We start from the raw sequence: 57,671 nt of genomic DNA, 5'->3' as shown, positions 1-57,671 counted from the left end.
ACTAAAGGGAAAGAGCCTGCAATGCATCAATTGACTCTGGCCGAGATCGCCCGCGGACTCGCCGATAAAAAGTTTTCTTCCGAAGAGCTGACCAAAACCCTGCTGGCGCGTATCGCCCAGCTCGATCCTCAGCTCAACAGCTTCATCAGCCTCACCGAAGACCTGGCGCTCCAGCAGGCGAAAGCCGCTGACGCACGCCGGGCCAACGGTGAGAGCGGCGCCCTGCTCGGCGCGCCGATCGCCCATAAAGACCTGTTCTGCACCCAGGGCATCCGCACTAGCTGCGGCTCGAAGATGCTCGACAACTTTAAAGCACCGTACGACGCCACCGTCGTTGCCAAGCTGGCCGCTGCCGGCGCAGTGACCCTGGGCAAGACCAACATGGACGAATTCGCCATGGGTTCGGCCAACGAGTCGAGCTACTACGGCCCGGTGAAAAACCCGTGGAACCTGGAACACGTTCCCGGGGGTTCGTCCGGCGGTTCCGCGGCAGCCGTTGCCGCGCGCCTGCTGCCGGCAGCCACTGGCACCGACACGGGCGGCTCGATCCGCCAGCCAGCCGCACTGACCAACCTTACTGGCCTGAAACCGACGTACGGTCGTGTTTCGCGCTGGGGCATGATCGCTTACGCGTCCAGCCTCGATCAGGGCGGCCCTCTGGCGCGCACGGCCGAAGACTGCGCGATCCTGCTGCAAGGCATGGCCGGTTTCGACCCGCAGGACTCCACCAGCATCGACGAGCCCGTGCCTGATTACAGCGCCAGCCTCAACGGTTCGCTGCAAGGCCTGCGCATCGGCGTGCCGAAGGAATACTTCAGCGCCGGCCTCGACCCGCGCATCGCCGAGCTGATCCACAACAGCGTCAAGGAGCTGGAAAAGCTCGGCGCCGTGATCAAGGAAATCAGCCTGCCGAACATGCAGCACGCGATCCCGGCGTACTACGTGATCGCTCCGGCGGAAGCCTCTTCCAACCTGTCGCGTTTCGACGGCGTGCGTTTCGGCCACCGCTGCGAAAACCCGGTCAACCTGATCGACCTGTACAAGCGTTCCCGTGGCGAAGGTTTCGGCCCGGAAGTGCAGCGCCGGATCATGGTCGGTGCCTACGCGCTGTCGGCCGGTTACTACGACGCCTACTACCTGAAGGCCCAGAAGATCCGTCGCTTGATCAAGAACGACTTCATGGCAGCCTTTAATGAGGTCGACATCATCCTCGGCCCAACCACGCCGAACCCGGCCTGGAAACTCGGCGCCAAGAACAGCGACCCGGTCGCTGCGTACCTGGAAGACGTCTACACCATCACCGCCAACCTCGCGGGCCTGCCGGGCTTGTCCATGCCTGCCGGTTTCGTCGATGGCCTGCCGGTCGGCGTGCAACTGCTCGCCCCGTATTTCCAGGAAGGCCGCTTGCTCAACGTTGCGCACCAGTACCAGTTGAACACTGACTGGCACACCCGCACCCCAACCGGCTTCTGAGGAGAAACACATGCAATGGGAAGTCGTGATCGGGCTGGAGATTCATACCCAGCTCACCACCCGGTCGAAAATCTTTTCCGGTAGCTCCACCACGTTCGGTTCCGAGCCGAACACCCAGGCCAGCCTGATTGACCTCGGCATGCCCGGCGTATTGCCGGTGCTGAACCAGGAAGCGGTGCGCATGGCGGTGATGTTCGGCCTGGCCATCGATGCCGAAATCGGCCAGCACAACGTGTTCGCCCGTAAAAACTATTTCTACCCGGACCTGCCGAAGGGCTACCAGATCAGCCAGATGGAATTGCCGATCGTCGGCAAGGGTCACCTGGACATCGCCATGGAAGACGGCACGATCAAACGTGTCGGCGTCACCCGTGCGCACCTGGAAGAGGACGCCGGTAAAAGCCTGCACGAAGAATTCAACGGTGCCACCGGCATCGACCTGAACCGTGCCGGCACGCCGCTGCTGGAAATCGTCTCCGAGCCGGACATGCGCAGCGCCAAGGAAGCCGTGGCCTACGTCAAGACCATCCACGCACTGGTGCGTTACCTGGGCATCTGCGACGGCAACATGGCCGAAGGCTCGCTGCGTTGCGACTGCAACGTGTCGATCCGTCCGAAAGGCCAGGTCGAATATGGCACCCGCTGCGAGATCAAGAACGTCAACTCGTTCCGCTTCATCGAGAAGGCGATCAACAGCGAAGTGCAGCGCCAGATCGAGCTGATCGAAGACGGCGGCAAAGTGATCCAGCAGACTCGCCTGTACGATCCGAACAAGGACGAAACCCGTCCGATGCGCAGCAAAGAGGAAGCCAACGACTACCGTTACTTCCCCGATCCGGACCTGCTGCCGGTGGTCATCGAGAACTCGTTCCTCGACGAAGTCCGCGCCACCCTGCCGGAATTGCCACCGCAGAAACGCGAGCGCTTCCAGGAGCAATTCGGTTTGTCGGTCTACGACGCCAGCGTCCTGGCCACCAGCCGCGAGCAAGCCGATTACTTCGAGAAAGTCGTGAGCATCAGCGGCGACGCCAAGCTGGCGGCGAACTGGGTGATGGTTGAACTGGGCAGCCTGCTGAACAAGCAAGGCGTAGAAATCGACCAGTCGCCGGTCTCGGCCGAGCAACTGGGCGGCATGCTGCTGCGCATCAAGGACAACACCATCTCCGGCAAAATCGCCAAGGTCGTGTTTGAAGCGATGGCCAATGGCGAAGGCAGTGCGGACGAGATCATCGACAAGCGCGGCCTCAAGCAAGTGACCGACAGCGGCGCCATCTCGGCGGTGCTGGACGAAATGCTCGCGGCCAACGCCGAGCAGGTCGAACAATACCGCGCGGCAGACGAAGCCAAACGCGGCAAGATGTTCGGCTTCTTCGTCGGCCAGGCCATGAAAGCCTCCAAAGGCAAGGCCAACCCGCAACAGGTCAACGAACTGCTGAAAAGCAAGCTCGAAGGCTGATACGAATGGAGCCAGCCTTCAAATCTGGCTCCACTCCTTGTGGGAGCCAGCCTGCTGGCGATAGCGGTCTGACATTCAACATATCCGTGTCTGACACTCCGCAATCGCCAGCAGGCTGGCTCCCACATTTGTTTTCGGGAAACCTTCAATGAAGCGTCTGCTCAGCCTTTGCGCCCTGCTCTCTTTACTGGCCGGTTGCGCCAGCAACGATGTCGTCGATCCACACGGCTACGACAAGACCGGCACGGCTTCGTATTACGGCGCCAAACACCAAGGTAAACGCACCGCCAGTGGCGAGCGTTTCAACAAGAATTCCCTGACCGCCGCCCATCGCCAGCTACCCTTTGGCACACGGGTGAAGGTCACCAATCTGAATAACGACAAGTCCTGCGTGGTCCGTATCAACGACCGCGGGCCGCACACCCGTGGACGCCTGATTGATCTTTCACACGAGGCCGCCGAACAACTGGGTATGCTCCGTAGCGGTACCGCGCGTGTTCGCGTGCAAGCCATCGACGATTAACAGACGGAGCCCCGACCATTTTCGGACTTGCCGATTTACCCCTGATCAGCGTGATTGAGTTGCTCGGCGGCCTGCTGTTGCTGATCGCCGGTGCCGAGCTGATGGTCCGTGGCGCCGTGCGCCTGGCTGCGCGCTTGCAAGTGCGGCCGCTGATCATCGGCCTGACCGTCGTCGCCCTGGGCAGCAGCGCGCCGCAGATGGCGGTCAGCCTGCAAGCCACCCTGGCGCAAAACGCCGACATTGCCGTCGGCAGCGTGATCGGCAGCAGCATCTTCAACATCCTCGTCACCCTCGGGCTTTCGGCGCTGATCATTCCGTTGCGGGTTTCACGCCAACTGGTGCGCCTGGACATTCCGCTGATGATCGGCGCCAGCCTGCTGGTGTTCTTATTGGCGTGGAATGAAGAGCTGAACCGCGTCGACGGCATGATTCTGCTGGCCGCCCTGGCGCTGTATCTGGGCTTGCTGCTACGTCAGTCGCGGCACTCGGCCCGTCCGCCCTCCCATGACGGAACACCCCGGGCACCTTGGTTCAGCAGCGTGCTGATGATCGTCGCTGGACTGGCGATGCTGGTCTACGCCGGCCACTTGTTGCTGGGCGCTGCCGTGGCGGTCGCGACGGATCTGGGGCTGTCGGAGCGGGTCATCGGCCTGACCATCGTCGCCATCAGCACGTCCCTGCCGGAACTGGCCACCTCATTGATCGCCGCACTACGCGGTCAACGGGATATTGCCGTGGGCAACGTGATCGGCAGCAACCTGTTCAACCTTTTGGGCGTGCTTGGCCTGACTGCGCTCGTCGCACCCTCGCCGCTGTCGGTCTCGCCCAACGCACTGGATTTTGACCTGCCGGTGATGCTTGGTGTCGCGGTGCTGTGTCTGCCGCTGTTCTACACCGGCTACCGAGTGACTCGCGCCGAAGGTCTGCTGTTTTTGGGCTTGTATCTCGCTTACGGTCTGCATGTGGTGTCGTTCACCACCGGCATGCCACTGGCCGGCAAGCTTGAACACCTGATGCTGTTTTTCGTCCTGCCGGCGCTGGTGGCCTATTTGCTGTTCACATCACTGCGCGCCTGGCGTCGCCAACACCACAAGAGAGAAATGCCATGACCGACAATCAGAAGCCTGGCGTTGAAGTCCGCCGCCAAGTGATGGGCGATGCGTTCGTCGACCGCGCGCTGGGCAATGCCACCGAGTTCACCCAGCCGCTGCAGGACTTCGTCAATGAACACGCGTGGGGCGGTGTGTGGAATCGCGAAGGTCTGCCGCTGAAAACCCGCAGCCTGATCACCCTCGCCGCGCTGACCGCATTGAAGTGCCCGCAGGAATTGAAAGGCCACGTGCGCGGTGCGCTGAACAACGGCTGCACCGTGGAAGAGATCCGTGAGGCGTTGCTGCATTGCGCGGTGTATGCCGGTGTGCCAGCGGCGATTGATGCGTTTCGGGCGGCGCAGGAAGTGATCGATACCTATCAGAAGCCTGAGTAACAGCCAGAATTTTTTGGTGTTCGATAAATAGCTATCGCGAGCAGGCTCGCTCCCACAGGGGAATGCATTCCAAATGTGGGAGCGAGCCTGCTCGCGATGAGGCCCTGGAGAACACCATAAATCCCGAAGCTAGATCCACCCACCCCACTGCAACAAAAAGATCCCGATGTTGGTGGTAACCGCCGCCATCAACGTGGTGATAACGATGATCGCCGCCGCCAGTTCATGATTGCCATCAGCCTGACGGGCCATGACAAAACTGGCCGCCGCGGTCGGGCTGCCGAAGTACAGAAACAGAATCCCCAACTCCGCCCCGCGAAAACCCCAAAGCCACGCCCCCAGCGTCGCCAGCACCGGCAAACCGATCATCTTCACCAAACTTGAGCTCAGCGCCATCGAACCGCTTTTGCGCATCGCCGCCAGCGACAACGTGCCGCCGATGCAAATCAGCGCCAACGGCAACGTGGTTTGCGCCAGGTACTGACCGGAGGTTTCCAGCCAGCCCGGCAGGCTGATCTTGAAATAGGCAAACGGCGCGGCCGCAAACACGCTGATGATCAGCGGGTTGACCATCACGCTTTTGCAGATGCTCCACGGATCGGATTTGATCACCGGGCTGTACACCGCCAGCACGATGGTCGAGAGCGTGTTGTAAAACAGGATCACCAGCGCCGCGAGAATCGCCCCGAGGGAAATCCCGTAGTCGCCGTACATGCTCGCCGCCAACGCGAGGCCGATGACACCGTTGTTGCCGCGAAAAGCGCCCTGGGTGTAAATCCCCCGGTCTTCCCGCGGGCACTTCCAGATCGCCCAGCCCCAGGCGATGGCGAAACCCACCAGGGTGGCGAGCGAGAAGTAGATCAGCAGCGCCGGTTGCAGCGCGGCGTTCAGGTCGGCATGCAGAATGCCCAGGAACAGCAACGCCGGCATGGTGACGTTGAACACCAGGGCCGACGCGGTGTGGATGAAGTTGTCATTTATCCAGTTGATGCGTTTGAGCACCACCCCCAGAAACAGCATGGCAAACACCGGCGCGGTGATGTTCAGGGTTTCGAGGAAGATAGCCAGCATGCCGGGGGAAACCTTGGGTGAGCGTCGTTAGGGGGCTAATGATAAGCGACAGGGGCGCTTGCGTGTGAGATCGGCTTCGAGGGCAAGGTCACGTCCTGCTCTGATTTACTGTAAAAACACCAGATTCGAACAGGTTATCTTTCTTTGACCGTTCGTCGCCACTGTCAGATCTGACAGTAGCAAACTCTCTTTCGCCAGTACTAAATAACTCCGCAACCTAAAACAATTCATAGGAGTTACAACCATGTCAGTTCTTTCAGACGCATCAAAAGCCGGCACTGTCTTTGTAAATAAAGAAGAGGACTTCGAAGCCGCAAGCCACCAGTTCTTTAAAACAGGTAAAACAGTGCAATTTTTAAGCAATCTAGAAGTTACTATCGAAGCTCAACTGAGCGACAACAGTTCGGGGATAGTTCATCTCGACGAGCCTGGCTTCGGTAGTAAAAGTCTATTTTTGCCAAAGGGCTCCAGATTGAAGCTTTCATTTGGAAGCCCGGTACATAATGTGAAATTCCAGATCAAGACTACTGGCGGCGATGATCTTGGTGTCGCCTATGTTGCTGCAGTAAAGGAAGGAATAGTCGTAGCGGGTAGCCCTATCCACCCCGGAGACACGGAGTTCGTAAGTACTGAGTACTTTGACCATCTACTTATCGGCGGATTCTCTAATAACTCCCCGACCGTTGGTGACGTACATTTTGATAATTTTGAGTGGTCTACACCCAGTGAACCGGCCTGATACATCCGTAAGAAGGCAAAGAAAGCACAGCGTTAAAACTTGATCGACAAGGAATTTGTGGTGTCGATCGTGAGTTTTTACGAAGCCGTCTTCCCTTGCTACAGACAATCAGTAATCGCTGTAGCAATGGAATAAACGGTGTTGTAACGCATCACCTAACGATGAATTCTACTTGGGTGTTCGCATGCCGAGCCGTACCCAGGACAGATCACCCATGCCAATCTCAGGTAATTGGCGCCGGATTAAACAGGGTGATGTCGTTATGCAGCTTATGCTGCTCCGCCCACGTCTGCTTCTTGCCACTGGCCACGTCCAGGTAGTAGTGGAACAACTCCCAGCCAAGGTCTTCAATCGAAGCCCGCCCGGTCGCAATCCGCCCGGCATCGATGTCGATCAAGTCCGGCCAGCGCTGTGCCAGTTCGGTCCGGGTCGACACTTTTACCACCGGCGCCATCGCCAAACCGTAGGGCGTGCCGCGCCCGGTAGTGAACACGTGCAGGTTCATCCCCGCCGCCAACTGTAACGTCCCGCAGACAAAATCACTGGCCGGGGTCGCGCAGAAGATCAGCCCTTTGCGCTTGAACCGCTCGCCAGGGCCAAGCACGCCGTTGATCGCGCTGCTGCCGGATTTGACGATTGAGCCTAGGGACTTCTCGACAATGTTCGACAGCCCGCCCTTCTTGTTGCCAGGCGTAGTGTTGGCGCTGCGATCCGCTTCGCCCTTGGCCAGGTAACGGTCGTACCAGTCCATTTCCCGCACCAGTTCCTGAGCAACTTCCTCAGTCTCCGCACGGGAAGTCAGCAGGTAAATCGCGTCGCGCACCTCGGTGACTTCGGAAAACATCACCGTCGCACCGGCACGCAATAAGAGGTCCGAGGCATAGCCCAGCGCCGGGTTGGCGGTGATGCCGGAAAACGCATCGCTGCCCCCGCATTGCATGCCGAGAATCAGCTCGGACGCCGGCACGGTTTCCCGGCGACGCAGATCGAGCTTCTTCAAACGGGTCTCGGCCAGCGCCATGATCTGCTCGATCATCTCGGTGAAACCGTGACTCGAATCCTGCAAGCGGTACAACCACGGATCGCTCAAATCAACCGAACTGTCGCCCTCGTGCATCACCTGCCCGGCCTGCAATTTCTCGCAGCCCAGGCTGATGACCAAAGCTTCGCCGCCCAGATTCGGGTTGCGCGCCAGGTTGCGTACGGTGCGAATCGGGATGTACGCGTCGGTCGCAGTAATCGCCACGCCACAGCCGTAACTGTGGGTCAGCGCCACCACGTCATCGACGTTCGGATAGCGCGGCAGCAACTCGTCCTTGATGCGCTTGACCGCATGGTCCAGCACACCGGTGACGCATTGAACCGTGGTGGTAATCCCGAGAATGTTGCGCGTGCCGACGGTGCCGTCGGCGTTGCGATAGCCCTCGAACGTATAGCCTTCCAGCGGTGCCTGCGCCGCCGGCACTTCGGTGGACAGCGGCAGGCTGTCCAGCGGTGGCGCGGTGGGCATGCGCAGTTGATCTTCCCTGACCCAGCTGCCGCGCGGAATCGGCTGCAACGCGTAGCCAATGGTCTGGCCGTAACGAATCACCTGGCCGCCCTCGGGAATGTCTTCCAGGGTGACTTTATGGCTCTGCGGCACGAAGTCCACCGTCACCAGGCCATCGGGAAACTCGGTGCCGGCCGGTACGCCTTGGTCATTGACCACGATTACGACGTTGTCCCGCTCGTGCAGGCGGATGTAGCGCGGCGAGTCGGAATGTTCAATCAACTGCATGACGCCGCTCCTCAGGAATGCGCTTGAGACAATTTGTTGTTGGTTTCAGGGCCGCTGACTGGCGGCTCTTTAAGCACCACACGCTTGATCGGACCAACGATCACCAGGTAGCTGAACACTGCGACCAGTGCGTTGCAACCGACAAACACCAGCGCCCATTTGAACGAACCGGTGGAGCTGATGATGTAGCCGATCACGATTGGAGTGGTGATCGACGCGATGTTGCCGAAGGTGTTGAACAAGCCACCGCTGAGACCGGCGATCTGTTTCGGCGAGGTGTCGGACACCACGGCCCAACCCAACGCACCCACGCCTTTGCCGAAGAAGGCCAGGGCCATGAAGCCAACGACCATCCACTCAACATCGACATAGTTGCACGCCACAATGCTGCTGGAGACCAGCAAACCAGCGATGATCGGCGCCTTGCGGGCGAAAGTCAGGGAATGGCCCTTGCGCAGCAGGTAGTCGGAAATCACCCCGCCAAGCACCCCGCCGATGAAGCCGCAGATCGCCGGCAACGAGGCAATGAAACCGGCCTTGAGGATGGTCATGCCGCGTTCTTGCACCAGGTACACCGGGAACCAGGTCAGGAAGAAGTAGGTGATGCCGTTGATGCAGTACTGGCCCAGATACACGCCGAGCATCATGCGGTTGGTCAGCAACTGGCGGATGTAGTCCCACTTCGGACCGTCAGCCTTGGTGCCTTTGCCTTTGTCCTGATCCATGTCGACCATGCCGCCGTTGTCGGCGATGTGCTTGAACTCGGCATCGTTGATCATCGGGTGCTGGCGCGGGCTGTAAATCACTTTCAGCCATATGCCGGAGAAGATGATGCCGATCACGCCCATGACGATGAACACGTGCTGCCAGCCGAAGCTATAAACGATCCAGCCCATCAGCGGTGCAAACAACACGGTGGCGAAGTATTGCGCCGAGTTGAAGATCGCCGAGGCCGTACCGCGTTCAGCCGTCGGGAACCAGGCCGCAACGATGCGCGCGTTACCAGGGAAGGATGGCGCTTCGGCCAGGCCCACCAGGAAGCGCAACATGAACAGCGCAACCACCGCCGTGGACATGCCGAACTCACCGACATAACCCTGCAGCACGGTGAACAGCGACCAGGTGAAGATGCTCAGCGCATAGATTTTTTTCGAACCGAAACGGTCCAGCAGCCAGCCACCGGGAATTTGCCCGGCCACGTAGGCCCAACCGAATGCGGAGAAGATGTAACCGAGGGTGACCGCGTCGATGCCGAGGTCTTTTTGCAGGCTGGAGCCGGCGATTGCGATGGTAGCCCGGTCGGCGTAATTGATCGTGGTCACCAGAAACAGCATGAGCAGGATCAAATAGCGGACGTGAGTCGGCTTCTGGGTCGATTGCATGTAGATGTACTCCCACTGATTATTTTTATGCGGGTAATAACGATGTTGTTTTTGTGGGAGCTGGCCTGCCAGCGATACGGGCACATCGGTATGTCAGTCACACCGCGGTGATGCCATCGCTGGCAGGCCAGCTCTCCCACAGGTATTGCGTGGATCAGGAACCGATGTAGGCAGTTTTTACGACCGTGTAGAACTCTTGCGCATAGCGACCTTGCTCACGTGATCCATAGGATGAACCTTTACGCCCACCGAATGGAACGTGGTAATCCACGCCCGCCGTCGGCAAGTTGACCATCACCATCCCGGCCTGGGAGTGGCGCTTGAAGTGGTTGGCGTACTTCAGCGACGTGGTGGCGATGCCCGCCGACAGACCGAACTCGGTGTCGTTGGCCATGGCCAGCGCGGCGTCGTAATCGGCAACGCGAACGATGTTGGCCACTGGGCCAAAGATCTCCTCACGGCTGATGCGCATCGCGGCTTCGCTGTCGGCAAACAGCGTTGGCGCGAGGTAGTAGCCTTCGGTTTCGCAGGTCACCAGACCGCCACCGCTGACCAGACGAGCACCTTCGGACTGGCCGATGTCGATGTATTTCAAGTCCTGTTCAAGCTGGGCTTGCGAGACGACCGGACCGATGTCGGTGCCGGTTTTCAGCGCGTGACCGACCTTGATCGACTTCATGCGCTCGGCCATGGCTTCGACGAATTTGTCGTGGATGCCGGCGGTGACGATGAAGCGGCTCGACGCCGTGCAACGCTGACCGGTGGAGTAAAACGCGCTCTGCACCGACAGCTCGACCGCTTGTTTCAGGTCGGCGTCGTCGAGAATGATCTGCGGGTTCTTGCCGCCCATTTCCAGCTGAACCTTGGCCTGGCGGGAGACGCAGCTGACTGCGATCTGACGACCGACACCGACGGAACCGGTGAAGCTGATGCCGTCAACCTTAGGGCTCTGCACCAGCGCATCGCCCACCACACGACCGCTGCCCATCACCAGGTTGAACACACCGGCCGGGAAGCCTGCACGGGAGATGATTTCAGCCAGCGCCCAGGCGCAACCCGGCACCAGATCGGCCGGTTTCAGCACGACGCAGTTGCCGTAGGCCAAGGCCGGGGCGATTTTCCACGCAGGGATCGCGATCGGGAAGTTCCACGGCGTGATCAAGCCAACGACGCCCAATGCTTCGCGAGTAACTTCGACGTTCACACCCGGACGTACCGATGGCAAATAGTCGCCGGACAGACGCAGGGTTTCACCGGCGAAGAACTTGAAGATGTTACCGGCGCGGGTCACTTCGCCGATGGCTTCGGGCAGGGTCTTGCCCTCTTCCCGGGCCAGCAAGGTGCCGAGTTCTTCGCGACGGGCGAGGATTTCGGTACCGACTTTATCCAGCGAATCGTGGCGAGCCTGGATGCCCGAAGTGGACCAGACCGGGAACGCGGCGCGGGCGGCGTCGATGGCGGCCTGGACTTGAGCGAGGTCAGCCTTGGCGTAGTCGCCGATGATATCGGTCAGTTCGGACGGGTTGATGTTGGCGCAGTAATCACTGCCCGCGACCCATTCACCGTTGATGTAGTTATCGAAACGCTTTGTATCAGCCACTGGGAAGATCTCCTCACGCAAAAAGCCGCTGATTGCTCAGCGGCCTTGGTTTTGTCGGGTTTTACTGCGCACCTTGCTTGTCGATCAGCGCGGCGAGCATTTCATACTCTTCGCCGGTCAGATCGGTCAGCGGCGCACGCACAGGACCTGCGTCATAGCCGGCAATTCTTGCCCCAGCCTTGACGATGCTCACCGCGTAACCGGCTTTGCGGTTACGGATGTCCAGGTATGGCAGGAAGAAGTCGTCGATGATCTTGCCAACGGTGTCGTGATCTTCGCGGGCAATGGCGTGGTAGAAATCCATCGCGGTTTTCGGGATGAAGTTGAATACCGCCGAGGAGTAAACCGGTACACCCAGGGCCTTGTAGGCAGCAGCGTAGACTTCGGCGGTCGGCAGACCGCCCAGGTAGCTGAAGCGATCACCGAGGCGGCGACGGATCGACACCATCAACTCGATATCACCCAGGCCATCCTTGTAGCCGATCAGGTTCGGGCAGCGCTCAGCCAGGCGTTCCAGCAACGGAGCGGTCAGGCGGCAGACGTTGCGGTTGTAAACCACCACGCCGATTTTCACCGATTTGCACACGGCCTCAACGTGGGCGGCAACGCCGTCCTGGCTGGCTTCGGTCAGGTAGTGCGGCAGCAGCAACAGGCCTTTGGCGCCCAGACGCTCGGCTTCCTGTGCGTATTCGATGGCTTGGCGAGTCGAACCGCCCACGCCAGCCAGGATCGGCACGCTGGTTTCGCAGGTGTCGACGGCAGTCTTGATGATTTCCGAATATTCGCTGGCCGCCAGCGAGAAAAACTCACCGGTGCCGCCCGCGGCGAACAACGCCGTGGCGCCGTATGGGGCCAGCCATTCGAGACGTTTGATGTAGCCAGCGCGATGGAAGTCGCCCTGAGCATTGAAGTCGGTGACCGGGAAAGACAGCAGGCCAGAAGAGAGGATGGACTTCAGTTCTTGTGGATTCATTATTCGAACACCCTGGGTAGCGACGTTTGTGTGAGAAAAGCATTCAGCCTTTGGCCGAGTTGTAGGTCATCGTACAACTTAAATAATAACCGTCAACTGCATTTCATCGGTGTGCCCGGAATTTGTGTCGGAAAGGGATTTTCTTGACGTGGGAAATTTCTCGCCTATGCTCCGAATGACTGTATATACATACAGTTATTTTGAAACGTACCGACGACATATCAAGGAGCTAGAAATGTCAGGTCTACACACTCAATCGCAGGAAAACCCCGAACAGATCATCGCGAATCTGGATGATCTTTTTACCGAAGACGGCATCGCCATTAACGCCGACAGTTCGCTGATGCTGCATCTCAGCGAACATCACGACGCGCCTCAAACAATTAACGCTACGCCTGGCAAAGCCTTGAAAGGCAAGCCGCAGCTGAGGTTCGAGGGCGGCGAGCACACCGCCATCGGTGACAGCACGCTGCTGCGTTTCGTCAAGGACGCCCCCGCCGTCCCGGCCTCGCAGGTGGAGCTGCATCTGCCGAATGGACTGGCGCTGACTTACGGTCAGATCGTCGCGTTGGGTGGCGATTTTTATGGCATTCCCGAACAACCGGTCAGCGAAGGCGCCACCCCTGCCGATCGCATCCAGCGTTTTACCAACGCGTTCAATTCGCTGGCTGTGCTGCCTGCGTCCAATGCCGAAGCCAAGCTGATTCTCGGCGTCATGCAGAAGGAAATCGCCGCCGTTAAACAGGCGATCAAGGACGGCAAACAGCCTCATGAGGCGTATGACGCCCTCGGTGATATGTTGTCCGAAGAGTGGAACAGAATCACTGGCGGCGGCAGTTTCGTCTCGGCGCTGTTTCCATTGGGACGCTATCTGAAACTGGCCGCCAACAATGCCGATCACTTCGCCGAGTGGGCGCTGCTGGCGTACATCGCCGGGCATGCCGCGGCGCTGCAACAAGCGGTAAAGGCTCACAACAGCGGCGATGAAAAGCAGCTGGAACTGGCCTACGCGATTAATGCGTTTGCCGATCATTACCTGACCGACCTGTTTTCCGCCGGCCACTTGCGCGTGCCGCGTAAACAATTGGCAGCGGTGGTGACGCCGAGTGATCTGGGCTCGTTGATCACCCGCTTCATGCACGACGAAGACAGCAAGTTCGGCCTCAATGTGCGCAACGGCAACGGCGATCAATGGCGGGCGTATGGCGACAAACGCTACTTCGACGCCATCGACAGCGCCAATCGCGTGCAGGTGAATCAGGCCGTTCAGGTGTCGGCCGATGAAGTGTTTGCAGCGTATCTCAGCGGCACCGCCCCCGCGCCCGGTAACGTCGGCGCCTTGAAAAAAAACCCGGACCTGCAAGCCGTGCTGAACCTGGCGAACAACTTTTCACCGCTGTTCCGGGTTGAGGGCAGCAAAGTGCTGCGGCGCAAGGACGTCAACAACCTGAACGACACCGCCACCGTCGATGACTGGTGGGGCTGGAGCACGTACTTGCTGCTCAAGGACTACAAACCCACTGGCAACGTGGCCTGATAAGGAGATCGATGATGACTATCAAATTGAAACTGGAACTGGCTTCGGGGCAATCGTTGGAGGGCGCGCCGTTGGAATTGTTGTCCAAGGGTGTGCCGATCGCCCGGGCGTCTGTGGATAAGCATGGAAGTGTGATGTTCGATGTTAAATCTGCGACGTCTGAGTTGGCCGTGCGGGTGGATCGTTCGATTCTGAAGACTGGCTGAAGCTAATGGCCCCATCGCGAGCAGGCTCGCTCCTACAAGGGATCTTCGGTGAACACATTATTTGTGAGCGCCATCGACCCAATGTAGGAGCGAGCCTGCTCGCGATGGCATTTCCCCTGGCGCAGCTGGGTGAACAGATAGCCGCTGACCGTTCGTCGGGACTGTTATTTCTTACAGTTACGGGCGATGCAAAAGGAAGAGTCTAATCCGGGCGTCGACCTCTCTCATTGGCAAACCTCATGAAAACGACACATCGATTTTTCTTCCCGCTCTCTACTAAACAGGCAGTTTTAGAATTGCCGGATTTTGATCGTTACGCCAACAAAGGCGATCAAGTAAGGTTCGAAGCAATTCCCGACAAGTTCTTTGTGATCACGAAAAGGACATTCATAGTGCTGCTTGATAACAGCGTCAAATATATCGACTACGTCGTGAAACAGGGCTAGCGACGTGAACATCAGCGTGCCGTTTTTTATAGAAAAATGTTGGAGAAAGGCAACCACTCGTCGGAACTGTAATTTATGACAGTAGCCGAACAACTGCCGCCAAGGCCTAAATGATTCCGGAGTTAACAAACCGGCTCCGTCAGCGAAGCGTTCCAGTTCGCGCTTTCAAACGGTTTGATTTGCTAAAGGGATTTTGATCATGACTGCAGAAGTGAATTTTTTGGCTGCCCCAAAGCTTAGAGAAGCCATTGACGGCAAACTTTACGTTCATAACCTGATTGACCCGGCGCATGGTGAGATTGAGGCTTATCCAAATGCGGCGAAAGGAGACTTTGTCAAATTAACGGTAGCGACGTCTACCGGTAATACCTGGAGTGAAGAGGTTTTACTGAACTCACTCTCAGCGGGAAAACTCATCGTTTTTAAAATACCGAAGCGCATCTTCGAAGAGAATCTGACGTCAGGTGCCACCGCCGAGTTGCAGTACACAGTAGAACGTCCCAACCAAGTACCTGAGTTCTCCACTAAGCAGGAGGTAAAACTCGAGCTGTAGTTAACGGGCGACGGTCAACACCGAATTCCGTTGACCGTCGACAACAACCAGAACTTCAACGCTGCGCCTCAGCCTCTTCATGAGCATGGCGCAGCCGCTCCCGACTATTCGTCAAATGCAACCGCATCGCAGCCCGCGCCGCATCCGAATCCTGGCGCGCGATCGCGTCGTAAATCTCTTCGTGCTCACGGCTCAGACGACTCATGTAGTGCTGCTGGTCGTCATGGGCCAGGCGCGCGGAGTTGAGGCGGGTACGCGGAATGATGCTGGTGCCCAGGTGGGTCATGATGTCGGTGAAGTAGCGGTTGCCGGTCGCCAGGGCGATTTGCAGGTGGAACTGGAAGTCGGATGCCACGGCATCGCTGGCGTGAGAGACGCTTTCATTTAGCGCGTCCAGCGCCGCTCGCATCAACGCTAACTGCTCCGGACTGCGGCGTTGTGCGGCGAGGCCGGCGGATTCAACTTCGAGGCTGATACGCAGTTCCAGAATCGCCAGCACATCCCGCAGAGTGACTACAGTCGCTGGGTCGATACGGAAACCGCTCGGGCTCGGGGTGTCGAGCACAAAGGTGCCGATGCCGTGGCGGGTTTCGACCTGGCCAGCCGCCTGCAAACGGGAAATCGCTTCACGCACCACGGTGCGGCTGACGCCATGGGCATCCATGATCGCCGACTCGGTGGGCAATTTGTCGCCGCGCTTGAGGTGACCGTCGCGGATCTGCTCGGACAGCACCGTCACCAATTCCTGTGCGAGGCTGCGGCGCTTGCGAGGGAGGCGTGGTGCGTCGATCGGGTTTTCCATGGTGAACGTCTGTCTCGAAAATTGCGGCTGAAACCGCATCATAGCTCAACGCGGTTGTACGATCACCGTCAGCAAACACTATCCCTGTGGGAGCGGGCTTCTGTGGCGAGGGGGCTTGCCCCCGTTGGGTCGCGAAGCGGCCCCAAAATCTCGCACGCTTAGAAAATCTTGCCAGTGCTGCGCACTGGAACGGGGGCAAGCCCCCTCGCCACAAAGGCCATCCAAAAGGAAGGCGGTGGTTTATGCGGTCACGGTTTGATCCACCAGATGGCCATTGTCGATACGAATGTGCCGTGGGTGGAAACGCTTCAGGCTGCTGCGATGCCCGACGCTGACAATGCTCAGCCCCGGAATCTCATCGATCAACGCCTGATACAGCGACGCTTCATCCTCTTCGTCCATCGCCGACGTCGCTTCGTCCATGTACAGCCACTGCGGTGCATAGAGCAGTGCGCGGGCGAAGGCCAGTCGTTGCTGCTCACCCGGCGACAGCATGCGCTGCCAGTGGTTGGCTTCGTCCAGACGCGCAACGAGGTGCGGCAAGCGGCAAGTCTCCAGCACATGCACATAACGCTCGTGCGGATAGGTCTCGCCGGCCTGTGGATAACTCAGCGCCTCGCGCAACGTGCCAATCGGCAGATACGGTTTTTGCGGCAGGAACAGGTAACGCGCCGTCGGCAGACGAATACTGCCGTGACCCGCCGGCCATAGGTGCCCCATCGCCCGCAGCAGGGTCGACTTGCCGCTGCCGGAGCGACCGCTGAGCATGACGCGTTCGCCCTCCTCCACGGTCATGTCGGCGTTGGTCAGCAGGTGACGACCGTCCGCCAGATCGAGGCCGAGGTTGTGCACTTTCAATGCTGTACCCGAAGTCTGCACATCGATGGCCGGTGCGCGCTCTTCGTTGTCGGTCATGGCTTGGCGGAAACTCAGCAGACGATCGCAAGTGGCGCGCCACGACGCGAGGTTCTGGTACGCACTGATAAACCAGCTGAAACTCTCCTGCACATTGCCGAACGCCGAACTGATTTGCATCAGCTCGCCGAGTTCGATCTTGCCGGACAAGTAACGCGGCGAAGCGACGATGAATGGAAAGATGATGGCAGCCTGTTGGTAACCTGCGGTAAAGAACGTCAGACGCTTGGACACCTTCATGATGTCCCAGAAATTGTGCCAGACCATCCCGAAGCGGTTGCTCAAGCGACGGTTTTCATTGGGCTCGCCGTTGTACAGCGCAATGCTCTCGGCATTCTCGCGAATCCGCACCATCGAGAAGCGTAGATCGGCTTCGAAACGTTGTTGCTGGTTGTTCAGGCCGATCAAGCGGCGACCGATCAAATGGGTCAGCCAGCTGCCGATCACGGCATACACCAGCACACACCAGAACATATAGCCGGGAATGGTAAAACCAAAGACTTCGATACTGCCCGACACGCCCCACAGAATGATCGAGAACGACACCAGGCTGACAATATTGCGAAGCAAACCGATGCCCAACTCCAGGGTATTGGAGGTGAAATTGTTGAGGTCTTCGGAAATCCGTTGGTCCGGGTTATCGGTGTAACCGCCCTGCTCCAGCTGGTAGTAATTCTTGTTGCCGAGCCAGCGGGCGAAATGCTTTTCCGTGAGCCAGGCACGCCAGCGAATGGTCAGCATCTGGGTCAGGTAGAGCCGGTACACGGCACCGACAATCGCCACTGCCGCAATCCCGCAGAAATACAGAATCAGCCGCCAGAACGCCGCTTCGTCTTTTTGCTGCAGCGCGTTGTAAAAATCCTTGTACCAGGTGTTGAACCACACCGAGATCCCCACGCTGATCAACGATAACGCAATCACCGCGATCAGCAGCGTCCAGGCCTTGACCTTCTCCTCGCTGCGCCAGTAAGGCGTGATCATCGCCCAGACTTTTCGAAAAAACTGCCCGCGCACAGCATCGTTGACCGCGGAATACTCAGCGTTCTGCTTCATGGATAAGGCTCGATAAAGAAAAGAACACACACGAACCGATCATAGATGATCGGTTCGGGTTATCGCGAGGGCTGGCGATAATCGTTCAGCGTCCGTTCAGCGACGGACCGGGCGCTTCTGCAGTTTGCGTTGCAGCGTGCGGCGGTGCATGCCCAGGGCGCGGGCAGTGGCGGAGATGTTGCCTTCGTGTTCGGTGAGCACGCGCTGGATGTGTTCCCACTGCAGGCGGTCCACCGACATCGGGTTTTCCGGCACCAGAGTGTCGAGGTCAGCGTGTTCGGAGAGCAGCGCGGCCAGCACGTCGTCGGCGTCCGCCGGTTTGCACAGGTAATTGCAGGCGCCGCGCTTGATCGCCTCGACGGCGGTGGCAATGCTCGAATAACCGGTGAGGATCACCACGCGCATTTCCGGGTCGAGTTCGAGCAGTTTAGGCAGCAACACCAGGCCTGAGTCGCCGTCCATTTTCAGGTCCAGGGCGGCGTAATCCGGGATGTCGGCCTGGGCGATGACCAGCCCTTCTTCGGCAGAACCGGCGGTGCTGACGCGAAAACCACGGCGTGCCATGGCGCGGGCCATCACGCGGGTAAAGGTTGCATCGTCGTCTACCAGCAGCAAATGCGGCAGTTCTTCGCCTTCAACTTGGATCTCGTCACTCATGTTCGTCTCCTCGGGCGACACGGGGCAGGCGCAGCTCGGTGAGCGTGCCGCCTTCCTCATGACTGTAGAGTTTCACTGAGCCGCCGGCGCGTGTCACGCTGGCCTTGCTCAAAAACAGGCCCAGGCCGAAACCTTTGCCCTTGGTGGTAAAAAACGGTTTGCCGATCTGTTCGGCAATGGCCAGCGGCACACCGGCGCCGTGGTCGCGAATGCTGATGGTCAGGTCCTCGGCATTCCAGTCCAGCGTCACCTGCAACCCTTCGGGGCAGGCATCGGCGGCGTTGTTCAGCAAATTCAGCAGCGCTTGCGTCAGGTCAGGCGGCGGCGCCATGCGTGGCACGGTGCCTTGGCCCAGGCGCTGGAAGCGGTAACTGGCTTCCGGGCGCATCAGGTGCCAGCGGTTCAGCGCTTCGTCGAGCCAGTCGGTGACGTCCTGCATTTCCACCGCCAAGCGGCGATTGGCTTCAGCGGCGCGCACCAGTTGCTGCAAGGTCTCTTTGCAGAGTTTGACCTGATCCTGCAGCACGCTCAAATCGTCCTGCAACAGCGGGTCGTGATGATCCTGGCGCATTTCCTTGAGCAGCACGCTCATGGTCGCCAACGGTGTGCCCAGCTCATGGGCGGCGCCCGCTGCCTGGGTCGCAACGGCGAGCAATTGCTGGTCGCGCAGGCCTTCTTCACGGCGGATGGCACGCAATTCTTCCTGACGGCGCAACTCTTCGGCCATGCGCGCGGCGAAGAACGTGATGACCGCTGCGGCGAGGGCGAAACTCAGCCACATGCCGTAGATTTGCAGGTTTTCCCGGGCGATGGGAAAGGTTTCCAGCGGATAGAACTGCGCCAGCAACAACGTATAAAGCGCCAGCGCAATACCGGACAGAATCACCGAATAGCGCCACGGCAACGTCACGGCGGCGATGGTCAGCGGCACCAGGTAATACGAGACAAACGGGTTGGTCGAACCGCCGGAGAAATACAGCAAGGCACTGTGGATAAATAGATCGCAGGCCAGTTGCAGGGCATATTCCAGCTCGGTCACCGGCCACGAGGTGCGCAGACGAACCGCGGTGAACGCGCACAGCAGCGTCGAGCAACCCAGGGTCATCGCCAGTTGCACCCACGGCAACGGCAGCAGATCGAACCAGTAGGCAAGCCCCACAGAACCGGCTTGGGCTGCGAGTACTAAAGTGCGGATGAACGTGAGCCGCCAGAGATTCTGGCGAGTGGCGGAAGTGATTTGAACGGGGGCGAGCATGAGCTCTCCTGATGAGCGCTCCAGGCGGATCGCACGGAGTATAACCAAGCACGGGGGCTGACAGGCAAAAGTGCGGCAAACAGCCACATGGCAGGAAGTTCTGCTGCGTCTGTAAGGACGCCTTCGCGGGCAAGCCTCGCTCCTACAGGAATGTGTCGTTCAGAGGATTTGCGTACGACACATCCCTGTAGGAGCGAGGCTTGCCCGCGAATGGCCTCGACGCGGTCTCCTGAACTCCATCTGTATAGAAGTTGTAACTGTGCGAACCGGATCATTAAAGCTAGAGTCTGATGGTTTCACGCAGGCTCGGACCTTAACCCCTGCGCACCGCCCAAGGAGTTTTCATGCACAGTTTCCGCCGCAGCGCCGCCCTTCTTGCCCTTAGCGTTGGCACCGTCGCCAGCCTGCCGGCCCTGGCCGCCGACGAGCTTCATTACAACCAGATCTCCCTGCGTGCCGAAGTCAGCCAGGAAGTAGCTCGCGACCTGATGATCGTGACCCTCTACACCGAAGAACAAAACACCGACCCGGCCAAACTCGCCGCCGACGTCAGCACCACCATGAACAAAGCGCTGGCCCAGGCCAAACAGGTCAAGGAAGTCACCCTGCGCCAGGGCAGCCGCAACAGCTACCCGATCTACGACACCAAGGGCCAGAAAATCACCGGCTGGCGTGAACGCGCCGAACTGCGCCTGGAAAGCTCGGACTTCGCCGCGCTGTCGAAGTTGACCGGCGAACTGCTGACCGACCTGAAAATGGGCGGCATGGACTTCGCCATCGCCACGCCAACACGCAAGGCCAGCGAAGACGCGCTGCTTAAAGAAGCCGTGACCGCCTTCAAGGCCCGCGCCCAACTGGCGACCGACGCACTGGGTGGCAAGGGCTACAAAATAGTTAACCTGAACCTGAACAGCAACGGTTATCCACAACCGTTCATGCGCGGGCCGATGATGATGAAAGCGGCCGGCATGGACGGTGCGCCGGTGACACCGGAAGTTGAGGCGGGCACCAGCCAGGTCAGCATGACGGCAGATGGCGCGATTGAAGTGTTGATGCCTTGATTCGATAACACGTACACAGCAACGGCGGTTACTTAAGTGGTCGCCGTTTTTTATTGCCTGCCAAAAGTCAGGTGAACCCGTCAGTTTTGTGGTGAATGATCTACCGCCATCGCCAGCAGGCTGGCTCCCACAGGGGTCGAGTGTGTAGACGGATTTTGTGTACGACAAAGATCAAATGTGGGAGCGAGCCTGCTCGCGATGAACGATGACTCGGTCTTTGATCAGCCCTGCGGATCGACGTTATCCAACGCCCGATTCACCGCCAGTTCCGCCAGCATGATGATCTGCTGAATCGCCAACACCGTGTGGCGCTGCGGGCCGATCAGGTTCGCGGCGAAATCACTGGTCATGACACTCGCCGATTCTAACGACTCGCAAGCTTGAGCCAGGAGACTTTCGCTATCCATGTCCGGAGCGATCATGAACATGGTGCTGGGGCGACGGGGTTTGGGGGCGTATTGGTCGGGTGGATCGAGGTAGTAATCGAGGGCGCGTTTTATGGCTTCGCGGTCCCGTAGGAGCGCTTCGGCTTCGGTGGATTCGGGATTGGGAGTGGTGGTGTTGACGGGTGGATCGGGGACAATTTTGTTCATTTGATTTCCCTGTTCATTTTGGGAGCCATCACTTTTCGTTTCTCACACGAAAAGTGGTGGCAGCTATGTGCAGGGTGAGAAAACCGGGAACAGAGAACCGGCCGGACCGAAGTCCGCCCGCACACAGCTGCCATAGAGCATTGCAGGCAGCGAATAGCTGGCGGCAATTATGGTGATGCTGGCGCTAGATTCATACATATCTGTTACCGGGTTCTCACACCCGATCGCTGAGTTTTTCAGCGACACCCAGAGGTTAGAGACACTGCTTCCTACCCGGCAACCTGAAAAATGCGTGGGAAAACGCTGTGTTTTTTACACATGGTTCAACACAAAAATGGAACGCAGAGCGTCCCGGGCGGCATTCCCACGGAGAGCGTAGGGAACGATCAATCGGGGGAAGGAGAAAGAGATTGGTCGGCTGTCAGGAAGCCATCGCAGGCAAGCCAGCTCCCACAGGGTTCGGTGTACACCTGCAAGAAATTGGTCGGCTGTCAGGCCGCCATCGCTGGCAGGCCAGCTCCCACAATGGATCGGCGTACACGCTTCGCTTCTCACCACTCATTAGGCCGAGCGTTAGCTCGCCTGCAGCTCTTGATCTTGATCCACCCGCCCCGTCGGGAGGCTGAGTGGAGGTGTTCATCCGGGGAGTGGCGCGCAGCGCCGTTCGACGCAGTCGAACACGCTGCATGTAGGTGCAGCGAAGCCAACCGGAGGGCAGTGTCCCCGGATGGATACCGGAGCGAAGGAACGCCGAGCCTTAGCGAGGGGCCGGACGTTGGGGCGAAGACCTTTGCTTCCTTTGGGGCGTTTGCCAAAGGGAGTCGCCGTAAGGGCGAAACCGCCAGCAGCCGTTATCGCAGGAATGGATATGTACACCTGGAAGAGGCTGGTCGGCTATCAGGCCGCCATCGCGAGCAGGCTCACTCCCACAGGGGAATGATGTACATCTGCATGATTATTGGTGGCTATCAGGCTAGCTCCCAGCATTTGACCACTGCGCATCCGTCAGAAAATGCTCATTTATCAGGTGCTCAACATTTGAAAAAAGCGAAAAGCGCTACCGCAAGCAACAACGGGTTGCACCCCAGGTACTACCAACACGCCCACGCAGCCGCCACCAAATATCAAATCCAAAGACCACCCACAGATGTCCACTGACAAACAGTAACGAAACAATCTGCCCCCACAGACACAACAACCCTTTAAACAACAAACACCTACCCACCGAACCGGAACTCAATCTCATTCACGCCCGCCAGCCCCTCAATGATGGGTATAAATAAGTAACACCGCGCTCCAACCGGGTGCGAAAGCCCAGCCGATTGCCCCGCCACGGTGCGTCGATTGCACCGAAAAAAACCTGCGCAAACGGTCAAATGCGCGTGAATTTATACATATGCGACATTAAGGTACGTTCGTGCCACTGTTTAAGGCCTGTAGCGACTCAGGATCTTGCAATGGGTATGGCCCCTGCATAAGTATCCGCAGGCACGACTCACGAGGTCGTCCTCTAATTCCAAAAATGACAACAAATCATGAGGCCAACATGCTTAAACACGCGGTCATTCCGTTTTTAGTCGGCGCAGGCTTGTTAGCCTCCGCACCTTTCGCCCAAGCGGCGACTAACCTGGTGTTTTGCTCCGAAGGGAGCCCGGCCGGTTTTGATCCTGGTCAGTACACCACCGGAACCGACTTCGACGCCTCTGCAGAAACCATGTTCAACCGCCTGACCCAGTTCGAGCGCGGCGGCACCGCTGTGATTCCTGGTCTGGCGACCAAGTGGGACATCTCCGACGATGGCCTGACTTACACCTTTCACCTGCGTGAAGGCGTGAAGTTCCACACCACCCCGTACTTCAAGCCGACTCGTGAGTTCAACGCCGACGACGTGCTGTTCACCTTTAATCGCATGATTAACAAGGATGATCCGTTCCGTAAGGCGTACCCAACCGAATTCCCGTACTTCACCGACATGGCGATGGACACCAACATCACCAAGATCGATAAAGTCGACGACCACACCGTCAAGTTCACCCTCAAAGAAGTTGATGCCGCGTTCATCCAGAACATGGCCATGAGCTTCGCGTCGGTGCAGTCCGCCGAGTACGCTGCCCAGCTGCTCAAGGAAGGCAAAGCCGCCGACATCAACCAGAAGCCGGTCGGCACTGGCCCGTTCGTGTTCAAGAGCTACCAGAAAGACTCCAACATCCGCTACACCGGGAACAAGGACTACTGGAAGCCTGAAGACGTCAAGATCGATAACCTGATCTTCGCTATCACCACCGACCCGTCCGTGCGTATCCAGAAGCTGAAGAAGAACGAGTGCCAAGTCACTCTGTTCCCGCGCCCGGCCGACCTGGCAGCGCTCAAGGCCGACAAAACCCTGAAGATGCCTGATCAGGCCGGTTTCAACCTGGGCTACATCGCTTATAACGTGATGGACAAGGTCAAGGGCAGCAACGAGCCGAACCCGCTGGCTAATCTTAAAGTCCGTCAAGCAATGGACATGGCTGTCAACAAGCCAGAGATCATCAAATCGGTGTATCAGGGCGCTGGCCAACTGGCCGTCAACGCCATGCCGCCAACCCAGTGGTCTTACGACACCACGATCAAGGATGCGCCGTACAACCCTGAGAAAGCCAAGGAGCTGCTCAAGGAAGCTGGCGTCAAGGAAGGTACCGAGATCGTCCTGTGGGCAATGCCGGTACAACGTCCGTACAACCCGAACGCCAAACTGATGGCTGAGATGCTGCAGTCCGACTGGAAGAAGATCGGCCTGAACGTCAAGATCACCAGCTACGAATGGGGCGAGTACATCAAGCGCTCCAAGGGCGGTGAGAACCAGGCCATGATCATTGGCTGGAGCGGTGACAATGGTGATCCGGACAACTGGCTCAACGTACTGTTCGGCTGCGACTCGCTGAGCGGCAACAACTTCTCCAAGTGGTGCGACAAGAAGTTCGACGGCCTCGTCAAAGAAGCCAAACGCACAACCGACCAGGGCAAGCGCACCGAACTGTACCAACAGGCGCAACACGTCCTCAAAGACGCAGTTCCAATGACACCTATCGCTCACTCGACGGTGTTCCAACCCATGCGCAACAACGTTGAAGACTTCAAGATCAGCCCGTTTGGCTTGAACTCCTTCTACGGCGTCAGCGTCAGCAAATAAGGTTTTGCAACGGCGACGTTTTTAACGTCGCCGTTGCTTTATCTGCCGAGAAAGTAGGAAACCGCCTACATCCAATTCCGTCGCGGATGACCGCCGTGGTGTCGGATGCGTTGCCTTTTCCCACAAGTCTTTCGGACTCTACGCATTTACTGCCAGACCCACGGCTCATACCGTCGGGTATCTGACCAGTGCATGCGTGGGTTCTCGGTTTTGCTGCACGTCATGGTTTGAACTCAGTGATGCCTCCACGTCCCCGGACGGGACGGCGGCTCATTGAAAACACTTAGCGAACGAGAAAAGGGAGCGTCATGCGCCATACCTTGGTTTTATCCGCATTGCTGGGCACCGGCCTGCTGGCCGCCACTTCCATCAGCCAGGCCGCCAATAACAGCCTGGTGTTCTGCTCCGAAGGCAGCCCCGCTGGCTTCGACACTGCGCAGTACACGACATCGACCGACAACGATGCCGCCGAGCCGTTGTACAACCGATTGGCAGAGTTTGAAAAAGGCGCCACCAACGTCGTACCGGGCCTGGCAACGAGCTGGGATATTTCCGAGGACGGTCTCAAGTACACCTTTCACCTGCGCGAAGGGGTGAAGTTTCACACGACCAAGTACTTCACACCGACCCGCGATTTCAACGCCGATGACGTGCTGTTCACGTTCAATCGCATGCTCGATCCGCAGCAACCTTTCCGTAAGGCTTATCCGACCGAGTTCCCGTATTTCAACGGGATGAGCCTGAACAAGAACATCGCCAAGGTCGAAAAGACCGGGCCGCTGACCGTGGTCATGACGCTCAACAGCGTCGACGCCGCGTTCATCCAGAACATCGCCATGAGCTTCGCCGCCATTCTGTCCGCCGAATACGCCGACAAACTGCTGGCCGAGGGCAAGCCGAGCGACATCAACCAGAAGCCGATCGGAACTGGCCCGTTCGCGTTCAAGAGCTACCAGAAAGATTCCAACATCCGCTACACCGGCAACAAGCAGTACTGGGACCCGAGCCGGGTCAAGCTCGACAACCTGATCTTCTCGATCAACACCGACGCTTCGGTGCGTGTACAGAAGCTCAAGGCCAATGAGTGCCAGATCACCCTGAGCCCGCGCCCCGCCGACGTACCAGCGCTGAAGAACGACCCGGCACTCAAGCTCATCGAGAAGCCTGGTTTCAACCTTGGCTACATCGCCTACAACGTCCGCCATAAACCGTTCGACCAGCTTGAAGTGCGTCAGGCGCTGGACATGGCGGTGAACAAGCAAGGCATTCTCAACGCCGTCTACCAAGGCGCGGGGCAACTGGCCGTCAACGCCATGCCGCCGACCCAGTGGTCCTACGACGACACCATCAAGGACACGGTCTACAACCCGGAAAAAGCCAAGGAATTGCTCAAGGCTGCCGGCGTGAAAGAAGGCACCGAAATCACCTTGTGGGCGATGCCCGTTCAGCGCCCTTACAACCCGAACGCCAAGTTGATGGCCGAGATGCTCCAGGCTGACTGGGCAAAAATCGGTCTCAAAGTGAAGATCGTCAGCTACGAATGGGGCGAGTACATCAAGCGCACCAAGAATGGCGAGCACGACGTCAGCCTGATCGGCTGGACCGGTGACAATGGGGACCCGGACAACTGGCTCGGCACGCTTTACAGCTGCGACGCCATTGGTGGAAACAACTATTCCATGTGGTGCGACCCGGCTTACGACAAGTTCATCAAGCAGGCCAAGGTCGTCACCGACCGTGACCAGCGCACCGTGCTCTACAAACAGGCGCAGCACTACCTCAAGCAACAAGTGCCGATCACGCCTATTGCCCATTCGACGGTTAACCAGCCGTTGAGCGCCAAAATCGAAGGATTCAAGGTGAGTCCATTCGGTCGTAACGTGTTCTCGGGCGTCAGTATCGACCAATAACCGATTAGCCAGAAACGCTGGGGGCGCTTGCGCCCTCACGCAAGCGTATTGCCGTAATTCGCCCATTCGGCCTCCAGCAAACGTTTGCGAAGCCTTGTACGAGTTCTAAACCAATAGCCGGATCACCAAAAAAGACTGGCATTAAAAAAAAGAAAGTAAGGAGCTTCACCCATGAAACTGAGCAGCACCGCGTTATTGGCCCTGGCCATCAGCAGCGTAACCGCCACGGCTTACGCAGAAACCCAAAGCCAGGACTTCGTTCCGACCCAACTGGCAAGCACCAATTCCCAGTCGGAAGCCAAAGGCTTCATCGATGGTCAGAGCCTGTCGGGTAGTACCCGTAACTGGTATGCCAACGAAGACAAACAACGTGGCGGTACTTTCAAGTACGAACGCCATGGTGAAACACTGACCGGCTCGCGTCGCATCAACTGGGTTCAGGGCACGATCCTGAACTACACCTCGGGCTTCACCCAAGGCACCGTGGGTTTCAGCACCGAAGTCGCTGCCTATAACGCCATTGCGCTGGATCGCAGCCGCGAAGATATCAAGGGTGGTTCCAACCGTACCCTGGCTCACTCCAACGGCGACGCCGTGGATCAGTGGAGCAAACTGGGCCTGGCCAACGTCAAGGCGCGTATCTCCAACACCACCCTGACCGCCGGACGCATGAACTTCAGCAGCCCGATCGTCGATGTCATCGGCAACCGTCCGTTGCCTTCGAGCTTTGAAGGTGTGGCCATTCACAGCGAAGAGTTCGACAACCTGTCGTTCGACCTCGGTACCTTCGACCGCGTGTCGCCACGTACCGAGCAGAGCCTGTCGAAATTCCGCTCTGAATACACCAACAACGGCGCTGAAACCGACCACGTGAACACTGCAGGCCTGAACTATCAGCCGCTGAAAAGCCTGAAGACCAGCCTGTACGCGACCAACGTCGAAGACTTCTGGAACCAGTACTACTTCGGCGCTACTCACGAACTGGGCGACAGCTCGGTACTGAGCCTGACCACTGGCCTGAACTATTACAAAACCGTCGACGAAGGCAAAAAGTTGATGGGTGAGATCGACAACGACACCTACTCGCTGTCGTTCGGTTTGACTCACCAGGCCCACAGCCTGACGTTCTCGTACCAGGAAGTGAACGGTAACGAGTACTTCGACTACCTGCACGAAACCAACGGCATCTACCTGGCCAACTCCTTGCTGTCGGACTTCAACGGCCCGAACGAGAAGTCCTTCCAGATCGCCTATGGTTTGAACATGGCCGAATACGGCGTGCCAGGTTTGAAGTTCAACATCTACCAGGCACGCGGCTGGGGTATCGACGGTACTCACTACACCGGTACCGCCTACGACGTTCGCAACATGGACGGCGAGAACCATTATGAATACGGCATCGGTACTTCGTACGCCGTGCAGAGCGGTCCGCTCAAGGCCACCACTGTTCGTGCGACCTACACCACTCACCGCGCCAGCGATAACCAGGCTGACGGCAGCATCAACGAGTTCCGTCTCGTGACCACCATCCCGTTCAAGATTTTGTAAAAACACTGCCGACGGCTGACTCATGACGAGTCGGCCGTTTGGTTTTTTCCTGTTCCACCGATTGCAGAGGGTTCTTGATGAAAATGCTTCCCCTACGTGCGGCCATTGCAGCCGCGTTGCTGAGTGTCGCTGTTGGCGTCTCGGCCAAACCCCTGGTGGTCTGCACCGAAGCCAGTCCGGAAGGCTTCGACATGGTCCAGTACACGACTGCAGTCACAGCCGATGCGGTGGCCGAAACCATCTTCAATCGTCTGGCGGACTTCAAGCCCGGCACCACTGAGGTGATTCCGGCATTGGCCGACTCCTGGGACATCAGCGAGGACGGTCTGACTTACACGTTCCACCTGCGTAAAGGCGTCAAGTTTCACACCACCGAATACTTCAAGCCGACACGCGACATGAACGCCGACGACGTGGTCTGGAGCTTCCAGCGTCAGCTGGACCCGAACCACCCATGGCACAAACTGTCGAGCGTGGGCTTCCCGTACTTTGAAAGCATGGGCTTCAAAGAACTGCTGAAAAGCGTCGAGAAAGTTGACGACAACACCGTCAAATTCACCCTGACCCGTCGCGAAGCGCCATTCCTGGCTGACATCGCCATGGCTTTCTCCTCGATCTATTCCGCCGAGTACGCTGATCAGTTGCTCAAGGCCAACAAGACGGGCGACCTGAACAACAAACCGGTCGGTACCGGCCCGTTCATCTTCCAGCGTTACGCCAAGGACGCTCAGGTTCGTTTCAAGGCCAACCCGGAGTACTTCCGTGGCAAGCCGCCGGCTGATGCACTGATCCTGGCCATCGCCACCGACAACAACGTGCGCCTGCAAAAGCTCAAGGCCAACGAGTGCCAGATCGCGCTGTATCCGAAACCGGACGACATCCCGAGCATCAAGAAAGACACCAACCTGAGCGTCGACGAGCTGAACGCGATGACCGTTTCGTACATCGCCATGAACACCACGCACAAGTACATGAGTGACGTGCGGGTGCGCAAAGCCATCGACATCGCCTTCGATAAAGAGGCTTATGTCAACGCGCTGTTTGGTAAAGGCAATGCGACGGTGGCGGTCAACCCGTTCCCGGACACGCTGCTGGGTTACAACCACAGCCTGAAAAACCCGGCCCGTGATCTGGACAAGGCCCGCGCCCTACTCAAGGAAGCCGGCGTACCGGAAGGCACCATCTTCACCCTGTTCACCCGCAACGGTGGTGGCCCGACCAACCCGAACCCGATGCTCGGCGCACAGATGATGCAGGCGGATCTGGCCAAGGTCGGGATCAAGATCGACATCCGCGTAATGGAATGGGGCGAAATGCTCAAACGCGCGAAAAACGGCGAGCACGATATGGTTTCCGCCGGATGGGCGGGCGATAACGGCGACCCGGATAACTTCCTGACGCCTATGCTCAGTTGCGAAGCCGCGAAGAACGGCGAAAACTACGCACGCTGGTGCAACAACAAGTTCCAGACGCTGATCGACCAGGCCCGTGAAAAAACCGACCCGGCCGAGCGGGCAGCGCTGTACGAACAGGCCCAGGTTATTTTTAACCAGGACCAGCCATGGATCAGCATGGCGCACACTAGAATGTTCACCGCAATGCGCAACAACGTAGAGGGTTATCACATTAGCCCTCTCACCACTAATAACTTCGCCACCACCCAGGTGAAGTAGATAAGAAAACTCCCGGTGTCCCTGACTCCAGGGACACCAGGCACGCCTAACCGGCTGATGAGGTACACCACAAGATGTTTAGTTTTATTGCCCGCCGATTGGGGTTATTGATCCCCACGTTCTTCGGCATCACCTTGCTGACTTTCGCGTTGATTCGCATGATTCCTGGCGACCCCGTGGAAGTGATGATGGGCGAACGTCGGGTCGACCCCGAAATGCACGCTCAGGCAATGGAACGCCTTGGCCTGAACAAACCGCTGTATGCCCAGTACCTGGACTACATCGGCAAGTTGGCCCACGGCGACCTTGGCGAATCCCTGCGTACCCGTGAAAGCGTCTGGAGCGAATTCAGCTCTCTATTCCCCGCGACCCTGGAACTGTCCATGGCCGCGCTGTTGTTCGCCGGCATCCTGGGCCTTCTGGCCGGGGTGATTGCGGCACTCAAGCGAGGATCCCTGTTCGACCATGGGGTGATGGGCATCTCCCTGGCGGGATACTCGATGCCGATCTTCTGGTGGGGCCTGATTCTGATCATGTTCTTCTCGGTGTCCCTGGGCTGGACCCCGGTGTCCGGGCGGATCGACCTGCTCTACGACATCGAGCCGCGGACCGGCTTCATGCTGATCGACACGCTGCTGGCCGATGACGTCGGTGCATTCTTCGATGCCCTGCACCACCTGATCCTACCGGCCATCGTGCTCGGCACCATCCCGCTGGCCGTGATTGCGCGGATGACCCGCTCCTCGATGCTCGAAGTGCTGCGTGAAGACTACATCCGTACCGCCCGCGCCAAAGGCCTGTCGCCGTCGCGCGTGGTGTTCGTGCACGGCCTGCGCAACGCGCTGATCCCGGTACTGACCGTGGTCGGCCTGCAAGTCGGCACATTGCTGGCGGGTGCGGTTCTGACCGAAACCATCTTCTCGTGGCCCGGCATCGGCAAATGGCTGATCGAAGCCATTGGCGCACGGGACTATCCCGTGGTGCAGAACGGCATCCTGTTAATCGCCTGCCTGGTGATTCTGGTGAACTTCGTGGTGGACATCCTCTACGGCTTCGCCAACCCACGCATCCGTCACCAGCGCTGAGATCATGACCATGACCACTCCAGCTTCAACTCCAAATCAAGCGGTAACAGTCGATCAAAGCCTGCTGTACCCGTCTCCGTACAAAGAATTCTGGCAAGCATTTTCCAAGAACAAAGGCGCCGTTGCCGGCCTGATGTTCATGCTGCTGGTGATTTTCTGCGCAATCTTCGCCCCGTGGGTCGCGCCGCATGACCCGAGCGAGCAATACCGTGACTTCCTGCTGACCCCGCCATCCTGGCTGGAAGGCGGGCAGATCCAGTTCCTGCTCGGCACCGACGAACTGGGTCGCGACCTGCTGTCGCGGCTGATCAACGGTTCGCGCCTGTCCCTGCTGATCGGCTTGTCGTCGGTGGTGATGTCGCTGATTCCGGGGATCCTTCTGGGTCTGTTCGCCGGGTTCTTCCCGAAACTGCTCGGCCCTACCATCATGCGTCTGATGGACATCATGCTGGCCCTGCCGTCCCTGCTGCTGGCTGTGGCGATTGTCGCCATCCTCGGCCCTGGCCTGATCAACACCATTATTGCCATCGCCGTGGTTTCGTTGCCGTCCTATGTTCGTCTGACCCGCGCTGCGGTGATGGGCGAATTGAACCGCGACTATGTGACCGCCGCGCGTCTGGCCGGTGCCGGTCTGCCCCGCCTGATGTTCGTCACCGTGCTGCCCAACTGCATGGCGCCGCTGATCGTTCAGGCTACCTTGAGCTTCTCCTCGGCGATTCTCGATGCCGCAGCACTGGGCTTCCTCGGCCTTGGCGTACAACCGCCAACCCCTGAATGGGGCACCATGCTGGCTTCGGCTCGCGACTACATCGAACGCGCCTGGTGGGTCGTCAGTCTGCCTGGTTTGACCATTTTGCTCAGCGTGCTGGCAATCAACTTGATGGGCGACGGTCTGCGCGATGCGCTGGACCCGAAACTCAAGAACGCCGCCTGAGGAGATTCAAATGTCACTGCTAGAAATCAAGAATCTCAACGTTCGCTTCGGCGACAAAAACGCCGTTCCGGTGGTCGACGGTCTGGATATTTCCGTGGACAAGGGCGAAGTCCTGGCCATCGTTGGCGAGTCGGGTTCCGGCAAGTCCGTGACCATGATGGCGCTGATGGGCCTGATCGAGCATCCGGGGATCGTCACTGCCGACGCCCTGAATTTCGATGGCAAGAACATGCTCAAGCTCAGCAACCGTCAGCGTCGGCAAATTGTCGGCAAAGACCTGGCCATGGTCTTCCAGGACCCGATGACCGCGCTGAACCCGAGCTACACCGTCGGTTTCCAGATCGAAGAAGTGCTGCGCCTGCACCTGAAAATGTCCGGCAAGCAAGCCCGCAAGCGCGCCATCGAACTGCTGGAAAAAGTTGAAATCCCGGGCGCCGCCAGCCGTATGGAGGCTTACCCGCATCAACTGTCCGGCGGTATGAGCCAGCGTGTTGCGATCGCCATGGCCATTGCCGGCGAGCCGAAACTGCTGATCGCCGATGAACCGACCACCGCACTGGACGTAACGATTCAGGCGCAGATCATGGACCTGCTGCTGGCGTTGCAAAAAGAGCAGAACATGGGCCTGGTGCTGATCACTCACGACCTCGCGGTCGTGGCCGAAACTGCCCAGCGCGTGTGCGTGATGTACGCAGGTCAAGCGGTGGAAGTCGGTCAGGTGCCACAACTGTTCGACATCCCGGCGCACCCGTATAGCGAAGCACTGCTCAAGGCGATTCCGGAACACAGCCTGGGCGCCACGCGCCTGGCCACGCTGCCGGGCATCGTTCCCGGCCGTTATGACCGTCCGCAGGGTTGCCTGCTGTCGCCACGCTGCCCGTATGTGCAAGACAGCTGCCGCGCGCAGCGTCCGGCCCTCGACCCGAAAAGCAACAGCCTCGCCCGCTGCTTCTACCCGCTGAATCAGGAGGTGGCGTAATGGCCGTCGTACTTACCGCCCGCGACCTGACCCGCCACTACGAAGTGTCCCGTGGCCTGTTCAAGGGCCATGCGACCGTGCGCGCCCTGAACGGTGTGTCGTTCGAACTGCAAGCCGGCAAGACCCTCGCCGTTGTAGGCGAATCGGGCTGCGGCAAATCCACCCTGGCCCGCGCCCTGACGCTGATCGAAGAGCCGTCCTCCGGCTCCTTGAAAATCGCCGGGCAGGAAGTCACCGGTGCAGACAAGGCCCAACGCAAGCAGCTGCGCAAAGACGTGCAGATGGTGTTCCAGAGCCCGTACGCGTCGTTGAACCCACGGCAGAAAGTCGGTGATCAGCTTGCAGAGCCTTTATTGATCAACACCAACCTGAGCGCCTCGGAACGTCGCGAGAAAGTCCAGGCGATGATGAAGCAGGTGGGTTTGCGTCCCGAGCACTACCAGCGTTATCCGCACATGTTCTCCGGCGGTCAGCGCCAGCGGATCGCCCTCGCTCGCGCAATGATGCTGCAACCGAAAGTGCTGGTGGCGGACGAACCGACCTCGGCGCTGGACGTGTCGATTCAGGCGCAGGTGCTGAACCTGTTCATGGACCTGCAGCAAGAGTTCAACACCGCCTACGTGTTCATCTCCCACAACCTGGCGGTGGTGCAACACGTTGCCGATGACGTGATGGTGATGTACCTCGGCCGCCCGGTGGAAATGGGCCCGAAGAACGACATCTACGAGCGTCCTCTGCACCCGTACACCCAGGCGTTGCTGTCGGCGACCCCGACCATTCACCCGGACCCGAACAAGCCGAAAATCAAGATCGTCGGCGAGTTGCCAAACCCGTTGAACCCGCCGTCGGGCTGCGCTTTCCACAAGCGCTGCCCGTACGCGACCGAGCGTTGCAGCACTGAAGAGCCGGCCCTGCGCCTGCTCGACAGCCGCCAGGTGGCTTGCCACTACGCCGAGCAATTCCTCGACGGCGCTGCGTAACAAACTGTGGGAGCGAGCTTGCTCGCGATAGCGGTCTCTCAGTCGACATAGATGTTGACTGAAATATCGCCTTCGCGAGCAGGCTCGCTCCTACAGGGGTGCGTGATCTGTTCAATAACCTCTTCTGCCCCGGCTGCGTATCAGTCGGGGGATAAGGGGTTTTCTTTTGCCTGCTACCTAAGCCCCTTCATTTTCATCGGTATCGGCATCGGGATCGTCAGTGGTCGAGTCGTCATCATTTGCACTGCCACCCTGCCCCTGATCACCCGGCTCTGATTCGGACTTGGCAAGCATCAAATCACCCTGCGCCACCGCTCCGCTCGACGCCTGAGTATCGTGATCCTCACATTCGGCCCACACCGCCGAACTGCCGAGGGACAACATCACCACCACCTTCAACAGCAATAAAACCCGTAGAAATCTGTTCATGGTCGATTCCATCCTTTCGCAGGTGAAACACAAGTGCCTGACTGGCGCAGTGTGAAATTTAGTAGTGCTCAGCCGGGTTCTCCAGATAGGACGCTAACGGATGGGCAGAAATGCCGTCGGCAGCCAGATTGGTTTCGAATAAACCCCATAATCGAATCAGCTAAGCGAGGTGACGCGTGGCGTTTGTGGTTCCAGCTTGTTCGAGGCACCCAGGCGTGTGGCCTGATAAATCAGCGGGGTGGACAGCAAGGCAAGCGCTGCGCTGACGAACCAGACAATGTGCCCGCCGAAATGGCCGTAGAGCTGACCGCCAAGTACCGGTGAAAACAGTGCGCTCGCACTCCAGCACATGAAGAACAGGCCGAAGTACTGGCCGCTTTTTCCGGCTTGCGCGTGCTGCATGACGAGTACATTCAGCGGCGGCATGAACAGCGCTTCCCCCAGCGTCCAGACCACCGTCGACAGGCAGGCGTAAAACAACCCGGAACCGAGCGGCAACATGCCGAGTCCGACCGCCAGCAACACACATCCCGCCACCAGTTGCCGGCGCGCGCCCCAGCGTTCGCCCCAATGCGACAGCGGTATTTGTAACAACACGATCAGCATCGCATTAAGGCCGAACTGCCAGCCGATGGCTTCAGTGCTCAACCGGTAGTAATCGCGCAGGTAATTGCCGAGCATGCTGTAAATCGAATCAAACGCCATGCCGAGCAGGATCACCGCTGCCAGCAACCAGAGGAACGGTCGATCTCGATAAGGGACGCCTGTGCCTGCGCCGGCATCGGGCGTTTCGTCAGGCATCAGCACCGGTCGGTGCCATGTCGTGCGGACAAACCAGAGCAATGCCAGCAGCGTCATGGCCGCGCTGACAAAGAATACCCAGCGAAAATCGGTCTGCGCCAGCACCCCGCCCGCCAAGCCGGCGGCAGCCATCCCGAGGTTTCTGGCGACACGGCTCAAGGCCTGCGCACGAGGGCGCTGCGCCACCTCGCAGTACTCCATGATCAGTCGCTGATGCAGCGTACGAATCGCTCCGTCGAGTGTCCCGCTGAGCAAAAGCAAACCCGCCAGCAGCGGCACCTGTGTGGTCAGCCCGAGCAAGACCAGCGTCCACACCGAGGCAAAAAACAACGCTGCGGTCAGCCGCGCCGTGGGCACACGATCGCTCAGCCATCCGCCCAGCATCGAGCCTATCAGCAGCCCGGCGCCATAAGCGGACAGTAGCCAGCCGACGGTTTCAATGGCCAGCCCCAGTTCCTGACGCAGGTACAGCGCCATGAACAGCTTGACCATGCTGCTCAAGCGATTGATGAAAAGCAGCGCCGCCAGCACCCAGGCCATGGTGCAGAAATAGCCGTCCAGCCGCAGCAGGTGAGTCAGCCGACTCGTCATTCCATTGATCCTTGAAAAGGCAGCTATTTGTCGATTGCCTTTCGAACAGTAGACGGCTACGACTGAGTTGTCGCGAGTGGAAACGCCAACAATGCAAAACCAGAGTCAAGCTACGCGGCCAAGGGAAAAGACCTACGGAAAAACCGTCGCGCAACAACCCATTCTTATAGGTCGGCGTCATCATCGTCAGTGTCTGGCTCTGCAGACTTGTTTCTAATAACCCCCATAATCGAATCAGCTAAGCGAAGTAACGCGCGACGTTTGTGAACCCAGCCCTTTCGAGGCGCCCAAACGTGTGGCCTGATAAATCAGCGGCGTGGACAACAAGGCCAGCGCGGCGCTGACTAACCAGACAATGTGCCCGCCGAAATGGCCGTAGAGCTGACCGCCAAGTACCGGTGAAAGCAGCACACTCGCGCTCCAGCACATGGAAAAAAGTCCGAAGTAATGCCCACTCCTTCCTATCTGCGCACGCTGCATAACCAATACGTTCAGAGTGGGCATGAAAAGAATTTCGCCAAGTGTCCAAACAACGGTCGACAGGCAGATATAAAACACCCCAGAACCCAAGGGCAACATCCCAAGCCCACAGGCCAACAGCAGGCTGCCTGCCAGTAGTTGCCGACGCGCCCCCCATCGCTCACTCCAATGAGATAACGGAATCTGTAGCACCACCACCAGTACTGCATTGAGTGCAAATTGCCCTCCGATGACTTCAGCACCCAACCGATAGTAATCGAGCAGATAGTTGCCCAGCATGCTGTAGACCGGCTCGAAGGCAAGGCCGAGCAAGACAGAAGCCGCCAACAACCAGAGGAATGGTTTATCTCGATAAGGTACGCATGCACCCGAAACCGAATCAGGGGCCGGATCCGACATCAGAACTTCTCGATGCAATGTCGCCCGAACAAACCAGATCAAAGCCAACAGCGTCATGGCCGCACTGACAAAAAACACACAGCGAAAATCAGTCTGCGCCAGGATGCCACCCACAACCCCGGCTACAGCCATGCCCAGGTTACTGGTGACACGGCTCAATGACTGCGCGCGAGGCCGCTGCGCAACCAGGCAATACTCCATAATCAAGCGTTGATGAAGAGTACGAATCGCACCATCGAGTACTCCGCTGAAAAGCAACAACCCAGCCAGCAATGGCACCTCAACGACCAGCCCCAACAAGACCAATATCCATGCCGAGACAAAAAACAACGCGGCGGTGAGGCGCGCCGTGGAGAAATACTCACTGAGCAGACCGCCCCCAATTGACCCTATCAGCAAGCCAACCCCGTATCCGGATAACAACCAGCCTACGGTTTCAATCGGCAGTCCCAGTTCCTGACGCAGGTATAACGCCATGAACAGCTTGACCATGGCGCTTAACCGATTGATGAAGATCAACGCAGCAAGCACCCAAGCCATAGGACAGAAATATCCATCAAGCCGAGTCAGGTGGAAGAACTGACTAGCCATGCCATTGGTCCAGGTTACGGTTCACTTGGCTGGAAATGCCTTTTGAAGCGAAGGGAATGTCCGAGCGGATCTCGTGGTCTGCATCGAAGAAGTACTGCGCTTGCAGCTGGCCCTCGGCATCAAGGCCAACAAGAGGGTTATTGATCAGGAATTGCCTGGCTGAAGCACAGAGCTTGTGCGCTCGAATCAGCAACCGCCATTGACTGAATGCGTTGTCAGGAATAACGGCCTTAGCCCCAAAGCGTTTCTTGTACTGGAACGTTCCTTTGCTCAAAAATGGCTCGCAGCCCTGAAAATCAACGAAATCGATGTTCGACTGATGGGATGCCCACTCCAGGATCGCGTGGTAGACATAATTCTGCGCTCCATTAACCCGGTAAATGGCTGCGCCATCCTTCACTCCGATCAACCGTGCGTTCAAGGTGCGTGTCGACTCATCCAGTTGAGAAACACTTCCCGCCACCCAGTCATCCTTTAAATAAACCCGAAACAACACTCCCTTCTTGAACAATTCCAGATACGCCGATTGCTCGGGCACGCTACGGGCAAAGCGCCCGTAACGGGTGCTCATGGTCGGGACATACATGGAACGATAAAAGGCAAAGAAGTCTTCATCCTTAAGCGACACATCAAAACCAAACCCTTGCCCGACCGATTGAACACGGCGCTTGTTTTCCCGTTGGGACAGCTCACTCTGCACATGTTCCCAACCACAGGACACATCGACTTTCTGGTGAAGCCTGCTGAGTCCGACAAAATCGCCGGGGCGCTGGCATTGTTGGACGACCTCCAGTGGCGCCATCAACAGGCTCGTGTCGGGTTGATTCTGGTTTAGAAAACCCTCAAGTTGTTTCCATTCCAGAGTGCCTTCTTGCTCTACAGTCGAATGTTCGAAAAAACAGTGATCCACAAAAGGGGCGATGTAGATCAGGCCTTCACTTACTCCCACATAAACAAGACGCGCCATTTCTCCAGCCTTGGAGTAGCCCCTGTAAACGCGGAAATGGCAGGGTGTTTTCTGAGTGTTGGAAAGTTCAACGCTCATTAGTTACAACGACCACGCAGGATCACCATCATCTCTTCAGCACTGTCAATGAATGACAGTCCTTCGATGGGCATGGCTTCATAATCACTCTGACAATAGGAGCCGGACGCATGAATGGTGCAGCCGTCCATGCCCACCAGCAACTGTCGGTCAATTGCATTCAGACAACCGGTGACGGCCATCACCAATGACCACTCCTTCAGATCCCGAGGATCCGCGGGCAATCTCACGGGTGTATTCGCTAGCAACTGGACACATTCGCTGTAACGTTGCATGCACTCATAAAGCGATACGACTATTCCCGAGCCACCATTGGCCCTGACCAACCCGGTCATTTCCACAGCGGTAGGCGGACGGTGCGTGTAAAAAGTGGGCTCAAGGATCTCATCAGGGCTCCAGGTCGCGGAAGGAAAATGCGCAGACTCCGACTGAACCCACAAGCCGTTGGATTCCTGTGTATAGCCGGGCGTTGAAGCACCCTCGAAGTTTCCGTCGAGTAAATGCAACACCATGTCACTGGTAGCCAGGTGCTGAACCAATAGAAATGAAGGGGTGGAAACGTGTTGGTGGTGGCGTTTCAATACCTCTACACCCGAGCTGTATCCCAGAAGGCCATAGGCACTAGACACCGCATGCACATGGACGGTTTTTCGATCAGTGTCCCAGGCATCACCCTGTTCGAAGTCAAAAAACGCTCGGGCCTGGTCAGAAAACCGGTAATTCTCTAGCCGAAGGGAATGCCATAACTTCAACTCACCCAATGGACTGCGATTGAAAGCGCCTTGAAGTGCTGCCCGACAACCTTCACTGCTTCCGGCGACTCGGCATCAAGGACGAATAAAGGGTTCAGGGCACGCAGCCGAGGGTCATCGTAAAGTTCGGTTCTACGCAATTTCCCGATCGTCTGCGCAGGCGTCAATGTGACAATGCGTAATTGTTCTGGATGAACCAGTTTGGCTTTCAATGCACGCAAAACTGCGTCACGTAAGGCAATGGCTTTGTTGCCAGAAGAAGGGGAAAACAACAGGATGCTGTCGCCGGTGTCCTGAATATGGCGAATGGCACGAGCGACGATCAGCGTCGAAGCAAATGTCTTTGTCGTTTGAGTATTTGCGTTTTGCCTCAAATCGAACAACCGCAGTGGCATCCCACAGTAACGGCCTAATTCAAAAAACTGCGCAGTTGCGACGGAAAGAAAGGCCTGCATTCGAGTATCCAGTGCAGGCAATTTCATGGATGGCTCAAATGTGTCACCACAGCTACTGACCTCAAAATCAGCTGCACTGCTGACGATCAGGTCGTAGTACCGCTCGATAACAGAAACGGGAACTTGAGCTTCTTGTGTTGCCTGTACTGCGGTGTCGGTTTTCATCACATCCATTTGTCTCGCGCTCCTGCTCGTGGAAAGTCGCTGCTTGCGAAATATCCTCTGAACGCTAGACGTCAACGATTGCGTTGTCGCGGGAAACAGTCCCGGTAATGAAAAAGCAGAGTCAAGCTACGAAATCAGGAAAAAAGACCTACAGAAAAGTCTTACCCGGACGTCGATTCGAACCCGTTTACTGGTCAAAAAAAAGCCCACTGTGTTCACAGTGGGCTTTGGGGTGTTATCGCTCAGCGCTTAGTGATGCTCACGCGTCGCACGGAATTTCACGTCCGGCCAGCGCTCTTCCATCAACGCCAGGTTAACTCGCGTCGGGGCCAGGTAGGTCAGGTGACCACCGCCGTCGACTGCAAGGTTTTCCACAGCCTTGTTGGAGAATTCCTCAAGCTTCTTCTTGTCCTCGCAATCGATCCAGCGCGCGGAATAGACGGTGATCGGCTCGTAAGAGCACTCGACCTTGTATTCCTCTTTCAAGCGGCTCGCGACCACATCGAACTGCAACACACCAACGGCGCCGAGGATGATGTCGTTGCTGCGCTCGGGGAAGAACACCTGGGTGGCGCCCTCTTCCGCCAATTGCTGCAAGCCTTGACGCAGTTGCTTGGATTTCAGCGGGTCACGCAGACGCACGCGGCGGAACAGTTCCGGGGCGAAGTGCGGGATACCGGTGAAGCCCAGGACTTCGCCTTCGGTGAAGGTGTCGCCGATCTGGATGGTGCCGTGGTTGTGCAAGCCGATGATGTCGCCGGCAAACGCTTCTTCCAGTTGCTCACGCTCGGAGGAGAAGAAGGTCAGCGCATCGCCGATCCGCACATCTTTGCCCGTGCGCACGTGGCGCATCTTCATGCCTTTTTCGTACTTGCCGGAGCAGATACGCATGAAAGCGATACGGTCGCGGTGTTTCGGGTCCATGTTCGCCTGGATCTTGAACACGAAGCCGGCGAATTTCTCTTCGACCGGTTCCACGGTGCGCTCGTTGGCGACACGGGCCAACGGTTTCGGCGCCCAGTTGACCACGGCGTCGAGCACGTGATCGACACCGAAGTTGCCCAGTGCAGTACCGAAGAACACCGGGGTCAGTTGGCCGTCGAGGAATTCCTGTTGATTGAATTCGTGACAGGCGCCCTGCACCAGTTCCAGCTGATCGACGAAGCGATCGTACTCGTCACCCAAGTGTGCGCGAGCTTCATCGGAATCGAGCTTCTCGATGATTTTGATATCGGTACGCTCGTGGCCGTGGCCCGCGGTGTACACGATGATGTAGTCGTCGGCGAGGTGATAAACGCCTTTGAAATCGCGGTAGCAGCCGATCGGCCAGGTGATTGGCGCCGCCTTGATCTTCAGGACCGCTTCGATTTCGTCGAGCAGTTCGATCGGGTCGCGGATGTCACGGTCGAGTTTGTTGATGAAGCTGACGATCGGCGTGTCACGCAGACGGCAGACGTCCATCAGCGCGATGGTCCGTGGCTCTACACCCTTACCGCCGTCGAGGACCATCAATGCCGAGTCCACCGCCGTCAGGGTGCGGTAGGTATCTTCGGAGAAGTCTTCGTGGCCCGGGGTGTCGAGCAGGTTGATCATGTGATCGCGATACGGGAACTGCATGACCGACGTGGTAATGGAAATACCCCGTTGTTTTTCCATTTCCATCCAGTCGGACGTGGCATGGCGGTCGGATTTACGGGATTTCACCGTGCCAGCAATCGCAATCGCCTTGCCCATCAGCAAGAGCTTCTCGGTGATGGTGGTTTTACCGGCATCGGGGTGGGAAATAATGGCGAAAGTGCGGCGTTTCGCGACTTCGGCGGCCTGTTTGGTCATGGGAAATCGCCTGGCAGGTGATTCAAAAAAGGGCGGCGAGTATAGCTTAAAACGTGTCCTCCAGACCACCGTTCGCCCGTGTAGCAGCTGTCGAGCTTGCGAGGCTGCGTTCGAGGGCGAAGCCGTCGTAAAACCAGCCGATACGGTGTATCAGACCGACCGCGAGTGTCGACTCTGCGACGGCTTCGCCGCCGAACGCAGCCTCGCGCTGCTACACGGGCAAACGAGATGCGTGGTAGCTAAATGCTGCTAAATATGGAACCTTTTAAAAGGTGGAGGCGTCCACTCCCCTGTTACAGCTCTCGTAGCAGGGTTTGAAAAACCTGCAAGTTAGCCTGACGAGGCTGCGCTTATGGCTCGATCTCATGCGGTTGCATCAGCATGAAGAGCTGCTTCTCGCGAACGTTGATTTCCCGGCAGCCAGGAATGGCATGCCACACGGGACTGCGTTCGCCGACAAAGAAAAAAGGAGTCCGCCTGTGGCTATTCGCTATGGCAAGGGGCTGATAGGAGGTGCGGTTGTCGTCGCTCTCCTGGCCCTGCTGGTCCACTGGATTGGCATCAACACGATCGAACATTACCGCGACGATTTGTTGTTTTACCTGCAAGCTCACCTGATTCTCGTCCTTGTCTCCATGCTGGCCGCCCTCGTTGTGGGCATCCCCGCCGGCATCTTCCTCAGCCGCCCGACCATGGTTGGCCGCGCTGAACGCTTCATGCAGATCTTCAACATCGGCAACACCGTGCCGCCTCTTGCCGTACTGGCCATCGCCCTGGGAATCCTCGGCATCGGCAGCGGCCCCGCGATTTTCGCTCTGTTCCTCGCCTCGCTGTTGCCGATTGTGCGCAACACCTATGAAGGCCTGAAAAACGTCCAGGGCTCGCTCAAGGAAGCCGCCGTCGGCATCGGCATGACGCCGACTCAAGCGCTGTGGAGGGTCGAATTGCCGAACGCTGTGCCGATCATCATCGGTGGCGTGCGCGTGGCCCTGGCGATCAATGTCGGGACCGCACCGTTGGCGTTCCTGATTGGCGCGAACAGTCTCGGCAGCCTGATTTTCCCGGGCATCGCCCTGAACAATCAGCCGCAACTGCTGCTTGGCGCGGCCTGCACCGCCCTGCTGGCCTTGCTGCTCGACGGTCTGGTGACACTCGCCAGCCGCCTCTGGCTCGAACGCGGCTTGCGCCCGTCTTAAGCCTCGGCAAAGGAATAATCATGAAAAACTTAAGCTTTTTACTGGGCTGCGCCCTGCTGTTCGCAGGATTTGCCCAAGCCGCTGAAAAACCAGTGATCCGCATCGGCGCTCGGGTGTTCACCGAACAGACCCTGCTGGCTGAAATCACCTCCCAATACCTGCGCACCAAGGGTTACGACACTCAGGTGACCGGAGGTCTGGGCAGCAACCTCGCCCGTAGCGCCCACGAAAGTGGCCAACTGGACCTGATGTGGGAATACACCGGCGTGTCGCTGGTGGCTTACAACCACGTCACCGAAAAACTCGACAGCGCGCAGTCCTACGCCAAGGTGAAAGAACTCGACGCGAAAAAAGGCCTGATCTGGCTCACCCCGTCGAAGTTCAGCAACACCTACGCCCTGGCCTTGCCGGAAAAAACGGCGAAGGCCTACCCGCAGATCAACACCATCAGCGAGCTGAACACGGTGATGCAGGCTGAGGCGAAGACCCATCATCTTGTCGCGCTGGACACCGAGTTCGCCAACCGTTCCGACGGTCTGGACGGCATGGTCGACCTCTACAGCATGAACCTTACCCGCAAAAACATCCGGCAGATGGACGCAGGGCTGGTCTACACCGCCCTGCGTAATGGCCAGGTGTTTGCCGGCCTGGTCTACACCACCGACGGTCGACTGAACGCCTTCAAGCTCAAACTGCTCGAAGACGACAAGCACTACTTCCCGGACTACACCGCCGCCCCGGTGGTGCGTCAGGACTACCTCGACGCCCATCCAAAACTGGCGGATGAAATAAAGCCGCTGGCTGAACTGTTCGACGACGCCACCATGCGCCAGCTCAACGCGCGGGTCGATGTCGACCACGAAAGCCCTTCATCCGTTGCCGCCGATTTCCTGCGCCAGCACCCCATCAAATAAGGAGGAAAAGACATGGAATTTCTGAACGCCTTTTCCCATCTCGACTGGCCGTTGGTCCTGCAACTGACCGGGCAGCACATCACCCTGGTCGGCATTGCCGTGACCCTGGCGATTCTGGTCGGCGTGCCGCTGGGCATCCTGATGACACGCTTCCCGACCCTCGCCGGCCCCTTGCAGGCCAGCGCCACCGTGCTGCTGACCGTGCCGTCGATTGCGCTGTTCGGCCTGCTGCTGCCGTTCTACTCCAAGTTCGGCCAGGGCCTGGGGCCGATGCCGGCGATCACGGCGGTATTTCTGTACTCACTCCTGCCGATCATGCGTAACACCTACCTCGCCCTGACCGGCGTCGAACCCGGCATTCGCGAAGCCGCCCGAGGCATCGGCATGACGTTCGGCCAGCGCCTGCGCATGGTTGAACTGCCAATCGCCGTACCGGTAATCCTCGCCGGCGTGCGCACCGCCGTGGTCATGAACATCGGTGTCATGACCATCGCCGCGACCATCGGCGCCGGTGGCCTCGGTGTACTCATTCTCGCTTCCATCAGCCGCAGCGACATGTCGATGCTGATCGTTGGCGCCGTGCTGGTCAGTCTCCTGGCCATCTTCGCCGACCTGCTTCTGCAATGGCTGCAACGCACGCTGACTCCAAAAGGACTCCTGAAATGATCGAACTTCAAAACCTCAGCAAGACCTTCCAAAGCAACGGCAAAGATGTGAAAGCCGTGGATTCGGTAAGCCTGACCGTCAATGAAGGTGAGATCTGTGTGTTCCTCGGGCCATCGGGCTGCGGCAAAAGCACCACGCTGAAGATGATCAACCGCCTGATCAAGCCGACCTCGGGCAAGATCCTGATCAACGGCGAAGACACCACCGACCTCGACGCCGTGACCCTGCGTCGCAACATCGGTTATGTGATCCAGCAGATCGGTCTGTTCCCGAACATGACCATCGAGGAAAACATCACCATCGTTCCGCGCCTGCTGGGCTGGGACAAACAGAAATGCCACGACCGCGCCCGCGAGTTGATGAGCATGATCAAGCTGGAACCCAAGCAGTATCTGAATCGCTACCCGCGTGAACTGTCCGGTGGCCAGCAGCAGCGGATCGGCGTGATTCGCGCATTGGCGGCGGATGCGCCGTTATTGCTGATGGATGAGCCGTTCGGCGCGGTCGACCCGATCAACCGCGAAATGATCCAGAACGAGTTCTTCGAGATGCAGCGGGCTCTGAACAAGACCGTGATCATGGTCAGCCACGACATCGACGAAGCCATCAAGCTGGGCGACAAGATCGCGATCTTCCGCGCCGGCAAGCTGCTGCAGATCGATCACCCGGACACGCTACTGGCGCATCCGGCGGATGACTTTGTCAGCAACTTCGTTGGCCAGGACAGCACGCTCAAGCGTCTGTTGTTGGTGAAAGCCGAAGACGCGGCGGACAACGCGCCGTCAGTGAGCCCGGAAACCCCGGTGGCGGAAGCCCTGGAGTTGATGGACGAGCTTGACCGTCGTTATGTGGTGGTCACTGACGGTGAGAACAAGGCGCTGGGTTATGTACGACGTCGCGACCTGCACCGTCAGACCGGTACGTGCGCGCAGTATTTGCGCGAGTTCAACGCCACGGCGGCGTACGACGAGCATTTGCGCATCCTGTTGTCGCGGATGTACGAGTTCAACCGTTCGTGGTTGCCGGTGATGGATGCCGAGCGGGTGTTCCTTGGAGAGGTGACGCAGGAATCGATTGCCGAGTACCTGAGCTCCGGCAAGTCTCGTGGGGGCAAGACCAGCATTGTTTCGCCTGCCGAGACTGCGTTGGCCTGATCTGACCCTGTGGCGAGGGAGCTTGCTCCCGTTCGGCTGCGAAGCAGTCGTCAATCAGCCGGTGCGGTTTTCTGAAGGACCGCATTGCCTGATTTTGGGGCCGCTTCGCAGCCCAGCGGGAGCAAGCTCCCTCGCCACAGAGGCTATACAAACCCTTCCAGAATTCCTCATCCGGGGAACATCACACTGTCATGCAGGTCGGTTACATCAGTAACTGTCCAGGACCGCACGACGGAAGCGTGCAAAAACGCGACATTTTTTGTTGATCTCAAGCCCCTCACGCCCTAAAGTTCGCGCCGAACGTCCATGCTGGAAACGATCCATCCGGCTCAAGTACTGACGACGAGACAGCAAGGCCAAGGGAAGCACCGCCTCCCGTGGCCTTTTTGCTTTCGGCGACATGCCTTGGGAAGTAGGCGAACCAAAGTGGGGATACGGAGGACGTTCATTTGCACCCATTGATTAATCTTGTTTGCCAGTAGGAGTTCCCAGCATGTCGATCAACGTCGAAGACTATTACGCGCGCGAAACCTTTCAGAAATTGAAAGCCTTCGCCGACACGCAAGAAACCCCGTTCGTGGTCATCGACACCGCGATGATCAGCCAGGCCTATGACGACCTGCGCGCCGGTTTCGAATTCGCCAAGGTCTACTACGCGGTCAAGGCCAACCCGGCCGTCGAAATCATCGACCTGCTCAAAGAAAAAGGTTCGAGCTTCGACATCGCTTCGATCTACGAGCTCGACAAAGTGATGGATCGCGGCGTCAGCGCCGACCGTATCAGCTACGGCAACACCATCAAGAAATCCAAGGACATCCGCTACTTCTACGAGAAGGGCGTGCGTCTGTTCTCCACCGACTCCGAAGCCGACCTGCGCAACATCGCCAAGGCTGCACCGGGTTCGAAAGTCTACGTGCGCATCCTCACCGAAGGCTCGACCACCGCTGACTGGCCTTTGTCGCGCAAGTTCGGCTGCCAGACCGACATGGCCATGGACCTGCTGATCCTCGCCCGCGACCTGGGCCTGGTGCCTTACGGCATCTCGTTCCACGTTGGCTCGCAACAGCGTGACATCAGCGTCTGGGACGCGGCGATCGCCAAGGTCAAAGTGATCTTCGAGCGTTTGAAAGAAGAAGACGGCATTCACCTCAAGCTGATCAACATGGGCGGTGGCTTCCCGGCCAACTACATCACCCGCACCAACAGCCTGGAAACCTACGCTGAAGAAATCATCCGTTTCCTCAAGGAAGACTTCGGCGACGAGTTGCCGGAAATCATTCTGGAACCTGGCCGTTCCTTGATCGCCAACGCCGGCATCCTGGTCAGCGAAGTGGTGCTGGTGGCGCGCAAATCCCGCACCGCCGTCGAGCGCTGGGTGTACACGGATGTGGGCAAATTCTCCGGCCTGATCGAAACCATGGACGAAGCCATCAAGTTCCCGATCTGGACCGAGAAGAAAGGCGAAATGGAAGAAGTGGTCATCGCCGGCCCAACCTGCGACAGCGCCGACATCATGTACGAAAACTACAAGTACGGTTTGCCGTTGAACCTGGCCATTGGTGATCGTCTGTACTGGTTGTCGACCGGTGCTTACACCACCAGCTACAGCGCGGTTGAATTCAATGGCTTTCCGCCGCTGAAATCGTTTTACGTTTAAGCGCTACTCGTAGAAATGAAAAAGCCCATGACGTGTCATGGGCTTTTTTGTGTCTTGAATCCGCATAGTCGAAGAAATTGTCTATCGGTCTTCTCGCACATGCCACAGGCGAAGTATGTAGAGGGAGGAGCCTTGAATCTCGTAGCGCATTTCGTAATGACCGACTAGCAACCTCCGCACATCTCGCGGCTCGAACTCTTCGACCCGTTCTCCAATTCTAGGATTACTCAGCAAGGCGGTTGGGGCCTGAGTGAGCGATTGCACAGTGCGCGCTGCTGCCGGTCGATTGACCACTGCAAGAAATTCAAAAAGCCGAGCCAAATCCGATAACGCTTTACTCGTCCACTTCAACTCCATTAACGCGGTACCGGCAACGGGTTTTCAGTACTCAAACTTTCTGCCCATGCCTGGACAGACTGATGATCAATTACCTTTCCGGCGTCAACGTCCGCCATTGCCTCGCGAGTAAGTCGGCTTCGCTCTTCTTCCAGATCTACCCAGTCGGCAAGTGCCTGCTTCACAATCCAGCCGCGTGAACGTTCCATCTTGGCCGCCATTTGATCGACCTTATCAGCAAGGTCCATGGGCACATGTGCAGTCAAAACTTTGGTTGCAGCCACGGTATCTTCTCCACGAAGCAACATGATTAGATGTGATTGACTTCCAATCATAGTGATTTAATCCAATACAACAACCTTCGATTCACTCCGCCGGTCGGTCTTCTGAATCATGTGTTGACGATAGATAGCTGCGAATTCGCGAATTTCTGCATGTGGAGCGCCTAGCAGCGCTTTACTCGCCACCTGCAGAAAATTCAGATTTCCCCCAGCCAGTGCTTTTCGCAACCAAACCAGCGCCGCTTCGACGTTGCCTTCATCCGCCAGTACAGCCGCATAACTGAACTGCCCGCGAAAATCCCCACCGAGCGCCGAGCGTCGATACCAGTCACGCGCAGCGTGCGGATCTGCAGGACACACGCGCCCGTCTTCCAGATAACGCCCCAGCAGGTTCATTGACTTTGCATGCCCCAACTCTGCTGCGCGGCGATAAAGGTTCAGCGCCTGCGCCTGATCCTCAATCACTCCACGCCCGGTCGCCAACAGGTTGGCGTAGTTGTACATCGCCCAATCCAGCCCAGCTTCGGCGGCGATTCGATAATGCCCCGCGGCAATCGATGCATCGGCGCTGCAACCCCAGCCATGTTCATGACAACGACCGAGCATGTTGCGCGCCATCAGGTGCCCACGTCGGGCAGCGATCTCGAACCAGCGCACGGCCAACGGCTGATCCTGCGCGATGCCCTGCCCGTCCAGCAGAATCTGCCCAAGCAAGGCCTGAGCGTCGAGCACGCCTTCGCGGGCTGCGATCAGAATCGCCTGCGCCGCACGAGCGGGGCTTTCCTCCAGCATGGCCTTGAGCGATTCACCGTCGAGGACTTCCTCGCGGCGCAATTGAAAACTCATACCTCGACCCAGCGGCGCAACAAGTTGTGATAGGTGCCGGTAAGGCGGATCAGCGATGGGTGCTCCGGCATGTCCTGAGTCAGTTGCTGGATCGCCCCGTCCATCTCGAACAGCAACGCACGCTGACTGTCTTCGCGCACCAGGCTTTGGGCCCAGAAGAACGACGCGTAACGGGTGCCGCGAGTGACGGCGTTGACCTTGTGCAGGCTGGTGCCGGGGTACAGGACCATGTCGCCGGCCGGCAACTTCACCCGCTGGGTGCCGAAGGTGTCCTGGATCTCCAGGTCGCCGCCGTCATAGTCGTCCGGTTCGCTGAAAAACAGCGTCGCCGACAGATCGGTGCGAACCCGCTCGATACCACCTTTGGGCTGACGCACGGCGTTGTCGATGTGGAAGTCGAAACTGCCACCGGCCGTGTAACAGTTCAGCAACGGAGGGAAAACTTTGTGTGGCAACGCCGCGGACATGAACAGCGGATTTTTCCACAGCCGCTCAAGCATCGCCGCGCCCACTTCCTTGGCCAGCGGGTGGCCTTCAGGCAACTGCAGATTGTGCTTGGCCTTGGCTGACTGGTAGCCGGCGGTGATTTTGCCGTCGGCCCAATCCGCTTGCTCCAGAGCCTCGCGGATGCGCTGCACTTCTTCTTTCGCGAACACGCCGGGAATGTGCAGCAGCATGGAGTGACACCTGAAGTCAGAGAGGCGGCAATGGTATTGATTCTTATTGACCGTGTAAAACCCTCGTGACGAATGAATCATCAAAAACCGTAAGGTTAAATTGTAAAGAATGTAAATTCTTCGCGAATAGTAACGTTTCGCAATTGATACAAATACGCGTCTACCCTATATTCCGCGGCCTCAAATCCTTGGGGAGGGGAATTCACATGTCACGCCAACAATTACAATTACCAGTCAGTTCACCGCGTTTACTCGCGTCTGCAATTGGCGTGGCGCTCACTGCCAGCTCTGCCGGCCACATGGTTTTCGCGGCTGAAAAGGCCGACGAAAAGGCACCGAGCAATGCGATTTCCCTGGGGGCTACCGCCATCACCGGCGAAGCCCAGGATGCGACTTCCTACAACGTCGAAAAAGCCTCCTCGCCCAAGTACACCGCGCCGCTGGTGGACACACCGCGTTCGATTACCGTCATCCCGCAGCAGGTGCTCAAGGATACCGGCGCCCTCAATATGCAGGACGCGCTGCGCACCGTTCCGGGCATCACCTTTGGTGCCGGTGAAGGTGGCAACCCACAAGGCGATCGTCCGTTCATTCGTGGTTTCGACGCTCAGGGCGATACGTATCTGGACGGCGTGCGCGACACCGGTTCGCAGAGCCGCGAGATCTTCGCCGTCGAGTCGATCGAAGTCAGCAAGGGCCCTAACTCGGCCATTGGCGGCCGTGGCGCGGCGGGTGGCAGCATTAACCTGGTGAGCAAAAAGGCCCACCTGGGCGACTCGTTTGACGGTGGCTTTACCTGGGGTTCGGACCAGACCCAGCGTTACACCCTGGACGGCAACTATCAGTTCACCGATACCGCCGCTGGCCGACTGAACCTGATGAGCCACGAAAGCAACGTTGCTGGCCGAGACAGCGTCGACTACGACCGTTGGGGCATCGCACCGTCGCTGGCGTTCGGCCTGGGCACCGACACCCGGGTCAACCTCGATTACTACCATCTGGAAAGCAACGACACGCCGGACTCGGGCATTCCGTACACCATCCCTGTCGCCGGTTCGGCCGCCCGCACCAAATCGAACCCGGACAAGCCGTTCGCCGGCGGCGATCACAGCAATTTCTACGGGCTGGATCGCGACTTCCGCAAGGGCCGCACCGACACCGCAACCTTCGCCATCGAGCACGACCTGAACGATGCGCTGACCGTCAAAAACACCCTGCGCCACGGCAACAGCATGCAGGATTACATCCTGACCCAACCGGACGACAGCAAGGGCAACGTCAATAATGGCAGTGTCTGGCGTCGGGCCAACACCCGCGTCAGCAACACCGAGACCACCACGAACCAGACCGATCTGTTTGGTGACGTGTACATCGCCGGGTTCAAGAACAGCTTCGCCACCGGCATCGAGTTGAGCCGTGAGGAAAGTCAAAAGTCCTCATACAACGTCAACGTCGACACCACCCCGAGAACAGCGGCTTCGACCACCAACTGCTCACCGGCATTGATTGGCGCGCCAAGCGGCTACAACTGCACCTCGCTGGCCAACCCGAACCCGAACGATCCGTGGAACGGTGCGATCTCCCGCAACTACGCTGGCACCGACACCCAGTCCGACACCTACGCGCTGTATGTGTTCGACACCCTGGAATTGTCCGAGCAATGGCTGGTGAACATGGGCCTGCGTTACGACCATTTCGACACCAAGTACAAAACCTACAACGCCTCCAGCGTGACCACGTCCAAAGGGGATGACGTCAGCGAGTTCGTGACCGGCCAGTTCGGTGTGGTCTACAAGCCGGCGGAAAACGGCAGCATCTATGCGTCCTACGCTACCTCTGCCACTCCGCCGGGCAACACCCTGGGCGAAGGCCAGGAAGGCAACCCGTTGGGCGGCACTCCGGATCGCAACGGCAACCTGCTGAGCAGCGACATGGAGCCGGAAACCACCAAGAACTACGAAATCGGCACCAAGTGGGATTTGCTGAACGATCGCCTGTCGCTGACCGCCGATATCTTCCGCACCGAGAAAGAAAACGCCCGCGTTCAAGTCGACACCACATCCTATGAAAACGCCGGTAAAACCCGCGTTCAAGGTATCGAACTGTCGGCGACCGGCAAGATCACCGAAAAATGGCAGGTCTTCGCCGGTTACGCCTACATGGACAGCGAGCAAGTCGATGGTGGTGATCTGCCGGCCAACAAAGCCAACAACGGCAACGAATTGCCTAACACCCCGAAAAACAGCGCCAGCCTGTGGACGACCTACCAGGTCACGCCGAGGCTGACCATCGGTGGCGGCGCGTTCTATGTCGACGACGTATTCGGTAGCGTGGCCAACACCACCATGGTTGATTCCTACGTTCGTTACGACGCAATGGCCGCCTACAAGCTGAGCAAAAACGTCGACCTGCAACTGAACGTGCAGAACCTGACCGACGAAACCTACTACGACAAAGCCTTCTCGACCCACTTCGCCAACCAGGCGGCGGGCCGGACGGCATTGCTGAGCACCAACTTCCACTTCTGATTGCCAGTCACACCGCAATCCCCCTGTGGGAGCGAGCCCTTGTGGCGAGGGGGCTTGCCCCCGTTGGACTGCGTAGCAGTCCCAAACCTGAAAGCGCGGTGTGTCAAATATGGCCCGAGTTCAGGTATTGGGGCCGCTTCGCGACCCAACGGGGGCAAGCCCCCTCGCCACAAGGGCTCGCTCCCACAGGGGGATGTGGGTGAAGGCTGAAATCAGGGTCAGGCCCCGTTCATCCACATGAACGGGGCTTTTGCGCGTAAAAAAGAATGTTTCTCAGCAACCCACGGCATAATGCGCGCCGTGATGATTATTTCGAACGAACAAGGCGAGCGACGTGTTGAAGAAAACCCTGTTCCAGTTGCACTGGTTTTTCGGCATCAGTGCCGGGCTAGTCCTGGCCCTGATGGGCATCACCGGGGCGATGGTCTCGTTTGAGGATGAAATCCTCAGCGTGCTCAATCCTTCCGTGCTGCAGGTCGAGAAGCAGGTTGCCGGCGTCCTGCCGCCCGCCGAACTGGTGGAAAAAATCGAGGGTGCCTCCGGCAAGAAAGTCGCGATGCTCTGGGTCGAGACCGACAGCGGCAACGCCGCGCGGGTGAGCTTCACACCGCCACCGGGCGAACGCCGTGGCGAGATGCGCTACTTCGATCCGTACACCGCCGAGTTCATGGGTGAGGCAACCGGCGAGGATTTCTTCGGCCTGATGCTGCAACTGCACCGCTTCCTCGCCATGGGCGATACCGGTCGGCAAATTACCGGTGCGTGCACGCTGATCCTGGTGTTTTTCTGCCTGTCCGGTCTGTACCTGCGCTGGCCGCGCCAATGGAAAAGCTGGCGCGCCTGGCTGACCCTCGACTGGAAGAAAAAGGGTCGCAGCTTCAACTGGGACCTGCACTCGGTGGCCGGCACCTGGTGCCTGGTGTTTTACCTCCTGTCGGCGTTGACCGGGTTGTCCTGGTCCTATGAGTGGTACAACAAGGGCCTGACCCAACTGCTTTCCGACTCACCGCAAAACGAGCGCGTTCGGGGCGGTCGTGGTCCTGCACCGAGCGGCCCGGCGCCCACCGCCGACTACGCCGTCATGTGGAGCAGCATTTATAGTGCCGCAGGTCCGGCACTCAATGCCTACAACATCCGTATGCCGCCAGTGGCCGGGCAACTCGCTACGGTTTTCTACCTGTTGAACACGTCGCCCCATGACCGCGCGTTGAACCAGATCAGCCTCGATCCGGCCACCGGCGTCGTCAAACGGCATGACCGTTACAGCGACAAGAGCCTCAAGGCGCAACTGCTGACGAGCATCTACGCGCTGCACGTCGGCAGTTACTTCGGCATCATCGGGCGGATCATCCTGACCATAACCGCGCTGACCATGCCGCTGTTCTTCGTCACCGGCTGGTTGTTGTATCTAGATCGTCGCCGCAAGAAAAAGCAGATCAAGGACGCTCGCAAAGACTTTGCGCAAACGGGCAGCAATACACCCGCCTGGTTGATCGGCTTCGCCAGCCAAAGCGGGTTTGCCGAGCAACTGGCGTGGCAGACTGCCGGGCAATTGCAGGCGGCCGGCCTGCCGGTGAAGGTTCAGCCGCTGGCGAATGTCAGCGAACAGGATTTGCGTGAATCCAGCAACGCGTTGTTCGTGGTCAGCACCTTCGGCGATGGCGAAGCGCCGGACAGCGCCCGTGGTTTCGAGCGCAAAGTACTGAGCCGGGCGTCGAGCCTGGAGAGCCTGAACTACGCGGTACTGGGTCTCGGTGATCGCCAGTATCAACACTTCTGCGGCTTCGCCCGACGCTTGCACACCTGGCTTGGCGAGCATGGCGGCAAGACCTTGTTCGCGCCGGTGGAAGTCGACAGCGGCGACCCCTACGCCTTGCGTCACTGGCAGCAGCAACTCGGCCTATTGACTGGGCAAGCACCGGTCGACACCTGGCAAGCGCCAAGCTACAACAACTGGACCCTGTCCCGCCGCGAGTTGATGAACCCCGACAGCGCCGGCTCGCCGGTGTACTTGCTGGGCCTCACCGCCCCGACGACCAGCAGCTGGCTGGCCGGGGATCTGGTGGAAGTCCTGCCCCGCAATTGCCCGTGGGCGATCGAGCATTTCCTTGATGGCCTGGGTATTGAAGGCCGAGCGATGGTGACCTTCGATGGCCTGTCGCAAGCGCTGGAGCAAGCCCTCGCCAGTCGACAACTGCCCGAGAACAGAACTCACCTGGTCGGCCTGCACGCTCAAGCGCTGGTCGACGCCCTGGTGCCCTTGGCCATGCGCGAATACTCCATCGCCTCGATCGCCGCCGACGGCGTGCTGGAACTGATCGTGCGTCAGGAAATGCATGCCGATGGCAGCTTGGGCATCGGCTCCGGCTGGCTGACCGAACATGCGCCGGTGGGTGGCACCATCAGCCTTCGGGTGCGGCGCAACAGCGGTTTCCACCTGCCGACCGAGCCGCTGCCAATGATCCTGCTGGGCAACGGCACCGGGCTGGCCGGGCTGCGCAGTCTGCTCAAGGCGCGCATTGCCGATGGGCAGCAACGGCATTGGTTGCTGTTCGGCGAGCGCAATCGGGAACACGACTTCCTGTGCCGCGATGAGCTTGAAGAATGGTTGATTTCAGGCGATCTGGAGCGACTGGACCTGGCGTTCTCGCGGGATCAGGCCGAGAAGATCTACGTGCAGGATCGACTGCGTGAGTCCGCCGATCTACTGAAGCAATGGTTGGCCGACGGTGCCGTGATTTACATCTGCGGCAGCTTGCAGGGGATGGCTTCCGGGGTGGATCACGTGCTGAACGAAGTGCTCGGGATTGAAGAGGTTGACCGCCTGATCGAGCAGGGCCGCTACCGCCGCGACGTCTACTGAAAGAGCCCCTCACCCTAGCCCTCCCGAAACGTCGGACCGCCCCAAGGGGCGAGGGGACTGACCGAGGGGTTCTTAGAGTTACATCGACCTGAAATATCGAGTCGAACTCAGATTTTGAATCCAACGCAAATCGGCTCCCTTTCCCCCTCTCCCCCGTGGGGAGAGGGCTGGGGTGAGGGGTGGCTCTATAACCGAAGTACAAAACTCCGGCTAAAGTAAAATCTCCATCCCCCTTCACACGGACGTGAAGCATGCCCACCCGCACCTCCTCCAACCTACGCCAATTCGCCCGTCACCTGCGCGCCAACCAGACCGACTGTGAGCTCCTGCTCTGGCAAAAACTCCGATCCCGGCAAATCGCCAATCTGAAGTTTCGACGGCAGTTTCCATGTCCTCCTTATGTCTTGGATTTTTATTGCATTGAGCTGAAGTTGGCCGTCGAGCTGGATGGTGGTCAGCATTATGAGACGGCAGGAAAAATCCATGATCGGAGACGAACGCTTTACCTTCAGGCGCTAGGTATTGAAGTTGTGCGATTCAATAATCTGGAGGTTATTGAGCGGATGAGTGATGTGTTAGAGCAAATCCTGAGGTTTGCTGCGAATCGCAGCCCTCACCCTAACCCTCTCCCAGAGGTAGAGGGGACTGACCGTGAGTTTCTTTAGAAATTCTGCGACCTGAAATTTCGAGTCGAGCTCACGTTTCGAATCCAACGCAAGTCGCCTCCCTTCCCCCCTCTCCCCCGTGGGGAGAGGGCTGGGTGAGGGGTGGATCTATCAGACAGGCTGAAGCTTCTGCGCAAACACCGCCACCCCATCCAGATCCCGCAACACCACGCTCATCTCCCCCGTCTGCCCATCGATATTCACCTCGCCAAAGAACTGAAACCCGGCAAACGGCGAGGTGTTCTGCGCCGGTGGGCCTTTCTCGAACACCACCTCGGGCCCGAAGGTCTTATCCAGCGGATTAGGCCCGTAGCTCCCCGCATTCAGCGGCCCGGCAACAAACTCCCAGAACGGTTCGAAATCCTGAAACGCCGCGCGATCCGGGTGGTAATGATGGGCTGCGCAGTAATGCACGTCCGCCGTCAGGAATACAAAATTGCGCACCTGTTGAGCACGTAGATAGCCCAACAACTCAGCGATCTCCAGTTCACGTCCCTGGGCCGGTCCGGGATCGCCGTTGGCCACCGCTTCCCAACGCGCCACACCCGGGCTGACTTCTCCGTCGGGGACGCCGAGGCCGATGGGCATGTCGGCGGCGATGACTTTCCATTGCGCACTGGAGGCTTTCAACGAAGCCTTGAGCCAGTCCAGTTGCTCACGACCGAGAAAGGCTTTGGCGGCGCCGAGGTTGTCGTCATTGGCTTCGCGATAGCTGCGCATGTCCAGCACGAACACATCCAGCATCGGCCCATAACCAAGCTGGCGATAAATCCGCCCGCCACCATCGGCGCTCTGCAAACGCATGGGCGCATATTCGAGCCAGGCTTGCCGGGCGCGGCCCACCAGGCTGTGGATATCTTTGCTCTTGTAGCGCTCATCCAACTGCTTGCCCGGCGACCAGTTATTCACCACTTCATGGTCGTCCCACTGCCAGATCTGCGGGACTTCGGCGTTGAAGCGGCGGACGTTCTCGTCCATCAGGTTGTAACGGTAGTTGCCGCGGTAATCGTCGAGGGTCTCGGCGACTTTGCTCTTGGCTTCTGTGGTGATATTGCGCCACACACGGCCGCTTTCAGTGGTCAGTTGCGCCGGCACCGGGCCGTCGGCGTAGATGGCGTCGCCGCTGTGGATAAAGAAGTCGGGCAGGCGCAAACGCATCGCCTCATAGATGCGCATGCCGCCAATGTCCGGGTTGATGCCGAAGCCTTGGCCGACGGTGTCGCCGCTCCAGACGAAACGAATATCACGCCGGGTTTGCGGCACGCTGCGTAAGTGGCCGAACCAGGGTTCGCTGGTGACGCCACTTTGAGCATCTTCGAAATAAACGCGGTAGAAAATCGCTTGATCGGCCGGAAGGCCCGTGAGTTCGACCCGCGCAGTGAAATCGGTGCGCGCATCGGCCAATGGCGAGACAAATCGCCGCGGGTTACCGAACAGGCTGCGGGTGTCCCATTCCACCACCATCCGCGCCGGCCGGTCACTGCGACTCCAGATCATCGCCCGGTCGCCCAGCAGATCGCCGGACTGCACGCCGTCGGTAAGTAGCGGACGATCCTTGACCGAGGCGATGACGGCCGGCGCCAGGCCTGGAAGCAAAAGCCCGGCGCCGACGGCTTGCATGACACGGCGGCGGCCGAGGTCGAATTCGCTCATGGTGTTCTCCCTGAAAAGGAAAACTAAAGCATGTGTGCATGAAACCGGTGTGACACAAAAATCTGCCAACACACTGATCCCCTGTAGGAGTGAGCCTGCTCGCGATAGCGGTGTGTCAGACAACATCATTGTTGACTGACACACCGCTATCGCGAGCAGGCTCGCTCCCACAGGGGTTGGTGTCAGGCCTTGGCTGGCGCTAATGCCAACTCGACGGTTTCCGGCCGCTTCAGCAGCGCATACGCCACGGCCGTCAACAGACTCCCCGCCACAATTGCCAACAGATACAACAACGCATGATTGATCGCATTCGGGATCGCCAGCACAAACAATCCACCGTGCGGCGCCATCAGTTTGCAGCCGAAATACATCGACAACGCACCGGTCAGCGCACCACCGGCGATGCTCGCCGGAATCACCCGCAGCGGGTCTTTGGCGGCAAACGGAATCGCGCCTTCGGAGATGAAACACAGCCCCAACACCAGCGCCGCTTTACCCGCCTCGCGCTCGGTCTGGGCAAACTTGCGGCGAGCGATGAACGTGGCGATCCCCAAGCCAATCGGCGGCACCATGCCGGCGGCCATGGTCGCGGCCATCGGTGCGTAACTTTGCGAAGCCAGCAGCCCGACCGAGAACGCGTACGCGGCCTTGTTGATCGGCCCGCCAAGGTCGACGCACATCATCCCTCCGAGCAGCACACCGAGCAGAATCGCGTTGGTGGTGCCCATGCTGTCTAGGAAGTGCGTGAGCCCTTCAAGCATCCCAGCCACCGGTTTGCCGACGATGTAAATCATCACCAGGCCAGTGAACAGGCTCGCCAGCAACGGGATGATCAGGATCGGTTTCAGCGCTTCA

General features: G+C 58.5%; 50 protein-coding genes (2 of these 50 cut by a window edge). 27 read left to right on the top strand and 23 right to left on the bottom strand.

The window, feature by feature from the left end; genetic code table 11:
* The 6 genes from gatC to ACYZT6_RS01970 form a co-directional block, all read left to right on the top strand.
* Positions 1-5: the final stretch of an Asp-tRNA(Asn)/Glu-tRNA(Gln) amidotransferase subunit GatC gene (gatC, locus tag ACYZT6_RS01995; RefSeq protein WP_008026876.1), read on the top strand. Its footprint begins 283 nt before the window's first position; 5 of the gene's 288 nt are visible here — the last part of the coding sequence; its start codon lies beyond the left edge, outside the window; its stop codon occupies positions 3-5.
* Positions 6-21: 16 nt separating this feature from the next.
* Entirely contained in the window at positions 22-1,473 is a 1,452-nt protein-coding gene (gene gatA, locus ACYZT6_RS01990) for an Asp-tRNA(Asn)/Glu-tRNA(Gln) amidotransferase subunit GatA (RefSeq protein WP_462025504.1), read from the top strand.
* 10 nt (positions 1,474-1,483) lie between these two features.
* Positions 1,484-2,929: an Asp-tRNA(Asn)/Glu-tRNA(Gln) amidotransferase subunit GatB gene (gene gatB, locus ACYZT6_RS01985; protein ID WP_462025503.1), complete on the top strand. Its 1,446-nt coding sequence runs from the start codon at positions 1,484-1,486 to the stop codon at positions 2,927-2,929.
* 148 nt (positions 2,930-3,077) lie between these two features.
* On the top strand, positions 3,078-3,452 hold the full coding sequence (locus ACYZT6_RS01980) for a septal ring lytic transglycosylase RlpA family protein (RefSeq protein ID WP_462025502.1): 375 nt from the start codon (positions 3,078-3,080) through the stop codon (positions 3,450-3,452).
* A gap of 50 nt (positions 3,453-3,502) precedes the next feature.
* Entirely contained in the window at positions 3,503-4,561 is a 1,059-nt protein-coding gene (locus ACYZT6_RS01975) for a calcium/sodium antiporter (protein ID WP_462025501.1), read from the top strand.
* Positions 4,558-4,938, top strand: a complete 381-nt coding sequence (locus ACYZT6_RS01970; protein ID WP_462025500.1) for a carboxymuconolactone decarboxylase family protein — start codon at positions 4,558-4,560, stop codon at positions 4,936-4,938. The genes ACYZT6_RS01975 and ACYZT6_RS01970 overlap by 4 nt, the downstream gene beginning before the upstream one ends.
* A 129-nt stretch (positions 4,939-5,067) precedes the next feature.
* On the opposite strand, the gene ACYZT6_RS01965 is transcribed toward ACYZT6_RS01970, so the two are convergent.
* Complete coding sequence (locus ACYZT6_RS01965) at positions 5,068-6,009, bottom strand: AEC family transporter (RefSeq protein ID WP_462025499.1); 942 nt, start codon at positions 6,007-6,009, stop codon at positions 5,068-5,070.
* Positions 6,010-6,253: 244 nt separating this feature from the next.
* On the opposite strand from ACYZT6_RS01965, the gene ACYZT6_RS01960 reads away from it, so the two are divergent.
* A complete protein-coding gene (locus tag ACYZT6_RS01960; RefSeq protein ID WP_462025498.1) occupies positions 6,254-6,748 on the top strand; it encodes a hypothetical protein in 495 nt (164 codons plus the stop codon).
* 223 nt (positions 6,749-6,971) lie between these two features.
* Here the strand turns inward: ACYZT6_RS01960 and garD are convergent, their stop codons facing one another.
* The 4 genes from garD to kdgD form a co-directional block, all read right to left on the bottom strand.
* Positions 6,972-8,525 (bottom strand): galactarate dehydratase, encoded by a 1,554-nt coding sequence (garD, locus tag ACYZT6_RS01955; protein ID WP_462025497.1) that lies wholly within the window; start codon positions 8,523-8,525, stop codon positions 6,972-6,974.
* A gap of 11 nt (positions 8,526-8,536) precedes the next feature.
* A complete protein-coding gene (locus ACYZT6_RS01950; RefSeq protein ID WP_084318088.1) occupies positions 8,537-9,907 on the bottom strand; it encodes an MFS transporter in 1,371 nt (456 codons plus the stop codon).
* Between the two features lie 154 nt (positions 9,908-10,061).
* Positions 10,062-11,507, bottom strand: coding sequence for an aldehyde dehydrogenase family protein (locus ACYZT6_RS01945; RefSeq protein ID WP_462025496.1), 1,446 nt, complete (start codon positions 11,505-11,507; stop codon positions 10,062-10,064).
* Between the two features lie 61 nt (positions 11,508-11,568).
* On the bottom strand, positions 11,569-12,480 hold the full coding sequence (gene kdgD, locus ACYZT6_RS01940; protein ID WP_462025495.1) for a 5-dehydro-4-deoxyglucarate dehydratase: 912 nt from the start codon (positions 12,478-12,480) through the stop codon (positions 11,569-11,571).
* 235 nt (positions 12,481-12,715) lie between these two features.
* On the opposite strand from kdgD, the gene ACYZT6_RS01935 reads away from it, so the two are divergent.
* The 3 genes from ACYZT6_RS01935 (at position 12,716) to ACYZT6_RS01925 (ending at position 15,222) form a co-directional block, all read left to right on the top strand.
* A complete protein-coding gene (locus ACYZT6_RS01935; RefSeq protein ID WP_462025494.1) occupies positions 12,716-14,017 on the top strand; it encodes a phospholipase in 1,302 nt (433 codons plus the stop codon).
* Between the two features lie 14 nt (positions 14,018-14,031).
* The gene (locus ACYZT6_RS01930) at positions 14,032-14,223 is read left to right on the top strand and encodes a hypothetical protein (protein WP_462025493.1); all 192 of its coding nucleotides are present in this window, start codon (positions 14,032-14,034) and stop codon (positions 14,221-14,223) included.
* Positions 14,224-14,868: 645 nt separating this feature from the next.
* Positions 14,869-15,222: a hypothetical protein gene (locus tag ACYZT6_RS01925; RefSeq protein WP_462025492.1), complete on the top strand. Its 354-nt coding sequence runs from the start codon at positions 14,869-14,871 to the stop codon at positions 15,220-15,222.
* A gap of 55 nt (positions 15,223-15,277) precedes the next feature.
* Here the strand turns inward: ACYZT6_RS01925 and ACYZT6_RS01920 are convergent, their stop codons facing one another.
* The 4 genes from ACYZT6_RS01920 to ACYZT6_RS01905 form a co-directional block, all read right to left on the bottom strand.
* Complete coding sequence (locus tag ACYZT6_RS01920) at positions 15,278-16,024, bottom strand: FadR/GntR family transcriptional regulator (RefSeq protein WP_462025491.1); 747 nt, start codon at positions 16,022-16,024, stop codon at positions 15,278-15,280.
* A 240-nt stretch (positions 16,025-16,264) separates the two neighbouring features.
* Entirely contained in the window at positions 16,265-17,992 is a 1,728-nt protein-coding gene (locus tag ACYZT6_RS01915) for an ABC transporter ATP-binding protein/permease (protein ID WP_462025490.1), read from the bottom strand.
* A gap of 96 nt (positions 17,993-18,088) precedes the next feature.
* Entirely contained in the window at positions 18,089-18,649 is a 561-nt protein-coding gene (locus ACYZT6_RS01910; protein ID WP_109627955.1) for a response regulator transcription factor, read from the bottom strand.
* On the bottom strand, positions 18,642-19,904 hold the full coding sequence (locus tag ACYZT6_RS01905; protein ID WP_131063121.1) for an ATP-binding protein: 1,263 nt from the start codon (positions 19,902-19,904) through the stop codon (positions 18,642-18,644). The genes ACYZT6_RS01910 and ACYZT6_RS01905 overlap by 8 nt, the downstream gene beginning before the upstream one ends.
* A gap of 344 nt (positions 19,905-20,248) precedes the next feature.
* Here ACYZT6_RS01905 and ACYZT6_RS01900 point away from each other — a divergent pair, with 344 nt between their 5' ends.
* Complete coding sequence (locus ACYZT6_RS01900) at positions 20,249-20,965, top strand: SIMPL domain-containing protein (protein WP_462025489.1); 717 nt, start codon at positions 20,249-20,251, stop codon at positions 20,963-20,965.
* Positions 20,966-21,186: 221 nt separating this feature from the next.
* Here ACYZT6_RS01900 and ACYZT6_RS01895 read toward each other — a convergent pair whose 3' ends face one another.
* Positions 21,187-21,558, bottom strand: a complete 372-nt coding sequence (locus ACYZT6_RS01895) for a DUF6124 family protein (RefSeq protein ID WP_462025488.1) — start codon at positions 21,556-21,558, stop codon at positions 21,187-21,189.
* 1,546 nt (positions 21,559-23,104) lie between these two features.
* On the opposite strand from ACYZT6_RS01895, the gene ACYZT6_RS01890 reads away from it, so the two are divergent.
* The 8 genes from ACYZT6_RS01890 to ACYZT6_RS01855 all read left to right on the top strand — a co-directional run bounded on the left by ACYZT6_RS01890 (position 23,105) and on the right by ACYZT6_RS01855 (position 33,839).
* Complete coding sequence (locus ACYZT6_RS01890) at positions 23,105-24,730, top strand: ABC transporter substrate-binding protein (RefSeq protein ID WP_462025487.1); 1,626 nt, start codon at positions 23,105-23,107, stop codon at positions 24,728-24,730.
* 308 nt (positions 24,731-25,038) lie between these two features.
* Positions 25,039-26,640, top strand: a complete 1,602-nt coding sequence (locus ACYZT6_RS01885) for an ABC transporter substrate-binding protein (protein ID WP_461979462.1) — start codon at positions 25,039-25,041, stop codon at positions 26,638-26,640.
* A gap of 171 nt (positions 26,641-26,811) precedes the next feature.
* Positions 26,812-28,188: an OprD family porin gene (locus ACYZT6_RS01880; protein WP_462025486.1), complete on the top strand. Its 1,377-nt coding sequence runs from the start codon at positions 26,812-26,814 to the stop codon at positions 28,186-28,188.
* 77 nt (positions 28,189-28,265) lie between these two features.
* On the top strand, positions 28,266-29,861 hold the full coding sequence (locus tag ACYZT6_RS01875; protein WP_462025485.1) for an ABC transporter substrate-binding protein: 1,596 nt from the start codon (positions 28,266-28,268) through the stop codon (positions 29,859-29,861).
* A gap of 74 nt (positions 29,862-29,935) precedes the next feature.
* Entirely contained in the window at positions 29,936-30,946 is a 1,011-nt protein-coding gene (locus ACYZT6_RS01870) for an ABC transporter permease subunit (RefSeq protein ID WP_131063110.1), read from the top strand.
* A gap of 10 nt (positions 30,947-30,956) precedes the next feature.
* Positions 30,957-31,880, top strand: coding sequence for an ABC transporter permease subunit (locus ACYZT6_RS01865; protein ID WP_462025484.1), 924 nt, complete (start codon positions 30,957-30,959; stop codon positions 31,878-31,880).
* 10 nt (positions 31,881-31,890) lie between these two features.
* Positions 31,891-32,859: an ABC transporter ATP-binding protein gene (locus tag ACYZT6_RS01860; RefSeq protein ID WP_462025483.1), complete on the top strand. Its 969-nt coding sequence runs from the start codon at positions 31,891-31,893 to the stop codon at positions 32,857-32,859.
* The gene (locus ACYZT6_RS01855; protein WP_462025482.1) at positions 32,859-33,839 is read left to right on the top strand and encodes a peptide ABC transporter ATP-binding protein; all 981 of its coding nucleotides are present in this window, start codon (positions 32,859-32,861) and stop codon (positions 33,837-33,839) included. Before ACYZT6_RS01860 ends, ACYZT6_RS01855 begins: the two co-directional genes overlap by 1 nt.
* A gap of 177 nt (positions 33,840-34,016) precedes the next feature.
* Here the strand turns inward: ACYZT6_RS01855 and ACYZT6_RS01850 are convergent, their stop codons facing one another.
* From ACYZT6_RS01850 to ACYZT6_RS01820, 7 genes are all read right to left on the bottom strand, one after another.
* The gene (locus ACYZT6_RS01850) at positions 34,017-34,268 is read right to left on the bottom strand and encodes a hypothetical protein (protein ID WP_462025481.1); all 252 of its coding nucleotides are present in this window, start codon (positions 34,266-34,268) and stop codon (positions 34,017-34,019) included.
* Positions 34,269-34,424: 156 nt separating this feature from the next.
* Complete coding sequence (locus ACYZT6_RS01845; RefSeq protein ID WP_462025480.1) at positions 34,425-35,660, bottom strand: MFS transporter; 1,236 nt, start codon at positions 35,658-35,660, stop codon at positions 34,425-34,427.
* Positions 35,661-35,894: 234 nt separating this feature from the next.
* Positions 35,895-37,130: an MFS transporter gene (locus ACYZT6_RS01840; RefSeq protein WP_462025479.1), complete on the bottom strand. Its 1,236-nt coding sequence runs from the start codon at positions 37,128-37,130 to the stop codon at positions 35,895-35,897.
* Positions 37,123-38,175 carry a hypothetical protein gene (locus tag ACYZT6_RS01835; protein WP_462025478.1) on the bottom strand — a complete coding sequence of 351 codons (1,053 nt, stop codon included), beginning with the start codon at positions 38,173-38,175 and terminating at the stop codon, positions 37,123-37,125. The genes ACYZT6_RS01840 and ACYZT6_RS01835 overlap by 8 nt, the downstream gene beginning before the upstream one ends.
* Positions 38,175-38,927, bottom strand: coding sequence for a DUF6002 family protein (locus tag ACYZT6_RS01830; protein ID WP_462029899.1), 753 nt, complete (start codon positions 38,925-38,927; stop codon positions 38,175-38,177). Before ACYZT6_RS01830 ends, ACYZT6_RS01835 begins: the two co-directional genes overlap by 1 nt.
* Complete coding sequence (locus tag ACYZT6_RS01825; RefSeq protein ID WP_462025477.1) at positions 38,924-39,556, bottom strand: DUF6002 family protein; 633 nt, start codon at positions 39,554-39,556, stop codon at positions 38,924-38,926. Before ACYZT6_RS01825 ends, ACYZT6_RS01830 begins: the two co-directional genes overlap by 4 nt.
* A 240-nt stretch (positions 39,557-39,796) precedes the next feature.
* Positions 39,797-41,380 carry a peptide chain release factor 3 gene (locus ACYZT6_RS01820; protein ID WP_461979449.1) on the bottom strand — a complete coding sequence of 528 codons (1,584 nt, stop codon included), beginning with the start codon at positions 41,378-41,380 and terminating at the stop codon, positions 39,797-39,799.
* 479 nt (positions 41,381-41,859) lie between these two features.
* On the opposite strand from ACYZT6_RS01820, the gene ACYZT6_RS01815 reads away from it, so the two are divergent.
* The 5 genes from ACYZT6_RS01815 (at position 41,860) to ACYZT6_RS01795 (ending at position 46,967) form a co-directional block, all read left to right on the top strand.
* A complete protein-coding gene (locus ACYZT6_RS01815) occupies positions 41,860-42,576 on the top strand; it encodes an ABC transporter permease (protein WP_462025476.1) in 717 nt (238 codons plus the stop codon).
* 20 nt (positions 42,577-42,596) lie between these two features.
* Positions 42,597-43,490: a glycine betaine ABC transporter substrate-binding protein gene (locus ACYZT6_RS01810; protein WP_462025475.1), complete on the top strand. Its 894-nt coding sequence runs from the start codon at positions 42,597-42,599 to the stop codon at positions 43,488-43,490.
* Positions 43,491-43,502: 12 nt separating this feature from the next.
* Positions 43,503-44,156 carry an ABC transporter permease gene (locus ACYZT6_RS01805; RefSeq protein WP_131062971.1) on the top strand — a complete coding sequence of 218 codons (654 nt, stop codon included), beginning with the start codon at positions 43,503-43,505 and terminating at the stop codon, positions 44,154-44,156.
* Positions 44,153-45,310: an osmoprotectant ABC transporter ATP-binding protein OsmV gene (locus tag ACYZT6_RS01800; protein WP_462025474.1), complete on the top strand. Its 1,158-nt coding sequence runs from the start codon at positions 44,153-44,155 to the stop codon at positions 45,308-45,310. The genes ACYZT6_RS01805 and ACYZT6_RS01800 overlap by 4 nt, the downstream gene beginning before the upstream one ends.
* 493 nt (positions 45,311-45,803) lie before the next feature.
* Complete coding sequence (locus ACYZT6_RS01795) at positions 45,804-46,967, top strand: type III PLP-dependent enzyme (RefSeq protein WP_462025473.1); 1,164 nt, start codon at positions 45,804-45,806, stop codon at positions 46,965-46,967.
* An 81-nt stretch (positions 46,968-47,048) separates the two neighbouring features.
* On the opposite strand, the gene ACYZT6_RS01790 is transcribed toward ACYZT6_RS01795, so the two are convergent.
* The 4 genes from ACYZT6_RS01790 to ACYZT6_RS01775 are packed head-to-tail and all read right to left on the bottom strand — an operon-like array spanning position 47,049 to position 49,107.
* Positions 47,049-47,324 (bottom strand): type II toxin-antitoxin system RelE/ParE family toxin, encoded by a 276-nt coding sequence (locus ACYZT6_RS01790; protein ID WP_462025472.1) that lies wholly within the window; start codon positions 47,322-47,324, stop codon positions 47,049-47,051.
* Positions 47,324-47,611: a CopG family ribbon-helix-helix protein gene (locus ACYZT6_RS01785; protein WP_462029898.1), complete on the bottom strand. Its 288-nt coding sequence runs from the start codon at positions 47,609-47,611 to the stop codon at positions 47,324-47,326. Before ACYZT6_RS01785 ends, ACYZT6_RS01790 begins: the two co-directional genes overlap by 1 nt.
* 33 nt (positions 47,612-47,644) lie before the next feature.
* Entirely contained in the window at positions 47,645-48,430 is a 786-nt protein-coding gene (locus ACYZT6_RS01780; protein ID WP_462025471.1) for a tetratricopeptide repeat protein, read from the bottom strand.
* On the bottom strand, positions 48,427-49,107 hold the full coding sequence (locus ACYZT6_RS01775; RefSeq protein ID WP_462025470.1) for a Fe2+-dependent dioxygenase: 681 nt from the start codon (positions 49,105-49,107) through the stop codon (positions 48,427-48,429). Before ACYZT6_RS01775 ends, ACYZT6_RS01780 begins: the two co-directional genes overlap by 4 nt.
* A 206-nt stretch (positions 49,108-49,313) precedes the next feature.
* On the opposite strand from ACYZT6_RS01775, the gene ACYZT6_RS01770 reads away from it, so the two are divergent.
* From ACYZT6_RS01770 to ACYZT6_RS01760, 3 genes are all read left to right on the top strand, one after another.
* Positions 49,314-51,635, top strand: a complete 2,322-nt coding sequence (locus ACYZT6_RS01770) for a TonB-dependent receptor (protein WP_462025469.1) — start codon at positions 49,314-49,316, stop codon at positions 51,633-51,635.
* Positions 51,636-51,969: 334 nt separating this feature from the next.
* Positions 51,970-54,498 carry a PepSY domain-containing protein gene (locus ACYZT6_RS01765; protein WP_462025468.1) on the top strand — a complete coding sequence of 843 codons (2,529 nt, stop codon included), beginning with the start codon at positions 51,970-51,972 and terminating at the stop codon, positions 54,496-54,498.
* A gap of 251 nt (positions 54,499-54,749) precedes the next feature.
* A complete protein-coding gene (locus ACYZT6_RS01760) occupies positions 54,750-55,163 on the top strand; it encodes an endonuclease domain-containing protein (RefSeq protein ID WP_462025467.1) in 414 nt (137 codons plus the stop codon).
* 111 nt (positions 55,164-55,274) lie between these two features.
* Here ACYZT6_RS01760 and ACYZT6_RS01755 read toward each other — a convergent pair whose 3' ends face one another.
* A complete protein-coding gene (locus ACYZT6_RS01755; protein ID WP_462025466.1) occupies positions 55,275-56,816 on the bottom strand; it encodes an alkaline phosphatase D family protein in 1,542 nt (513 codons plus the stop codon).
* Positions 56,817-56,998: 182 nt separating this feature from the next.
* Positions 56,999-57,671, bottom strand: the 3' end of a protein-coding gene (locus ACYZT6_RS01750) for a PTS fructose-like transporter subunit IIB (RefSeq protein WP_462025465.1). The gene runs 1,067 nt beyond the window's last position; only the last 673 of its 1,740 coding nucleotides appear in the window; its start codon lies beyond the right edge, outside the window; its stop codon occupies positions 56,999-57,001.

The organism is Pseudomonas sp. RT6P73, assembly GCF_054897715.1.
This window is presented reverse-complemented; position numbering and strand designations above follow the sequence as displayed.

Excerpts from the sequence above, each read along its gene's own strand:
- gatA (WP_462025504.1), top strand. The coding sequence starts at position 22 with ATGCATCAATTGACTCTGGCCGAGATCGCCCGCGGACTCGCCGATAAA.
- gatB (WP_462025503.1), top strand. The coding sequence starts at position 1,484 with ATGCAATGGGAAGTCGTGATCGGGCTGGAGATTCATACCCAGCTCACC.
- ACYZT6_RS01980 (WP_462025502.1), top strand. The coding sequence starts at position 3,078 with ATGAAGCGTCTGCTCAGCCTTTGCGCCCTGCTCTCTTTACTGGCCGGT.
- ACYZT6_RS01970 (WP_462025500.1), top strand. The coding sequence starts at position 4,558 with ATGACCGACAATCAGAAGCCTGGCGTTGAAGTCCGCCGCCAAGTGATG.
- ACYZT6_RS01965 (WP_462025499.1), bottom strand. The coding sequence starts at position 6,009 with ATGCTGGCTATCTTCCTCGAAACCCTGAACATCACCGCGCCGGTGTTT.
- ACYZT6_RS01960 (WP_462025498.1), top strand. The coding sequence starts at position 6,254 with ATGTCAGTTCTTTCAGACGCATCAAAAGCCGGCACTGTCTTTGTAAAT.
- garD (WP_462025497.1), bottom strand. The coding sequence starts at position 8,525 with ATGCAGTTGATTGAACATTCCGACTCGCCGCGCTACATCCGCCTGCAC.
- ACYZT6_RS01950 (WP_084318088.1), bottom strand. The coding sequence starts at position 9,907 with ATGCAATCGACCCAGAAGCCGACTCACGTCCGCTATTTGATCCTGCTC.
- kdgD (WP_462025495.1), bottom strand. The coding sequence starts at position 12,480 with ATGAATCCACAAGAACTGAAGTCCATCCTCTCTTCTGGCCTGCTGTCT.
- ACYZT6_RS01935 (WP_462025494.1), top strand. The coding sequence starts at position 12,716 with ATGTCAGGTCTACACACTCAATCGCAGGAAAACCCCGAACAGATCATC.
- ACYZT6_RS01930 (WP_462025493.1), top strand. The coding sequence starts at position 14,032 with ATGACTATCAAATTGAAACTGGAACTGGCTTCGGGGCAATCGTTGGAG.
- ACYZT6_RS01925 (WP_462025492.1), top strand. The coding sequence starts at position 14,869 with ATGACTGCAGAAGTGAATTTTTTGGCTGCCCCAAAGCTTAGAGAAGCC.
- ACYZT6_RS01920 (WP_462025491.1), bottom strand. The coding sequence starts at position 16,024 with ATGGAAAACCCGATCGACGCACCACGCCTCCCTCGCAAGCGCCGCAGC.
- ACYZT6_RS01915 (WP_462025490.1), bottom strand. The coding sequence starts at position 17,992 with ATGAAGCAGAACGCTGAGTATTCCGCGGTCAACGATGCTGTGCGCGGG.
- ACYZT6_RS01910 (WP_109627955.1), bottom strand. The coding sequence starts at position 18,649 with ATGAGTGACGAGATCCAAGTTGAAGGCGAAGAACTGCCGCATTTGCTG.
- ACYZT6_RS01905 (WP_131063121.1), bottom strand. The coding sequence starts at position 19,904 with ATGCTCGCCCCCGTTCAAATCACTTCCGCCACTCGCCAGAATCTCTGG.
- ACYZT6_RS01900 (WP_462025489.1), top strand. The coding sequence starts at position 20,249 with ATGCACAGTTTCCGCCGCAGCGCCGCCCTTCTTGCCCTTAGCGTTGGC.
- ACYZT6_RS01895 (WP_462025488.1), bottom strand. The coding sequence starts at position 21,558 with ATGAACAAAATTGTCCCCGATCCACCCGTCAACACCACCACTCCCAAT.
- ACYZT6_RS01890 (WP_462025487.1), top strand. The coding sequence starts at position 23,105 with ATGCTTAAACACGCGGTCATTCCGTTTTTAGTCGGCGCAGGCTTGTTA.
- ACYZT6_RS01885 (WP_461979462.1), top strand. The coding sequence starts at position 25,039 with ATGCGCCATACCTTGGTTTTATCCGCATTGCTGGGCACCGGCCTGCTG.
- ACYZT6_RS01880 (WP_462025486.1), top strand. The coding sequence starts at position 26,812 with ATGAAACTGAGCAGCACCGCGTTATTGGCCCTGGCCATCAGCAGCGTA.
- ACYZT6_RS01875 (WP_462025485.1), top strand. The coding sequence starts at position 28,266 with ATGAAAATGCTTCCCCTACGTGCGGCCATTGCAGCCGCGTTGCTGAGT.
- ACYZT6_RS01870 (WP_131063110.1), top strand. The coding sequence starts at position 29,936 with ATGTTTAGTTTTATTGCCCGCCGATTGGGGTTATTGATCCCCACGTTC.
- ACYZT6_RS01865 (WP_462025484.1), top strand. The coding sequence starts at position 30,957 with ATGACCACTCCAGCTTCAACTCCAAATCAAGCGGTAACAGTCGATCAA.
- ACYZT6_RS01860 (WP_462025483.1), top strand. The coding sequence starts at position 31,891 with ATGTCACTGCTAGAAATCAAGAATCTCAACGTTCGCTTCGGCGACAAA.
- ACYZT6_RS01855 (WP_462025482.1), top strand. The coding sequence starts at position 32,859 with ATGGCCGTCGTACTTACCGCCCGCGACCTGACCCGCCACTACGAAGTG.
- ACYZT6_RS01850 (WP_462025481.1), bottom strand. The coding sequence starts at position 34,268 with ATGAACAGATTTCTACGGGTTTTATTGCTGTTGAAGGTGGTGGTGATG.
- ACYZT6_RS01845 (WP_462025480.1), bottom strand. The coding sequence starts at position 35,660 with ATGACGAGTCGGCTGACTCACCTGCTGCGGCTGGACGGCTATTTCTGC.
- ACYZT6_RS01840 (WP_462025479.1), bottom strand. The coding sequence starts at position 37,130 with ATGGCTAGTCAGTTCTTCCACCTGACTCGGCTTGATGGATATTTCTGT.
- ACYZT6_RS01835 (WP_462025478.1), bottom strand. The coding sequence starts at position 38,175 with ATGAGCGTTGAACTTTCCAACACTCAGAAAACACCCTGCCATTTCCGC.
- ACYZT6_RS01825 (WP_462025477.1), bottom strand. The coding sequence starts at position 39,556 with ATGGATGTGATGAAAACCGACACCGCAGTACAGGCAACACAAGAAGCT.
- ACYZT6_RS01820 (WP_461979449.1), bottom strand. The coding sequence starts at position 41,380 with ATGACCAAACAGGCCGCCGAAGTCGCGAAACGCCGCACTTTCGCCATT.
- ACYZT6_RS01810 (WP_462025475.1), top strand. The coding sequence starts at position 42,597 with ATGAAAAACTTAAGCTTTTTACTGGGCTGCGCCCTGCTGTTCGCAGGA.
- ACYZT6_RS01805 (WP_131062971.1), top strand. The coding sequence starts at position 43,503 with ATGGAATTTCTGAACGCCTTTTCCCATCTCGACTGGCCGTTGGTCCTG.
- ACYZT6_RS01800 (WP_462025474.1), top strand. The coding sequence starts at position 44,153 with ATGATCGAACTTCAAAACCTCAGCAAGACCTTCCAAAGCAACGGCAAA.
- ACYZT6_RS01795 (WP_462025473.1), top strand. The coding sequence starts at position 45,804 with ATGTCGATCAACGTCGAAGACTATTACGCGCGCGAAACCTTTCAGAAA.
- ACYZT6_RS01790 (WP_462025472.1), bottom strand. The coding sequence starts at position 47,324 with ATGGAGTTGAAGTGGACGAGTAAAGCGTTATCGGATTTGGCTCGGCTT.
- ACYZT6_RS01785 (WP_462029898.1), bottom strand. The coding sequence starts at position 47,611 with ATGTTGCTTCGTGGAGAAGATACCGTGGCTGCAACCAAAGTTTTGACT.
- ACYZT6_RS01780 (WP_462025471.1), bottom strand. The coding sequence starts at position 48,430 with ATGAGTTTTCAATTGCGCCGCGAGGAAGTCCTCGACGGTGAATCGCTC.
- ACYZT6_RS01775 (WP_462025470.1), bottom strand. The coding sequence starts at position 49,107 with ATGCTGCTGCACATTCCCGGCGTGTTCGCGAAAGAAGAAGTGCAGCGC.
- ACYZT6_RS01770 (WP_462025469.1), top strand. The coding sequence starts at position 49,314 with ATGTCACGCCAACAATTACAATTACCAGTCAGTTCACCGCGTTTACTC.
- ACYZT6_RS01760 (WP_462025467.1), top strand. The coding sequence starts at position 54,750 with ATGCCCACCCGCACCTCCTCCAACCTACGCCAATTCGCCCGTCACCTG.
- ACYZT6_RS01755 (WP_462025466.1), bottom strand. The coding sequence starts at position 56,816 with ATGAGCGAATTCGACCTCGGCCGCCGCCGTGTCATGCAAGCCGTCGGC.